Origin of the sequence: Bacillus cereus, from assembly GCF_007678085.1 — a bacterium.
GTDB classification, from domain to species: Bacteria; Bacillota; Bacilli; order Bacillales; family Bacillaceae_G; genus Bacillus_A; species Bacillus_A cereus_BE.
Window position 1 is genome coordinate 478,160 of record NZ_VEDW01000005.1, and the last position, 55,792, is coordinate 533,951.

The window sequence follows — 55,792 nt, forward strand, 5'->3', positions numbered from 1 at the left end:
CCTCACAGGAAGGGATGAAACGACCGACTGTTCTAGCCGCTGGAACTAGATTATAAAAAGTGGAAGTGGCTTGCTCAGAACAGGAGGGCGTTGGAAGCCCTGACGAAGAGGCGTTTTTTGCCTCACAGGAAGGGATGAAACGACCGACTGTTCTAGCCGCTGGAACTAGATTATAAAAAGTGGAAGTGGCTTGCTCAGAACGAGAAAGACGCTAAAGCAAAGAATGGGAGCAACAAAGGTTTATAAAAATAAAATTGAGAGCTGGCTTCTTTCAAAAAGAGAGAAGCGGCTTATGAAAATATGAAGGAGGAAATTTTTATGGAAAAAATAGTAGGAAATGCGGTTAAAGGCGGTAGCTTTTTAGTTGATGAGATTACGATTGATCAAGTGTTTACGCCAGAGGATTTTTCATCTGAGCATAAAATGATTGCAAAAACGACAGAGGACTTTATCGTAAATGAAGTTCTTCCAGAGCTTGAATATTTAGAGCAACACGAGTTTGATCGTTCTGTTCGTCTTTTAAAAGAAGCTGGGGAACTTGGTTTATTAGGCGCTGACGTACCAGAAGAGTACGGCGGAATTGGCCTTGATAAAGTAAGTTCAGCGTTAATCGCAGAGAAATTCTCTCGCGCTGGTGGTTTTGCAATTACTCACGGTGCTCACGTAGGTATCGGATCTTTACCAATCGTATTATTCGGTAACGAAGAGCAAAAGAAAAAGTATTTACCATTACTTGCGACTGGTGAAAAATTAGCTGCATACGCATTAACTGAGCCAGGTTCAGGATCTGATGCATTAGGCGCAAAAACAACGGCACGTTTAAATGCAGAAGGTACACATTACGTATTAAATGGTGAAAAACAATGGATTACAAACTCTGCATTTGCTGACGTATTTATCGTATACGCAAAAATTGATGGAGAGCACTTCTCAGCATTTATCGTAGAAAAAGAATATGCTGGCGTATCTACAAGCCCAGAAGAAAAGAAAATGGGTATTAAATGTTCTTCAACTCGTACGTTAATTTTAGAAGATGCATTAGTACCGAAAGAAAACTTACTTGGTGAAATCGGTAAAGGTCATATTATCGCGTTCAACATTTTAAATATCGGTCGTTATAAATTAGGTGTTGGTACAGTTGGATCTGCGAAACGTGCAGTAGAAATTTCAGCACAATATGCAAACCAACGTCAACAGTTCAAACAACCAATTGCCCGCTTCCCATTAATTCAGGAAAAACTTGCGAATATGGCAGCGAAAACATATGCAGCTGAAAGCTCTGTATACCGTACAGTAGGTTTATTCGAAAGCCGCATGAGCACATTATCTGAAGAAGAAGTAAAGGACGGTAAAGCAGTAGCAGCTTCTATCGCTGAATATGCAATCGAGTGCTCTTTAAATAAAGTATTCGGTTCTGAAGTACTAGATTATACAGTAGATGAAGGTGTTCAAATTCACGGTGGTTACGGATTTATGGCAGAGTACGAGATTGAAAGAATGTACCGCGATTCTCGTATTAACCGTATTTTTGAAGGAACGAACGAAATTAACCGCCTAATCGTACCAGGTACATTCTTACGTAAAGCGATGAAAGGTGAATTACCACTTCTTCAAAAAGCACAAAAATTACAAGAAGAGTTAATGATGATGATGCCAGAAGAAGTAGGCGATGAGCCATTAGCACTTCAAAAATATTTAGTAACTAACGCGAAGAAAATCGGCTTAATGGTAGCTGGATTAGCTGCTCAAAAATACGGTAAAGCATTAGATAAAGAGCAAGAAATTCTTGTGAATATCGCTGACATCGTAAGCAACCTATACGCAATGGAGTCAGCTGTTCTTCGTACAGAAAAAGCAATTAAAACAACTGGCCTTGAAAAGAATAAACAAAAAGTGTTATACACTGAAGTATTCTGCCAAGAAGCATTCAACGAAATCGAAGCAGATGCGAAAGAAACACTTATCGCAGTTGAAAACGGCGACATGCTGCGCATGATGTTATCATCATTACGTAAATTAACTCGCCACACACCACTTAACGTAATTCCGAAGAAACGTGAAATCGCTGCGAAAATTTTAGAAGATGAGCGTTACACAGTTTAATAGCTGTAAAGAAAAGTAGTCGTATAAACGGCTACTTTTCTTTTTTTTTGTAAAAATGAAATTTTTAGTGACACAAAACTAATACCATTAGTATAATAAAACTAATGGTATTAGTTTTTGTGAAAAGGGAGATGGAAATATGAGAATGATGCATGAAAAAACGGTATATCAATTGTCATTTTTGCCAAGAGTGTTTCCTGTGAATTGTTACTTTGTAGAGGAAGAAGATGGTTTAACTTTAATTGATGCGGCTTTGCCATATAGCGCAAAAGGTATTTTACAGGCGGCTGAGAAAATAGGGAAGCCAATTACTAAGATTGTATTAACGCATGCGCATGATGATCACATCGGTGCATTAGACGCATTAAAGGAAGTACTTCCTAATGTTCCAGTCTATATTTCTAAGCGGGACGCAAAGCTGTTAGAAGGAGATACGACGTTACAAAAGGATGAACCGAATATACCGATAAAAGGCGGTGTACCTAAAAAAGTAAAAACGGTACCTGATGTTTTATTGGAAGATGGCGACCGAGTTGGATCCCTTCTTGCAATTATGACACCGGGACATACACCAGGATCCATGTCGTTTCTTGATATACGAAATAAAGCTCTTATTGTCGGGGATGCATTTCAAACGAGAGGCGGTATGGCTGTTTCGGGACAAATGAAATTTTGGTTTCCGTTTCCTGCGATGGCAACGTGGAGCAAAGAAATATCATTACAAAGTGCAGAGAAGCTAAGCGAATATGAGCCTTCCTTGCTTGCGGCAGGACATGGGAAAATGATAAAGAATCCAAGCACTGCTATAAAACTCGCTATTAAGGAAGCTAAGCGGAATATAGAAAGTAGGAAAGAGGGATAATTTATGTCACCGAGAATCGGACTTACATTACAGAAAATTGTAGAAACAGCGGTAGAAATTGCAGATACAAATGGGATACAAGAAGTAACGTTAGCTTCATTAGCGCAAAGATTAGGGGTACGTTCACCTTCGCTATACAATCATGTGAAGGGCTTACAAGATGTACGGAAAAATCTTGGCATTTACGGAATTGAACAGCTGCACAACAGACTGGAAGAAGCTGCCGAGGGTAAACGTATGGATGAAGCAATTCATGCTTTAGGAGAAGCGTATGTAGCATTCGTACGCAAACATCCTGGACTGTATGAAGCAACCTTTTTACGAGATGAAGCGGTAAGAAAAGCTGGTGACGGAATTGTAAAGCTTTGTCTTCACGTTTTACAACAGTACGGCTTAGAAGGAGAGAATGCACTTCATGCGACACGCGGATTCAGAAGTATTTGTCATGGATTTGCATCGATTGAACAGCAGGGTGGATTTGGTTTACCGTTAGATTTGGATATAAGTTTACATGTATTATTGGAAACGTTTATTAAAGGATTACGTGAATAAGAAGCGAGGCAAACAAAAACCTTAGAAGTGATTCTAAGGTTTTTTAGTGCATATGATTTGAAAAGAATGGTAGGTTTTTTTTCATGAAATGATATCATTTTGCAGGTTTGAAAAATGTATATATCGCTAAGAAAAAGCAAACGAAACTGAATGCGATGGGATCTTGATATGGACTAGGTTCAGAGCCCTTCTGGATTTCTGTAAGGAAGTCATGTGTTTTCATATTTATTGCTCCTTTAACTAATAAGTTTTATATGATGCGAGGGTTATGGTGGATAGGAATTGTTTTTTGAAATTTCATATAATAATTATTGCATAGCAATCCTATTCCTAAAACTATAAAATATAAAGTTTTCATGATATGTAAAATTGCATATTATTCTTTTTGTAAAAATTGTTATATTATCTTTATATTTCGATTAAAGGATTTTAATAAGATAAATGAGAATAACTGGAGGGATACTGTGAGTAAAACAGTGTTAGAAGCGTATAGTGTGGAAAGAAAAATCGAGAATATAACATATAAAAATCTATTTGTAATGATAGCAATGATTATAGGGATTTCACTCCTAGGAGGATTATTTCTTGGTTTAGCCTTTGAGATTTATGGAGAAGAAGCATTAAGTACTAAATTAGAAGGATATTATTTACTCTTATTCGATGCAATTGTTGTTGCTATCGTTTTATTAGCTTATAAACCAGTTCTTCATTTTATTAAATACATTTGGGATGTATCCGTTTTGAAGAATGGGAAGACATATTTATATCTATTAATTGGTTTTATTATCATTGCAGTATCACAATATTTAATGTTACATGTGTTTAGTTTTGAAAGTGCAGCAGAACAAAAGGAACAATTAGGGGGTTTAGGACTTCAAAATAGCATACAAAGTATTATATATGTGTTAAGTATTGCTATCATTACGCCGGTTAAAGAAGAAATTCTATTTCGAGGTATTTTATATCGATTTTTAGAAAAGAAATATAATTTTTTAGTTGGTATCATTATTTCTTCCTTCATTTTTGGAATTCTTCATGGAGGTCTTCTAATTACGGCAACGATTATGGGAATGGTATTTGCAATGTTATACAAAAAGACACAATCTATTATACCTAGTATTATTTTACACATTGTATGGAACTTACTTGTGAGTATAAGTATGATTGTATCTCTATAAAAATAAATACATAACCAGTATAAAAGATGAATGGCTTAGCTATTCATCTTTTATTTTGTATGCACGTGAAAAAGTTAATTTATGTATACAATCAAAAAATAGCTAAATACTAACAGTGAACGAATAAAGAAAGGTAGGAGTATTCCATGCAAAACTTAACAGAGCTTGAAGTAGAAAACTTACGTCATTTAATTGGTGGACATGCAACAATTATTAACAAGTTAGACCAGTATGCACAGGCTTGTACAGATCCAGAGTTGAAACAAATGCTACAAAAGGATGCGCAAGATGCGCGAAATACGAAACAGCAATTAATGACTTTCTTAGGATAGGAGGAAGCGACGGATGAATGAAAAAGATATGGTAAATGATTATTTAGCAGGATTAAATGCAAGTTTAACAAGTTATGCAAATTATATTGCTCAGTCTGATAATGAACAGTTACACCAAACGTTAATTCAAATTCGTAATCAAGATGAGATGCGTCAACGTAATATGTATGAGTACGCAAAGCAAAAGAGTTATTACAAACCGGCAGCACCTGCTAACCCAATGATTGTACAGCAATTAAAAGGCCAATTAAGTGCAGAATAATGGGATGAAAAAACGGGCGAATGAAGTCGCTCGTTTTTTTCTTTTGTGTATGTCAATAAATATATAATAAATATTTTTCCAGTTGTAACAAATATGACGAAAATGGAATATAACAATTCACAAAAAGGACAAAAACTTTGCTCAATATTTCACAAAGTATCCATGGTTTCTATCGTGGGAATCTCTATAATTAGGAGTGTAAAGAACAAAAGAAATAGATTATATGATCAATTAGGAGAGATTGCTATGAAACGAAATACAAGAAAAATTGCAATTATCGGTACTGGATTAGTTGGATCAAGTTGTGCATATTCCATTGTGAATCAAGGCATTTGCGAAGAGCTATTATTAATTGATATAAATCATGAACGTGCAGTTGGGGAAGCAATGGATTTATCACACTGCATTAACTTTACAAATACAAGAACAAAAGTATATGCAGGAAGCTATGAAGACTGCAAAGATATGGACATCGTTATTATTACAGCAGGACCAGCACCAAAGCCTGGGCAAAGTCGTTTAGATACTTTAGGAGCGAGTGCGAAAATTATGGAAAGTATTGTTGGCGGCGTAATGGAAAGTGGATTTGACGGTATTTTCTTACTTGCATCGAACCCAGTTGATATTATTACATATCAAGTGTGGAAATTATCTGGATTACCTAGAAATCGTGTGATTGGTACTGGTACATCACTAGATTCTTCCCGCTTAAGAACAATTTTATCTGAAATGTTACATGTAGATCCTCGTAGTATTCATGGGTACTCATTAGGAGAACATGGTGATTCTCAAATGGTTGCTTGGTCTCACGTAACTGTTGGTGGAAAGCCAATTCTACAAATTTTAGAAGAGAAAAAAGACAAATTTGGTGAAATAGATTTAGATGAAATTGTTGAGAAGACTGCAAAAGCTGGATGGGAAATTTATAAACGAAAAGGTACTACTTATTACGGAATCGGAAATTCTCTAGCATATATTGCGAGCTCAATCTTTAACGATGATCACCGTGTCATTGCTGTATCAGCCATTTTAGATGGGGAGTACGGTGAATATGATATTTGCACAGGAGTACCAGCTATTATTACTAGAGACGGTATAAAAGAAATTGTAGAACTAAACTTAACAGAGGATGAAGAATCTCGATTCGCAAAATCAAACGATATTTTACGTGATTATATGAAAACAATTGGTTACTAACTTATAGGAGAAGGTGAAACAAATGAAGGAATATATAATGTCTCGTGTATTTAAAGCATCTGCTGGAATCGCACAAGGTATTTTCGTATCCCTTGGAATTGGTTTACTAATCGAAAATATAGGAAGAATTGTTGATATTCCGTTACTTATTACAATCGGAGTTGTTGCAAAATCACTTATGGCACCAGCCATTGGTGCCGGAATTGCTTTTATGCTCGGTGCAAATGGTCTTGTAATCTTCTCGGCTATGGTAGCTGGAGCGATTGGTGCGGGATCCATTTCAATTACTGAAGCAGGTCTAATTATTAAAACAGGTGAGCCAATCGGTGCATTATTAACAGCGACTTTAGCTGTATATATTGGTAAACGTTTAAGTGGAAAAACTGCGTTAGATATGATGCTCGTTCCATTTGCGGCAATATTAGGTTCTGGTTTAGTCGGTATTTGGTTATCTCATAATATTACTCCCGTTTTAAATACAGTTGGAGCATTTATTAAAGATAGCTCAGCTGGTAGCCCGTTCATCGCTTCTATCGTTATTGCAGTAGTTTGGGGATTATTACTTATCTCTCCAGCTTCATCAGCTGCGTTAGCGATCGCACTTAGTTTAGACGGTGTTGCAGGTGGTGCTGCTCTTGCAGGATGCGTAGCCCAGTTTATCGGATTCTCTGTTATCTCAGCGAAAGAAAACAATTTAGGCGGCATATTAGCTCAAGCACTTTGTACTCCGAAAGTACAGTTGCCAAATATCACTAAAAACCCAATGATTCTCGTCCCAACTGTCGTCGCCAGTGCTATAGTTGGTCCAGTATCCGCATTAATTTTCCAACTGGAAGCAGGAAAAGAAATTGCAGGTCTTGGATTAAGTTCTCTTATCGCACCAATTAATTTAATTTCTAGCGAAGGATGGGAAGTTGTCCCAGCGATGGTAATCACTTATATCATCATTCCAGTAGCTGTTTCTTATATACTTTACATTGCTCTTAAAAAAGCAGGTCGTATTCACTCTGGTGATATGACTGTACCGCAATCTTAAATTGAAAATCTCCTTTTATATAGAGAAAAGCAGACTGGAAGCCACAGTCTGCTTTTTTTGTTATGTTACATTTTATGATTTTGTTTTACTGGAACACGTACCGTTTCTTTTGCTAATAAAAGCTGAACGCCGAAGTAAAGTATGCTTGCAAGCGTCATTCCAGAAATGGCGTCTACAAATGCGTGTTGCTTCGTAAATAGCGTTGATAAAATAATAAGCGTACCGAAGAAGGTAAGAATGTAATATTCAAAAGCATGTTGTTCTCTACGTTTAAAGGCAGCTAACATAATGACAAAGGTAGTCAGAACGTGAATGCTAGGGAAACAGTTTACCGGTTGATCTATACTATAAATATAGCGGACTAGTTCGGAAAATACGTCGGATCCAACGACTGTTGGACGTGGTACAGTTGTCTGCCAAAAATAATAAATAGAAAAACAAGCAAGTTTTCCAAGAATGATACTACTTAAAGTGACATAATATTGTTTTCGATCCGCAAAGCAATAATAAATAAGTGCGCCGTATAAGTAAGGAAACCAGAGTAAATAAGGAATAATAAATGCTTTCACAAATGGAATCCAATCATCTACTACAGTTGTGACATCTACTGCGTGTACAGTAGATTTATTTAATACATCGTAAAGGGGACTTACGAGTACGAGTAGAAGTATATAACTTAACGGAAGAAAAGATGAAAGTTTAAATTTCTTCATGATAATCTCCTATATTTAGTAATGTAAGTAAATTCAATTGATTATAATATAGAAACGTAATTTGGGCTATCGATTTTACTTACATTTTCTTGAATTAACCTTACGTTTTTGTCACTTGACTGAAAAGAAGGGGAGGGTGCTAAATGAAGCGTTTATCGTATTTCTTATTTTTTATATTGATATGCCTAGTCGGTGCTGGGTGTGCAAAGGATAAAGAAGGAGAGAAATTAGAATATAACGGAAGAGCACTCGTAATTGGAGTTGTTGGAGAGAAACCGAAAGATACGTTTAGGAATATAAAGTTTGAGGAAATGAAGTTAGAGGAACTGGAAAAGAAATCTAAGGAAGTAGATGGTTTTTTAATAATGAAAGATCACTTTCAAGAAGCCTCAAAAGATCAGTATAAAAATGTATTTTCATCACTAAAAAAACCGGTGTTTTTTATCGGTTTACAAGATAAATCATATTCGATTTTTATTACAAAAGGGATAGAGTATAACAGTGCCCGAAAAGATGTAAATGCTATGTATACGCAAGGATTTGCAAATATCGGAAGTGGTGAAGGACAACAATGGGCAGTTGGTTTATCGAATGGTGGAAATACTGAAGAAAGCATTCATAATATGTATATCGTCGTATTTCAAACAATTGCAGATTATTTGAATAGATAATGAAGAAGCCTGTATAAGAGGCTTCTTATTTTTTATGCAGAAGCACAGATAAAAATATGATTGAGAAGTTCACGCAAGCTTTACAACGTATGCGAGAGTAGTGATACCGATTTATAATTTTATATCAGCAATTGCGGATTTAATTATGAAGTTTTAATGAAGCGCATCCAATATTAGCTCGTTTTATCAAGGGGTGATAATGTTAGTTCCACATCTCCCTTTGTGATTGGTATTGGCTAGTGGCGTCTGCTTAAGCAGGAATTGCAGTAGGATATTCATATGCATACAAACATCTTTATTTATATACTCGTTTACTCTTTCTATATCTCACTACATCATAACGACTATGCCATAGTTATGTAATGGGTTTCTTTTAAAAATTAGTATTAAATATCTTAATTGAAGTGCACTGCATTTCTACCCATTCATTTTCTATATCTTGCTCCATTTCTTCTAAATCAATTAGTATTATACTATCGTAGATATTTAGTGTTGCTAAGTTATCCTCACTGTTATAATCTAGCTTAGCAATTACTTTAAAGCCTTTACTATTCTGAATTATTGCATTTGCATTTTTATCTGAAAAGGTTATATTTCTATTCCATATAAATTCATCATCTATATGTATTTCTACATTATAGTTTTCGTGTTTTTCTGGCTTATCGCCATCCCAATCAGCGATAAATTGATTGCTATCTACTTGAACTAAAACTTTATATCCATCTAATAATTTGTCTGATATATCCACTATTTTAATATTCATTGCTTATTACTCCTTTTTACTTTTATATAGTACTCTAACAAGGGGATTGTCAACATTCATCACGTTATTTATTGTGAGGATAAGGGAGAATGATGTTGAAAATTATTAAAAATACATTATTATTTGTTCTATGTTTGGTAGTTCTTAGTGGGTGTTTTACAAGAGAAGGAACGATTGTTGGTGGTAAAGTTCATGGTTCTTCAGATAGCGTATCTGGTAGTATATCTGGGGACTATAGGAAATTTACTGGATATGCAACTCAAGATAGGAAAGTTAGAAAAGGGGAGAATTGGATCTTTTCTTTTACTGATAAAACTAAACAAGGAACCATAAAGGCTTATGTTTTAGATTCAAATGATAATACAATATTGGAAGTTAATAGTGGAAACAATAAAAATAATATTAAAGTGTCTAAAGATGATACATATAAAGTTAAAATTATAACAGAAGAACATGGTGGAGAATTTGAAATATCATGGAAAAGAGAAAAGTAGTTAAGTTAATGAGTATCGGGCTATTAGTTATGGTTGGTAACCAGGAACTGGGATTTTCCCTTATTACATAGTGGTTCAACTAATTCCGTTATTTATGTGATTATTTGTTGGGATTGCTAAAACTACTTTGCCCTACACTAGTAGGGCTTTTTTATTAACAGTAATTCCTCAATATGCAAATATGCATATTGTATTTATTTGGAATTTTTATATGTTAAAATTAAATATAGAGATTTTTATATGTAATGAACTGAAATCAGAAATATCCAATGAATTTTGAGAGGTGTTACATGTTTAAAAACAAGAAATTAATTCGATTTGGTCTAACATTACTTGTATGTTTATTTGTAATTGATTTTACAATCAGTTATTTTCAAGCATATCTTGAATCAGCGGCAGGTATTAAATGGGTAATATCAGAAACTTGGAGAACTATTTTGTTAGATGCCCCTGAAAATATATTGGTTATTTTAGGCGCAATTGCTTTATATGATTTCACAAAAGAAACATCTCCAAAAGACGCATCAATTTAAATGCGTCTTTTTTCTATGCAGTAATTTCTTCAACATCATGGAATACTCTCATTATTACGGCCAAAATCGTTAGTCCCTTTTATATGTACGTCTTTGTCATTTAAAGTGTTTCCGGGTTTTGTGACTATAGGCTGAAATGGTTAAATAAACGTTTGTTTAAGATGTATGTTCGGTAGGAATAAATTGATGCAGCTCAAGGGTTAACAAAGAAAAATGAGGATTTAATCAAACGTTTGTTTAAGATGTATGTTCGGTAGGAAGAAGTCGATGCAGATCAAGGGCTAATGAAGAAAAATAGGGATTTAATCAAACGTTTGTTTAAGATATATGTTCGGCGAGTGATAAGAGAAGAATCTAAAAAAATTATATATTTATTTTTTCTTAACAAATGGCGGAAAAATAAGAAAAATCAGCAGGATTATTAAAAATTATCACGAAATAAGTAAAAGTTTAGCGAATAATCGTTTGAAATAATAAAACGTTTTCTATATGATAAAGGTAAAGGTTAGTAAAAAAGTAGGTGAATTTATGACAGTAACATTTTATTCATATCCAAAGTGTGGCACATGTCAAAAAGCAAAGAAATGGTTTGAGGCAAACGATGTAGCATATGAGATGATTCATATTGTTGAAAATCCACCATCAAAAGAAGATTTACGTAATTTACATGAAAAAAGTGAATTACCATTAAAAAAATTCTTTAATACAAGTGGAATGCGTTACCGTGAACTTGGTCTGAAAGATAAGTTAAAGGATGCAAGTGAAGACGAAATGTACGAGCTTTTAGCATCTGATGGCATGTTGATTAAACGTCCAATTGTAACAGATGGAACGAATGTAACACTTGGTTTTAACGAAGAGCAGTTTGAAAGTGTGTGGAAAAAGTACCAATAAGGTATTTTTACATAATTAATACATTCACTGGAGGTACAGTCATGAGCATTCCAAATAATTTACGTTACTCTGAAGAACACGAATGGGTAAAAACTGAAGGTAATGAAGTTGTTATCGGTATTACTCACTTTGCACAAGGTGAGCTAGGCGATATCGTATTCGTTGAACTTCCTGAAGTAGGTGCAACAATCGAAGCTGACGAGCCATTCGGAAGCGTAGAATCTGTTAAAACGGTTTCTGAGTTATACGCACCTGTAAGTGGTAAAGTTGTAGCAGTAAACGAAGAATTAAGTGACCAACCAGAACTTGTTAACGAATCTCCATACGAGGGTGCATGGATGGTTAAAGTTGAACTTTCTGATGCAAGCCAAGTTGAGAAGTTATTAACTGCAGAAAAATATGCAGAAATGACAAACCAAGACTAATTATAGTCGACTAAAGGACAGCCTTTGTGCTGTCCTTTTTTATTTTGTGTTACATAATACATTTAAAATCGGGTGCAATTGAATAAGCTATTATGGGAATGAATGTTTTTCGGTAAGGTTTCATGGGACTTCGTAATCTGAACGAGCCGCTTGCGCTTTTCTTTATGATCCAGCTCCAGCGGCTAGAACAGTCGGTCATTTCACTCCTTCACTTGAGGCAAAAGGCGCCTCTAGTTCAGGGGTTCCAATGTCCTCTTGTTCTGAACGAGCCGCTTGCGCTTTTCTTTGTCCAGCTCCACCTCCTAGCCCTTCATGTCTAAGAACCTTCCGCACGAGAAGACAAAAAGCGTCTTCTGTGCGAAAGAACTTTAGCCAACAGGGCTAAACAGTCGGTTCCGCTTTTCTTTATGATCCAGCTCTAGCGGCTAGATTGTTCGGTGGCTTCGCTTCTTCCTACAAGGCAAAAAGCGCCTTTACGTCAGAAGCTCCATCCCCCTCACAATCTGAACGAGCCGCCTCCGCTTTTCTTTTGCAAAAATAAACAGGAAACAACATGAAAATAACGAATATACTATATACTAAGTTAAAGGTTGTATAGTATATGGTGATCGGGTGATGACATATGATTTATGTAGAAAAAGTCATTATTGTAGAAGGTAAATCAGATAGAAGAAAGATTGAATCTATTATTCGTGAACCGGTGGAAATTGTTTGTACAAATGGTACAATTGGTTTGTCGAAAATGGATGAGCTCATTGATCAGTTTTTTGATAAGGAAGTGTATGTACTAGTGGATGCTGATGATGCTGGAGAAAAGTTAAGGAAACAATTTCGAAAAGAATTTCCGCAAGCAGAGCATATTTATATTGATCGCTCGTACCGAGAAGTGGCAACTGCGCCATCTTCACACTTAGCAAATGTATTATGGGGAGCTGACATTGACGTTTATACAGAATATTTACGGTAAGGAATGATAGAAGTGATTGACTGGACAGGAGCCGAAGCAACAGCCCTAATAGAGAACGAAGAAAAAACAGTGTTATATGTATATACTCCAATGTGTGGAACATGCCAATTAGCAAAAAAGATGTTAACAGTCGTTGAGATGACAATTGAAGACCTCCAAATTGGAATGTTAGATTTAAATTATGCTCCGCATTTAGCGAAAGAGTATGGAATCGAAAGTGTACCGTGTTTACTTGTTTTTGAAGATGGGACACTCATGAAGAAGATATATGCATTTCATTCGGTTGAATATTTATATACGGAGTTAAAGTAGGCGGCAAAGTTTTTGCCGCCTCGACATATTTCTCGGGAAATATGTCGAGATGCAGGGTGGTTACAGTATTTGTCGAGCGAAAGTAACAGGATTGCTCTTTAGTGAGAGGGAATGGTATGTGTAATAGAAAGTGATATGAAGGATGTGATTTAGGGTGAAATTATATTCTTTGCTGCAATCATTTGTAAATTACGCTAATGGTCAATATCATTTAGAGCCGCTTTTAAGACAAGGAGAAAAAACTGTTAATTTCCGCTTTGGAGATGAAAGTTGTTCGTTACAAATTTCAAGAGATTATATAGAGTTGCTACATGAGGAAAGAGGAACGGAGCAAATCGTTTGTGTAGATGAAGAAGATGTAAAACAATTGGTGAACGGCAATGTAAGGTTGCAAATGTTAATGAACGATGGACGTGTACAATATTCGGGAACGTATCGAACGATGCTATTAGTTGAATCGATGTTTCACATATGTAAACCGATGTCAGTAGGTGCTTAAAATTCTGAAGTTTCATTTTTTGCGAAAATTTCTGTTGACATGGTGTGTGGATGTTGATACAATTCAATTCATAAAATATAGACAATTTCATAAATTACAAATCAGACGAAAATGTAATCTGATTTCTCTTATCAAGAGAGGTGGAGGGACTGTGCCCTGTGAAGCCCGGCAACCGTCAACTTATGTTGAAATGGTGCCAATTCCTGCAAAGCAAATGCTTTGAGAGATGAGAGAGAGGGATAATGTTGTTATATACGCATATAAACCTTTCTGCTTCTCTAAAGCAGAAAGGTTTTTTTATTGTTTGAATGTGGAGGACATTCAAATAATAAAAGTAGTGATAACGGTGGACTACACGCATTAAACATAAAAAATTGCGGAGTCGATCCAAACAAAAAAGGGGTGATACACCATGATTCTATTAGAGAATGTAAAGAAAATATATAAAGCAAAAAGCGGTGATGTCACTGCTGTAGATAATGCCAATTTAAAAATAGAGAAAGGCGAAATATTTGGTGTTATCGGATATAGTGGTGCTGGGAAAAGTTCTTTAATCAGATTGTTCAATCAATTGGAGAAACCAACTTCTGGCCAAATTACAATTGCAAATCGTGTGATTTCAGCAATTACAGGAAGTGAACTTCGTAAGGCAAGACAAGAAATTGGAATGATTTTTCAGCACTTCAATTTACTTTGGTCACGAACTGTACGTGAAAATATCGAGTTCCCACTTGAAATTGCAGGTGTCGATAAGGCGAAGAGAAGAAAACGCGTCGACGAGTTAATTCATCTTGTTGGATTAGAAGGAAGAGGAGACGCGTATCCATCTCAGCTAAGCGGAGGGCAAAAGCAACGTGTTGGGATTGCAAGAGCATTAGCTAACAACCCACAAGTGCTTTTATGTGATGAAGCAACATCAGCTCTTGATCCAGAAACGACAGATCAAATTTTAGATTTATTATTAGATATTAATAAGCGTCTCGGTTTAACAATTGTACTCATTACACATGAGATGCACGTGATTCGAAAGATTTGTAATCGAGTGGCGGTAATGGAGAAAGGAAAGATTGTAGAAACGGGTCCAGTACTTGATGTATTCCGCAATCCGCAGAAAGACATTACAAAGCGATTTGTACAGCAGTTAACGGATTCTGAAGATACAAATGAAACGATTGAAAGTTTAATTGAAAAGTATCCAGATGGTAAAGTCGTTCGTTTGCAGTTTATCGGTGAGGCTGTAGAAAGACCAGTACTTCAAAGATTAATGCAGCGCAGTGATATAGAAGTTAGCATTTTGCAAGGAAATATCGCACAAACGAATAACGGTTCTTACGGTAGTTTAGTTGTTCATTTAAATGGTGAGGAAACAGCGATTCAGCAAGCAATAGAGGGAATACATCAAGATCAAGTAGAGCTGGAGGTGATTGCACATGGATAAGTTACTCACAAATGTTGATTGGAATCAAATGTTAGAAGCAACTGGTGAAACGCTATATATGACGGCAATCGCAGCTCTTGCCACATTTGTTTTAGGACTAATTTTAGGACTGTTACTCTTTATGACGGCGAAAGATAATTTATGGGAAAACAAGACGGTTAACACGGCGATTGGAGCGTTCGTAAACATTTTTCGTTCAATACCGTTCATCATTTTAATTATTTTATTAATCCCATTCACAAAGATTTTGCTTGGAACAATTCTTGGAGCAAGCGCAGCACTTCCGGCTCTAATTATTGGAGCGGCACCATTTTACGCAAGAATGGTTGAAATTGCGCTTCGTGAAATTGATAAAGGTGTAATTGAAGCTTCAAAAGCAATGGGAGCAAAAACAAGCACAATTATTTTGAAAGTGTTAATTCCAGAATCGTTACCAGCATTAGTATCTGGTATTACGGTTACGACAATTGCTTTAGTAGGCTATACAGCAATGGCAGGAGTTGTTGGTGCTGGTGGTCTTGGAACACTTGCTTATTTAGAAGGATTCCAACGCGGAAATAACGATGTAACGATCGTTGCGACAATTTGTGTATTACTAGTTGTATTTTTCATTCAGTGGATTGGTGATAGTTTAACGACTCGAATAGATAAAAGATAATGAAAAACGGGAGGATGTTTCAAATGAAAAAATTATTACTTACAGCACTTATTTCAACTTCAATTTTGGGGTTAGCTGCTTGTGGCGGGAAAGATAAAGATGAAAAGAAACTTGTTGTTGGAGCTTCTAACGTACCACACGCTGAAATTTTAGAAAAGGCAAAACCGTTACTTGAGAAAAAAGGAATTGAATTAGAAGTGAAAAAGTTCCAAGATTACGTGTTGCCAAATAAATCGTTAGCGGATAAGGATTTGGATGCAAACTACTTCCAGCACATTCCGTATTTAGAAAAAGAAATTAAAGATAAGAAATATGACTTTGAAATAGCAGGGAAAATTCATTTAGAACCAATTGGTGTATACTCTCAAAAATATAAGAGTTTAAAAGAACTTCCGGACGGAGCGACAATTATTATGAGTAATTCCGTTACTGACCATGGACGTGGTTTAGCAATTTTACAAAAAGAAGGTATTTTAAAAATTAAAGACGGAGTAGATCCAGTTAGTGCAACTCCAAAAGATATTGCAGATAATCCGAAACACTTAAAATTCAAAACAGATATCGAGCCTGGTTTGTTGCCGCAAGTGTATAACAATAAAGAAGGCGATGCTGTTTTAATTAACTCGAACTATGCGATTGATGCGAAATTAAACCCAGAAAAAGATGCAATTGCAATTGAAGGCGATGATTCTCCATACGCAAACATAGTAGCTGTTCGTAAAGGTGATAAAGATAAAAAAGAGATTAAAGCTCTTGTAGAAGTATTGCATTCTAAAGAGATTGAAGACTTTATTAATAAAGAATATAAAGGGGCGGTTGTTCCTGTAAAAGAATAATTGCTGAAAAAGGGCTGGTGTATGCCGGCTCTTTTTTACTACATAACTATAGGGGAGAAGGGGACATCATATGAAAAAGATTCTATTGTCAGTTGTTACAGCACTATCTGTATTTACATTAGCTGCTTGCGGGGGGAAAGAGGAGAATAAGCTTGTTGTTGGAGCTTCTAACGTACCGCACGCTGTTATTTTAGAAAAGGCACAGCCGATATTAGAGAAAAAGGGTATTAAATTAGAGATTAAAAAATTCCAAGATTATGTGTTGCCGAATAAAGCGTTAGCGGATAAGGAAATTGATGCGAACTACTTCCAGCACATTCCTTACTTAGATAAAGAAATTCAAGAAAAGGGATATAAAATTGTAAACGCAGGAAAAATCCATTTAGAGCCAATGGGCATTTATTCTAAGAAATATAAAAGTTTAAAAGAACTTCCAGATGGCGGGACAGTTATTATGAGCAATAACGTAGCGGAGCGTGGCCGTATGCTCGCATTGTTACAAAAAGGCGGCGTTATTAAATTAAAAGATGGTGTAGATGTTGTTAAAGCAACAGTAAAAGATGTAGTAGAAAATCCGAAAAACTTAAAGTTTAAAACAGATGTAGAGCCTGGATTGTCACCAAAGCTGTATGAAAATAATGAAGGCGATGCTTTATTCATTAATTCAAACTACGCAATTGACGCGAAATTAAATCCAACAAAGGATGCAATTGCGATTGAAGGATCAGATTCTCCGTATGCAAATATTATTGCAGTTCGTAAAGGTGACGAGAAGAAAAAAGAAATTCAAGAATTAGTAGAAGTACTGCATTCAAAAGAAATTCAAGACTTTATTAATAAAGAATATAAAGGTGCCGTACTTCCAGTAAGTGAATAAATATTAAGGAAAGGACTGGAAAATTTCCAGTCCTTTTTTCTTTATATAAATAAGAAGAAAGGTGTATTATATAAGGATGCAAGGGAAATACTTATATACATTTGTGAAAAAATTGTTACTTTTTTTCGTCGTTTGCGATATCATTTTATTTGATATAAGATTAGAATGAGAATAAAATGAGAATATGAACGTTTTAGGAATTTTTAAAATGTATATATAGGATTAATGGAGGTATTGAGATGGCTGGTTCTACATTAACGGTTAAAGACTTACACGTATCAATTGATGGCAAAGAAATTTTAAAAGGTGTAAACCTTGAAGTAAAAGGTGGAGAAATCCACGCAATTATGGGACCTAACGGAACAGGTAAATCAACTTTATCTTCTGCGATTATGGGTCACCCAAAGTATGAAGTAACAGAAGGTAGCATCATCATCGACGGTGAAGATGTATTAGAAATGGAAGTAGATGAGCGCGCACAAGCAGGTCTATTCCTAGCAATGCAATATCCAAGTGAAATTAGCGGAGTAACAAACGCTGACTTCTTACGTTCTGCAATTAACGCACGTCGTGAAGAAGGCGATGAAATTTCTCTTATGAAATTTATCCGTACATTAGATAAAAACATGGAATTCCTAGAAATGGATCCAGAAATGGCACAACGTTACTTAAACGAAGGTTTCTCTGGTGGAGAGAAAAAACGTAATGAAATTCTTCAATTAATGATGATTGAGCCAAAAATCGCAATCTTAGACGAAATCGACTCAGGTCTTGATATCGATGCATTAAAAGTTGTATCTAAAGGTATTAACCAAATGCGCGGCGAAGAGTTCGGTTGCCTAATGATTACGCATTACCAACGTTTATTAAACTACATCACTCCAGACTTCGTTCACGTTATGATGAATGGTCGTATCGTTAAATCTGGTGGCCCTGAGCTTGCACAACGTCTAGAAGCTGAAGGTTACGACTGGATTAAAAAAGAATTAGGTATTGAAGACGAAACAACAGAGCAAGAAGCGTAAGAGAGGAGCATAAACATGACAATCGGTACATTACCTTTCGATCAAGAAACAATCCGTCAACGCGCAAGCGAAGTAAACGAAGCTGCTTGGTTGACTGAGTTCCGCTTACAAGCTCTTGCACAAGCAACTGAACTTCCAATGCCAACGCCTGATAAAACGAAAATTGAAAAATGGGACTTTATCGGAAAAGGCGACGCTGCTAAGCAAGAGCCTGTAAGTTCTTTAACAGAGCTTCCAGAAGCAGTGAAAAACTTAATCGATGAAAACAACAGCGTATTAGTACAACGTACTGGTACAACAGCGTTCGTTTCTTTAGCAGAAGAAGCAAAAGAAAAAGGTGTTATTTTTACAGACATCGTAACAGCTGCAACTGAGCACGCTGAGCTAGTACAAAAGTATTTAATGAAAGACGGCGTGAAGGTAGACGAGCATCGTTTAACTGCACTTCATGCTGCATTAATCAACGGCGGTGCATTCGTATATGTTCCGAAAAACGTTGTTCTTGAAACTCCACTTCAAGCTGTATTCTTAGTAGATGGCGAAGAAGCTAACGTATATAACCACGTATTATTCGTAGCTGATGCGAACAGTACTGCAACTTATGTAGAAAACTACGTTGCAAACGAAAATGCTAAAGGTATTGCGAATATCGTAGCAGAAGTAATCGTGGAACAAGGCGCACAAGTGAAATTCGGTGCGGTTGATCTATTAGCAAAAGACGTAACAACTTACGTTAACCGCCGCGGCACAGTAGGACGCGACGGCCGCATTGATTGGGCTCTAGGCCTTATGAATGACGGAAACACAATTTCAGAGAACGTTACAAACTTAATGGGCGACGGTTCATATGCTGATACGAAAACAGTAACAATTGGCCGTGGTAACCAAACACAAAACTTTACAACTAAAGTTGTTCACTTCGGTAAACACTCTGAAGGTTGGATTTTAAAACACGGTGTACAAAAAGATAGTGCAACATCTATCTTTAACGGAATTGGTAAGATTGAACACGGTGCATCTAAATCAAATGCACAACAATCTTCTCGCGTTCTTATGTTAGATGAGAAAGCTCGTGGGGATGCAAACCCAATTCTTTTAATCGACGAAGATGATGTAATGGCAGGTCACGCAGCTTCAGTAGGTCGCGTAGATCCGTACCAATTATACTACTTGATGAGCCGTGGTATTCCAAAACGCGAAGCAGAACGTTTAGTCATCCATGGATTCTTAGCACCTGTAGTAAATGAGCTTCCAATTGAAGGAGTAAAAGCACAGCTTGTTGAGGTAATTGAAAGGAAAGTTCGCTAATGAATATTCATGAAATACGCAAACAGTTTCCAATTCTTGATCAAAAAGTGAACGGCAAACAACTTGTATATTTCGATAGTGCAGCAACTTCTCAAAAACCAATTCAAGTCATTGAAACGTTAGAACGTTACTATAAAGAATATAATTCTAACGTGCATCGCGGTGTTCATACGCTCGGTACGAAAGCTACCGACGCGTATGAAGGTGCACGCGAGAAAGTTCGCAAGTTTATTAACGCGAAATCAATGGAAGAGATTATTTTCACGCGCGGAACGACAACTGCATTAAATACAGTAGCGGCTAGCTATGGTCTTGAAAATGTAAAAGAAAGCGATGAAATCGTTATTTCTTACATGGAGCATCATAGTAACATCATTCCGTGGCAACAAGTTGCGAAGAAAACTGGTGCAACTTTAAAATACCTTCCGCTTCAACCAGACGGTACAATTTCTTTAGAAGATGTTCGTCAAACAGTTACACCGAATACAAAAATCGTTTCTATTATGCAAGTTTCAAACGTGCTTGGAACGATTAACCCTGTAAAAGAAATTGGAGCAATCGCACACGAAAATGGCGCAATTATGGTCATTGATGGTGCACAAAGTACACCTCATATGAAAGTGGATGTACAAGATTTAAACTGTGATTTCTACGCATTATCTGCTCATAAGATGTGCGGACCTACAGGTATCGGCGTATTATATGGTAAAAAAGAATTGCTAAACAATATGGAGCCAATTGAATTTGGCGGTGAAATGATTGATTTCGTAGATTTACAAGAATCTACGTGGAAAGAGCTTCCGTGGAAGTTTGAAGCAGGTACACCGATTATCGGTAATGCAATCGGACTTGGTGCGGCAATTGATTTCCTAGAAGAAATCGGTCTTGATAATATTGAAAAGCATGAACATGAATTAGCGCAATACGCTTTAGAAAGACTATCAGAAGTAGATGGCGTTACAATTTATGGTCCAAAGCATCGCGCTGGTCTTGTTACATTTAATATTGAAGACGTACATCCTCACGATGTAGCGACAGTATTAGATGTAGAAGGTATTGCGGTTCGCGCAGGACACCACTGTGCACAACCGCTTATGAAGTGGCTGAAAGCTTCTTCAACAGCACGTGCGAGCTTCTATTTATATAATACAAAAGAAGAAATTGATACATTTGTTGAATCGCTAATCAAGACAAAGGAGTATTTCACAAATGTCATTTAATAATTTAGATACGTTATATCGTCAAGTTATTATGGATCATTATAAGAATCCTCGTAACAATGGCGTGTTAGAAGATAGTGTTACCGTTAACTTGAACAACCCAACTTGCGGCGATCGTATTCAACTTACGATGAAAGTAGAAGAGGGTATTGTGCAAGAGGCGAAGTTTGAAGGAGAAGGATGTTCTATCTCAATGTCTTCAGCTTCAATGATGACACAAGCAGTAAAAGGTAAGAAAATTGAAGAGGCACTTCAGCTTTCTAAAATTTTCTCTGACATGATGCTAGGAAAAGAGTACGATGACAGCATCGATTTAGGAGATATTGAAGCATTACAAGGCGTATGCAAGTTCCCGGCACGTATTAAATGTGCAACATTAGCGTGGAAAGCGTTAGAAAAGGGCTTAAACGAAGATAAGTAATGTTAAAGGTTCCTAAAAACGAGGTTATCTAAGGAGGGACACACCAACATGGCGAAGCAACTGCCAGATATCGGCGATTATAAATATGGTTTCAAAGACAAAGACGTTTCGATTTTCCGTGCTGGACGCGGTTTAACAAAAGAGATCGTTGAAGAGATTTCACGTATGAAAGAAGAACCACAGTGGATGTTAGACTTCCGTTTAAAATCACTGGATAAGTTCTATGAAATGCCAATGCCACAATGGGGCGGCGACTTAAACGACTTAGATTTCGATGAAATTACGTACTACGTAAAACCATCTGAGAAATCTGAGAAGTCTTGGGATGAAGTACCTGATGAAATTAAAGCAACATTTGATAAATTAGGTATTCCAGAAGCTGAGCAAAAATATTTAGCTGGTGTATCTGCACAGTACGAATCTGAAGTTGTATACCACAACATGAAAGAAGACCTAGAAGCTCTAGGAATCGTCTTCAAAGATACAGATAGCGCATTAAAAGAGAACGAAGATATTTTCCGTGAGCATTTCGGAAAAGTAATCCCACCAACAGACAACAAATTCTCTGCATTAAACTCTGCAGTTTGGTCTGGTGGATCATTCATCTACGTTCCAAAAGGTATTAAAGTGGATACACCACTTCAAGCGTATTTCCGTATTAACTCTGAAAATATGGGACAATTCGAGCGTACGCTTATCATCGTAGACGAAGGCGCACACGTACACTACGTAGAAGGTTGTACAGCACCTGTTTACACGACTAACTCACTTCACAGTGCGGTAGTAGAGATCATCATTAAAAAAGATGCATATTGCCGTTATACAACAATCCAAAACTGGGCGAACAACGTATACAACCTAGTTACAAAACGTGCGGTTTGTGAAGAAAACGCAACGATGGAATGGATTGACGGTAACATCGGATCTAAATTAACGATGAAGTACCCAGCAGTTATCTTAAAAGGCGAAGGCGCTCGTGGTTTAACATTATCTATCGCGATTGCTGGTAAAGGCCAACACCAAGATGCTGGTGCGAAAATGATTCACTTAGCACCAAACACGTCTTCAACAATCGTTTCTAAATCGATTGCGAAGCATGGTGGTAAAGTAACTTACCGTGGTATCGTACACTTCGGACCAAAAGCGAAAAACTCTCGCTCTAACATCGAGTGTGACACGTTAATCATGGATAACCAATCTACATCTGATACAATTCCTTACAACGAAATCAAAAACGATTACGTTTCACTTGAGCATGAAGCGAAAGTATCGAAAGTATCAGAAGAACAATTATTCTACCTAATGAGCCGCGGTATTTCTGAGCAAGAAGCTACAGAAATGATCGTAATGGGCTTCATCGAGCCATTCACACGCGAACTTCCAATGGAATACGCAGTTGAAATGAACCGCCTAATCAAGTTTGAGATGGAAGGTTCTATTGGATAATATATGTATGAGGAAAGCGCCCTGCATAGCAGGGCGCTTTTTTATGTTGTGTTGTGCTGGGTTCAGCTAAATATATCAGCGATTATTCAAATATATCGACTTATCAACAAATTACGACAGGAAGAACAGCTTGTATACCCCGAACCTAAATTGTATCCACCTTATCCACAGATTTAATACGCTCCCAAATATGTTTCATCCCAATGAACGAACCATATCCAATTAAAGCACCTAACATATTCAATATGATGTCATCAATATCGAAAACACCAGTAAAAGTAAGAAGTTGTAACGATTCAATTAATAAAATAAACTTAATAAAAATTGTAGATGCCATTTTTAAATTGTTTATTTGTTTAAATAATAAAGGTAGAAGGAATCCGAATGGGATGAATATGATGACGTTTCCTAATGTATTCATAAGTACGATGTCTATATTATAAGGATCTAGTAGATGAGTAGGATCGAATCCACTTAAATAGCTGATTGTACTTCTGAAAGGAATTAAGTTTATTAATCCGCCGTGTATAGAATGCCAGTCACCTGTTTTAAAGAAGTACTCCAGATTGCCAAAGTAAAAAGCTGGCCTCCCGAGCAACAGTTTAAATAACAAAACAAATGAATACGGTAAAAATAATCCCCAACCAAGCCACTGTACATATTTTTGTGTAGAAAATTGCATCGCTTTTTCAATTTCAGTTCCTAAAGTAGAGGCTTCTCCAAAATTTTGAATGGCTAATGTAGTAGCTTCTTCTTCAGATTTTCCTTGATCGAGAAATTCTTGTTTTAAGCTTGTAAGATGATCATAAATTTCGAAGTATAGTTCGTCTCTATCAGATTGGGATAGGTTTGTTTTTTGAACGATACTCTTTATGTATTCTTCAATCGTCATTAATTTAAAGCTCCTTTCTGACAAGTTTTAATAAGAGCTGTAATTGAATCCCACGCTGTTAGTTTTTCTTCTAAAATTTTCTTTCCGCTCGTAGTAATGCAATAGAACTTTCGTTTCATACCAGTTTCAGATTCACCCCAGTATGAATTGATGAAATCCTTTTGTTCCAAGCGTTTGAGTGCTGGGTAGAGTGTACCTTGGCTCATCGTGTATAAATCATTGCTGTTTTCTTTTAGCTTTTGAATCATTTCATATCCGTATGTATCGTGCTGTTTAATGATGGAGAGAAGTAAAATATCAATACTTCCTTTTAATATCTCTTTATCCATTTTATGGTTCACCACCTTATGATGAGATTGTAACACGACATATGTCGTGTTACAAGGTATAAATATAGAATAATCTTCCATATAGGAGTTGGCAAAACATTCTTCGCCAAGCCACCCAACAAACTTCCTGACAAATGTCGCCCCTCTGACTAATCCACAGATTTGAAAAAATAAAGTTTCTCATATTAAAAGGGCAATCTTTTGCTTTTTCTCTCAATGCGAGTACAATGTAAAATAGCAAGAAAAGACGAAAAGTATTTACAGGATTATTGCGTACGTGTAGCGTAAATGGCAGTAAGGAACTGAGAGGAGGTTTTTTCTCTGAATATAAATAAAGAAACAATCATCCACCTTTATCATACAAACGATATACATAGTCATTTTGAAAATTGGCCGCAAATTTCTCGGTTTGTACAAGGAGAGAAAAAGCGAAGACAGGAAGCGGGAGAGACCGTTTTGACGGTTGATATCGGCGATCATGTGGATCGTTTTCATAGTATTTCGGAAGCGACGAATGGACTTGGCAATACGAAGCTTTTGAATGAGGCGTTATATGATTATGTAACGATCGGAAATAATGAAGGAATTACGTTAGCGAAGGAGCATTTGAATCGTCTATATGATGATGCCGGATTTGAGGTGCTCGTGGCGAATTTATTTGAAAAAGAAGGTGTACGTCCGGAGTGGGCAAAACCTTATAAATTACATACAACGACAGATGGGATTACAATTGCTTTTATCGGGTTAACGGTAGCTTATCCAGAGTTTTATCATATGCTCGATTGGCATATTGAAGATCCGCTTATCCATTTAGAGTCTATTTTAGAAGAAGTGCGAGATGAGGCTCATATTACGGTTGTCCTTTCTCATCTTGGTAAAAGCATGGATGAGTATATGGCGGAGCATTATGATGTAGATGTTATTTTAGGGGCACATACGCATCATTTATTTGAGCGCGGTGTTCTTATGAATAATACGTTACTTTGTTGTTGTGAAAAGTGGGGACGTTACGTTGGGCACGTTCAGCTTACTGTGGATAAAGAGACGAAGAAGTTATTGAAAAAGGACGGTAGGGCGATTAAGACAGAACGTTTAGGTGCTTATAGCAAACCGTTATCCACAATTGAAGTGCTGGAGGAAGAAAGCAAACATATTATGGCAGAGCCTGTCGTTCATTTAAAGGAATCATTACCGGTCGATTGGTTTCATGAGACATCATTTTCGCACATGTTAGCAAGTGCGCTGAAAACGTGGTGCGATGCAGAGATTGGAATGGTGAACGCTGGTGTGCTATTAGAGGGATTGAATGAGGGTGTTGTGACGCGCGGAGATATTCACAGAATTTGTCCACATCCAATTAATCCATGTTTATTAAGAGTGCCGGGAAAAACGCTAAGAGAAGTTATTTTAAAAGCGCGTCGCCCAAATATGGAGAACCTTGAGGTAAAAGGATTCGGATTTCGCGGGAAAGTGATGGGGAAAATGATTTACGCTGGTGTAGAAGTCATTCCAGATACGATTCCTGGGAATAAAATTTTACTGGAAGATGTATTGATTAACGGGGAATCGCTGGAATTAGATCGTATATATACGGTCGGAACGATTGATATGTTTACATTCGGATACTTATACCCAGAGCTATCCACACTTTCTGACAAACAATATTATATGCCAGAGTTACTCAGAGATGTGTTAACAGACGTGTTGATAACTCATACATCTTCCGTCAAACTATAGGCTAGTTAACTTGTAACACTCATTTTTCTCTTGTCATACAGATAAGAAAGAGAGGAGTGTGAACTATGGTTAATGTGGAGCCAATTATAATCGATAATTATACGTTTATTGCGGTTAGCGTCAAACTTCCAAAGACAAATTTGCTAGCTGTAATGAGCGATAAAGGATATATTATGTGCGGTGCATTAGATGTAGGTCTTTTAAATGAGAAGTTAGGGGATCGAGGAATTATTGCTGGCCGCGCGGTTGGTGTAAGAACAATTGAACAACTTCTTGAAGCACCACTAGAATCAGTAACGATTGAAGCCGAAGCTTTAGGTATTACGGCCGGCACAATCGGAAAAGAAGCGTTATTAAAAATGAGATAAGCATATATCGTCCCTCCTTCTTGCATAGAAATGATATAAGAAGGAGGGTTTTTTATGAGTATATTTCGTTCGAAAAATTCGCGGTTTCGAAGGGGGCCTATTTCCTTTCGGCACATACTGCTTATGTCGTTTATTCTTTTTGTTATATTACTCGTGCAAGGATTGTGGATTGTGAATAGTAGTATTCAGCCGACATTAATTAAATATGGAGAAGTAGAGACGCATAAAATGGCGACAGCGGTTATGACGAAGGCGGTAAAAGATAGAATTAATGAAGGATTCAATGTTGATTCATTAATGAAAGTACAAAACGATAAAAACGGCAAAGTATCCACAATTAATTTAAATACGAAGCAAGTAAATGAAATCGTAACGTCAACGACCATGTACATAGAAAAATATTTACAGCAAGTGGAACAAGGTGATTTGAAGGAGCTAGGTATTTCTGAAAAGAATGGGGCAACGATGGCAGTTCCTTTTGGCCGTGTAACAGATAATGCGCTTCTTGGGAATATAGGACCCGACATTCCAATTGATTTCACGACGATTGGTCATGTGAATACGGATATTAAACAAAAAATTGAACCGCACGGAATCAATACGACAGCGATTCAAATTATTATGGAGATGGAAGTCACGTTGCAAGTGATTATTCCATTTCATACGAAAGAAATAAAGGTAAAACAAGACGTTCCAATTGCAACGCGTATCGTTCAAGGGGAAGTGCCTACTTATTACGGAAGCGGAAGTGTTGTTGTACCTGATAAAAAGAAAACGGATAGTTAGCCATAAATAAAAAATAACCGTAGCAATGTGCTACGGTTATCGTTTTGTATTCGCTCGTTCTTTTCGCTCCCAAAGACTTAAATGCATGTATGGATCGAAAGCCCATTCTGTATAACCATTGTCTTTATACATGCCGAAATGTAGGTGGGGCGGGAATTTTCCCGCTGTGCCGGGAGGGCCGTAACCGGTGCTACCAACAAAACCGATTACTTTTCCAGGCTCAACAATTTGTCCGAGCTGTATTTCTTTTGAGAATCCGCCTAAATGAGCGTAATAATGGTAATTATTATGAAGGTCGCGAATACCGATGCGCCATCCGCCAAGACGGTTCCAACCTTTTGTTTCAATAATGCCATAGCAAGTAGACCTTACTGGTACGCCGTAGCCTGCAAAAATATCTGTTCCTTCATGAACTCTTCTTCCCCCAAAACTTCTTCCAGCGCCAAAAGTACTACGGTAGCTATGGTCGCTACGAATCGGAAGAGGGAAAGCATTTCCTTCTAAATTAATACGTCCATAATGTTTATAAATTCGGGCGTATTCGGTAATTAATTCAACTGTTTTCGCACGTCTATAATATTCCCAAAGCATAATGTGAATACGGTCTTCGGACGATCCTTGTTTCTTTAAAATCGTTGCTGCTGTATGCAAAAGATCACGGTCGTTATTTGCATTTGCAAATCCATCTTTGTCACCGTCTAAACCTATCCCGCCAAATAGAGAAATTGTATGGGGGAGAGTGTCGTTACCATTAACAGGTCCGGCCCATATTTCTGGTTTGAAATAAAGGGAAATGATGGCATCTGGTTTTTTCGGAATATCTTTTCTTACGCTCCGTATATTTCTTTCATATTGATCCATTGCAGCTAAGTAATACCACGGAATGCCTGAAGATTGCTCGGTTTCTTTATATAGTGCCATGCGCTTTTCGTATATGCTTTGCTGATTATCTTCACCGTAAGCGATGTTTTGGTGGAGAAGAAAGCAAATCGAAAGCAAAAGAGAAATTTTTCGAAGCATGAAATAGACTCCTTTCACAACATCACTCTTTTTAGTGTGGGATATACGGAGTATTTCATTATAGGGAACGATTGGAAAAAATCTTAGAATCTTCATTTGAGCAAATCGCTTTCATACGTTAGAATAGATATGTTACATTGAAAGAAGCGAACACGGTAAACTATTTCATATTGTGCGGAGTTGATAACCATGACAAAACAAACAGAATATAAGCGCAAGCCCGAATGGTTGAAAATTAAGTTAAACACGAATGAAAACTATACAGGCTTAAAGAAAATGATGCGTTCTAAGAATCTTCATACAGTTTGTGAAGAAGCGAAATGTCCGAATATTCATGAATGCTGGGCTGTAAGAAAAACAGCAACATTTATGATTTTAGGTGCGGTTTGTACACGTGCTTGTCGTTTTTGTGCGGTTAAAACAGGCTTACCAACTGAGCTTGATTTACAAGAGCCAGAACGCGTAGCAGATTCTGTAGTACAAATGGGCTTAAAGCACGTTGTTATAACAGCGGTTGCACGTGATGATTTAAAGGACGGGGGAGCAGCTGTTTTTGCTGAAACAGTACGTGCTGTTCGTCGTAAAAATCCATTTACGTCAATCGAAGTATTACCATCTGATATGGGTGGAGTAGAAGAAAACTTAAAAATGTTAATGGATGCAAAACCAGATATTTTAAACCATAACATTGAAACAGTACGTCGATTATCTAACCGAGTTCGCGCTAGAGCAAAATATGACCGTTCATTAGAGTTTTTACGTCGAGCGAAAGAAATGCAGCCTGATATTCCAACTAAATCGAGCATTATGGTGGGCTTAGGTGAAACGAGAGAAGATTTAATTGAAGCAATGGATGACTTACGTGCAAACAATGTGGATATTTTAACTCTTGGACAATACCTACAACCATCTAAGAAGCATTTACCAGTTCTTAAATATTATCCACCAGCAGAATTTGCAGAGCTTAAAGAAATTGCACTTAGCAAAGGATTTAGCCACTGTGAAGCTGGCCCACTTGTGCGTTCTTCTTACCATGCGGACGAGCAAGTTCGTTCTGCAAAAGAAAAAGTAGCAGAAGCAAAATAATGAAAAAAGAGAGCTAATCATTAGCTCTCTTTTTGTTTATATTCTAAAACAGTATTTGAGCATGTTAATAAAATCTTTTTTAATTCCTCTGTGGATAATTCAATTGTAAATTCAGGTACACCAGGTGTAATTAAAATTTTATCGTACGTATAAATAGCGTTATCCACAATAATAGTTACATCGTGTGAATAACCGAAAGGAGCTACACATCCCGGCGTACAACCGGTTTTGTCTTGCAGTTCATCAGGGGAACAGAGAGATAAGCGTTCTCCAGTTATTTCTTTCATTTCTCCTCGGTTAAGCCTTGTGCCCTCTAACGTAAAAAATACGTAATAATCTCCAGCCTTTGATTTTAGAAATAAGCTTTTACTTGGAGTACCTTGTAAGCCAAGCCTCTCCCGCACGATCCGATCTGTCTCGTAATCGAGTACTGGTTCGTGTTCAAACTTTTCGTAAGAAGCATTTGTTTTATGTAGTAAAGCAAGTACATCTTCGTACATATGGAGTGATACCCCTTTCTATTGTTAGTACAGTTTCTTCTCGTGGCGTCAACTGAATGTGTTGGAAAGAGATATTACTTGGACGATACTTCCCATAATCGTTTTATAGTACATTGTTCATCGATTATAATTTCATAAACATCAGGATTTGTTAAAGTTCTCCATTCATTAAAACCAATCGTATGATCAAAGTGCTTTAAAATGAGCGTAAGTAAGTTTCCATGTGTAACGAGTAGTGTTGTAGTATGGTTTAATTTTAAAACGTCTTGGATAAGCGATATAGCACGGTCTGTCGCTTGTTTTGTTGACTCTCCGCCTGAAAAGGCAATATCTATATTTGTAAAAGTAGATTCTAGTTTTTGCAACCAATCGTCCATTGGAACGTCGCTTAATATGCGTTCAGCTAATCGTTTATCTTCTTGGATAGACAGGTTAGCTTGGAGCGCATAAGGCCGAATAGAATCGATAGCTCGCACAAATGGGCTTGAAATAATATGATCTATTTGTGGTTGGTTTTCTAAGAGGAATGTAGCAAGAATGTTTGCTTGATTTTTTCCTGCAATCGTTAATTCGGCACCACATTCTTGGCCAATTGCTGAACAATGTCGTATTACAATCAATTTCTTCATAATTCATCCCCATCTTTCAAGTTGACGCTATATACTTCGACAAATGTAGAAAAAATTCCTTTTTATTGGAAACGGGAAACGGCATATTGATTTTAATATGTGGAAAAGTAATATGGACAACGAATATTTGAGGTGCACTTATGAAAAAAATGATGTGTATTATATTTAGTCTTTGTTTTTTTATGCACTTGTCCACAACATATGCAGAATCCAATCAAAAGGTAGAGTATCCAAGTAATCGGAATAAGCCATTTGTTAGTGAGGATGTGTTTTACGAACAGCTAGATAAGAAAATGTATAAAGAATACAACAATGCAGCATATAGCGTTCGAAAAAAGATTTTATTTAAAGAAGTGCCTGATGAAGAATTTTCTTTCCTACAAAAAACAGCCGCGGGTTGTCGTGGTAGCGTGGTACTTCAAGATTTTTTTGTTCACCCTGATCGCCAAGTTTATTTTTTTGCTTCCTTTTCTCAAAATGAAGCAGAAGAGGTTCATAAGTACATTGTTATAGATGCAGAAACAAAGAGGGAGTTGCAAGAGGGCAAGAGTTATCATCATTGCGAAAATCGTGGTAAAAAATAACCCACCAGTTGGTGGGTTATTTTTTATTCCGGTACACTCATTAATTTCTCTTTCATTTTACGAATAAGAATGATAGCACCAATTGTGAAGAGAAGGGTAATTCCTTCTGCAACGAAGATGTTGATTGTTTTTGTTTGATAAAATGCCGCGAAAAAGTCTACAAATGCGTGGAATAATATAGCGTAAACAAGGAAGATATATTTCTTCTGTTTTACTGCGTATAAGACAAGCATTGTAAAGGCAATTTGCAATACAAGAGCCATAATTCTTTCCAAGCTGCCAAGGAAGTATAAATAAGCAGGTTGTTCTATTAACATATCCTTTACAAGATTTAATTGTGGTAGTTTTTCTGCCATTTGTGCGAAGCTACCATTGTTAATAGCATTAGCGAATATAAGTGTCTGCAATGCAGAGAATCCGCCAACTAAAATAGATTCAATCCCGCCGTGACCAATTCCATAAGCGAAGCCATCTTTATATTCTAGGTATTTTTTTAGTAGGAAGAAGAAGGCAACGAAGCGTCCTAATTCTTCAAAAATACCAGCAGTTAGTCCGCCATAAAGTGCAAAGACAAATGGATTTTCTAAAATTGGAGCGATTGCTGGATTACCACGCATAAATAGGTGGAACGGTGTTTCGAGAATTTGGGTAAACCCAATAAAAATAAGAACACCAACGCCGACTACTTTCCAATTAATATGATATTTTTTACGAAAATAAACAAACGCAATAATAGGTACCAGAATCGAAAGCACAAGTTGAATTGTGATACTGGCAATTACCGTACTTGAAACCATACTTTCACCGCTTTCTAATATATGTACATATCTATTATGCATGAAATATAGTGGAGATGAAACTTTTAACAAAAAATGAATTTACTTATTGACTCTAACGTTGCGTCATACTTTATCGTATGTATTAAGGGGGAGATACACATGACAATGAAGGTAAAAGAAGTAGCTAATTTAGTTGGAATTAGTGTGCGCACACTGCATCATTATGATGAAATTGGGTTATTAACCCCAGACGAGACGACAGAGTCTGGATATCGTCTGTATTCCAATGAAAATTTAGAGACATTGCAGCAAATTTTATTTTTTAAAGAGCTAGGCTTCCCTTTGAAGAAAATTAAAGAAATTATCATGAGTCCATCATTTGACCGGGAAGAAGCATTACAGCTTCATAAGAAAATGCTTCTTGAAAAGCGTGCTAGGTTAGATAAAGTGATTGCGACGATTGATAAAACCATTCAGCATACAAAAGGAGAGATTGAAATGACGAACAAAGAGAAATTTGAAGGCTTCGATTTCAGCCATAATCCGTACGAAGAAGAAGCGCGTGAACGATGGGGAGACGCAGCTGTAGACAAAGCGAATGAATATGCGAAAGGTATGTCAAAAGACAATCAAGAAGAGTTCAATACGATTTATAGAAATTTAGCAGCGCTTAGACACGGTGCACCAGATTCTAAAGAGGCACAGGAAGCAATTGGAGTATGGTACGATTACTTGCAAAACTTCGGTGAATATTCACTAGATGCTTTTAAAGGGCTCGGTCAAATGTACGTTGCTGATGAGCGCTTCACGAAAAATATCGATAAGTTTGGCGTGGGATTAGCGCAGTTTATGTGTGATGCGATGGAGGTTTATGCGGATCGTAAGAAATAGTTAAAAATAAAGAAGGTGGAGGTTTTCTCCACCTTCTTTATTTTTTTATCATATCATTTAAAGACTGATCCCCCGTATTGTTCAAATGAGGATTTTTACTCATTTCACGCTTTAACATATCAAGGCTTTGCGTATATTCTGTATCATTTAAAGCACCAGATTGTAGCCCTTGAATTTGAGAAATCAACTTTTGGTCTGTTGAGACATATGCTTTATAATAGCGAGGGACGATGGACAAAGCAGCTCTATATACTTGATCCGCTACGAGTTTTGGATTTGTTGTGTTTGCACGGTATACAACAAATACTTCATCATCGGTAACGAGCGTAGCAGCGTTTGTAACGTCAGGAAGTTTGACTGTCATGCTTGTGATCATTTCAGCGACTTTCTCACGGTTAATGGCCCCTACTTGTTTGTTAGACACTTCATGCTTTTGTTTAGATGAATAACCGACTCTCGTTAATCGTGTATTTGTATTTTCCGTATGATACATGTCGTTTTTGTTGGAAACAAGAACACGGCTTCCTTCTTCACGTTCCATTTCGGCTTTATTTGCTGGCTGGCAGCCTGCAAATAAGGAAAGAGTGAGGAGAGAGAGCATAATTTGTTTTTTCACGATGTATCACCTCCTTCTCCATAGCATGCACTAATTTTCAATTTTTTGTATTTGAAATTGTTGGTTGGTATGCTTTGTGATACGATAAAAAGAAGAATGCTTAGAGAGGAAGTTAATGATGGAGCAAAAGCAAGAGCAAGAGATGCATGCTACGGTGAGCATTAATAATGTTCAGTACGAAGTAATTAAAAACTTTCGTGATGGTTTTAGTGAAGAAGCATTTAAAGAGCGTTATGCAGAAATTTTAAATAAATATGATTACATCGTTGGGGACTGGGGTTATGAGCAACTTAGATTGCGCGGTTTCTTTGATGATAGTAATCAACGTTCGACATATGATACGAAAATTAGTACGTTATCAGAGTATTTATACGAGTACTGTAACTTCGGTTGTGCACACTTCGTATTACGAAAAGTGAAGAAATAAAAAAATCCTCTTACGATTGTAAGAGGATTTTTTTTACTTGCTCACAAACATATTGAAATTGAATCGCCTTCAGAAAGTATTGCGTTTGGTTTCATTTGTTGTCCGTTCAATTGAATATCCCCATTTTTAATTTTATCCACAATGCGTGTACGGCTCCAGTCGGAAATATATGTGGATAAGGCTTTATCCATTCGGTGTGAACCGAAAACGATATCTAATACGATCGTTATTTCAGCTATGCCGTTTTCTTTATGTTGCGTAATGGAAATGGTAGTAGTTGTTTCTATTTGATCTTGCTGCGTCATGTCGACTGTTTCAACGTGATCAGTAAATGCTTTATAAATACGAAGTTTTTGATTCCACGTATGATCTTTCGGACATTTATAAATGGCAAAGCGGTATATATTTTTTCCATTGGCGTTATGCCTACGAATATTCGTGTCTGTAAATAAGGTAGTGCGTCTGCAATTTTTACAATACTTTTCGATTGTGTTTTGCTCATTTTCATATAAACTCCAAGAAAGTTGTACTTTTTGCATTTTCCTTCACCTCTTATAGTAGTGGTAAAGGAACGTAATACAGCTATTTGGATGTCTTGTAGTATGAAGACATGAGAAAAAGACAAAAATAAAAGGAGGTTCCCTTAGGAACCTCCGTAAACATCATACTACAGATGCATCACGTTCCTTTGTAATGGGAATGGGCAGACTACTCCCTTGAAAAAGCACGGTGCTTTTTTGAGAGTAATGCTATCCAATTGCTGGTCCATTACAAAGTAAATGTTGGCATACGTAGATAACGTCCTTTCTATCCAAATAGATTTATTCTTAATTATAACATAAAAGATTGAAAATTCAAAACCCTCATAACGGAAAAACACCAGCTAAAATAGCTGGTGCATACGATAAATTATATAAGTTCAAATAAAAATGAGCGTAGTTCTTCTGCAATTTCTTCAGTCATAGAAAATGCATGCTCTAAGTAGCCTGGTTCGTTTAAATCGTCAGGACCGATGATTGCAAATTTATTGCGCTGCATATCAAGGACAATTGTTTTACCGTAATGACGATCGGAGTATAAAAGCGCTAAATCATGACGCTCATTTTCTCCCATAAAGCTAACGAAACGAGTTCTTGTAGCGACTGTATCGTCGTACAGAAAGAAACGTTCTTCCATACACATGGCTCCTTTATTAAATATCTAAGTTTAAGTGTGGTTTATGATCTAAATGGTGATGCGTTTTAATGAATCGTACCGTTCTTGTTTTGTAGCGCATAACGATAGAATATGTTTCAGCTAAATCTCCGCCAAGGAATTTCACACCGTCTAATAACTCACCAGCAGATACACCAGTTGCTGAGAAGATTGCATCATCCCCAGATACTAAGTCATCTAACATAAGAAGTTGACGAGGATCTTCTAATCCCATTTCACGACAACGAGCTTCTTCTTCTTCGTTCATTGGAACTAAGCGAGCTTGCATTTCACCTTCAAGGCATTTTAATGCTGCTGCAGAAATAACACCTTCTGGAGCTCCGCCAGTACCTACGAATAAGTCGATACCCGTTCCAGGTAGTGCTGTTGCGATTGACGCACCAACATCACCATCACCAAATAATTTTACGCGTGCACCTTTTGCACGAACACGGTCAATAATATCTTGATGACGTTCACGTTCTTGAACGATAACCGTTAGATCGCGAATCTTTTTATTGTTAGCTTCTGCTACAATTTCGATTGTTTTTTCAATTGGATCATCTAAGCTAATTTTACCAGCTGCTTTTGGACCAACCGCGATTTTTTCCATGTACATATCAGGAGCATGAAGAAGGTTTCCTTTATCTGCGATTGCGATAACTGCCATTGCATTTGCAAGACCTTTTGCAACAATGTTAGTACCTTCTAATGGGTCAACGGCGATGTCTACTTCTGGACCGTTACCTGTTCCTAGTTCTTCACCAATATATAACATCGGTGCTTCATCAAGTTCTCCTTCACCAATTACAACTGTACCTGCCATGTTTACTGAATCAAACATATCACGCATTGCTGTAGTTGCTGCATCATCTGCTTCGTTTTTCTTTCCGCGGCCCATCCACTGTGCGGATGCTAATGCTGCTGCTTCTGTTACACGGACAATTTCTAGTGCGAGTTCACGTTCCAAGATTCCATTCCTCCAATTTCAAAAATCATACAAATATAACTATAACAAATAACGGAGAAAAGGTGAATTCGAAAAATTGTCGATTTTTTCAGAAGAAAGCGTTACAATTAAAATGTAAATGCTTTAATTTCCAGGTAGGTGACATTCATGTATTTTGTAGACAGAAAGAAAATAGAACAAATGCTAGTATGTTTAGAACGAGCAACAAGTACATTTCAAGAGAAAAAGATATATGAAACCGAGTTTGAATTTTACGCATTAGAACGCATAGCTCATCTAATGATTGATACTGTATTAGATGTAGGAAATGCGATGATCGATGGATTTATTATGCGCGATCCAGGAAGTTATGAAGATATTATCGATATTTTGATGGACGAGCGAGTGATAAGTGCAGAAGAAGGACAAGGAATGAAAGAAGTGATTCTTCTTCGAAAAATGCTCACGCAAGATTATATTCAAATGAATCATGATGAATTATATAAGACGATTCAAAAACATATTGCAGTGGTAGAGAAATACCCAGCAAATATCCGCAGTTATTTAGAGAAGGAATTAGGACCTGTATCTGCATTTGTACCAGAATAATTATGCTTATAAGATCCCCAAGGTACCTTTTTGGGGATCTTATATTGTATGTGAGAAAGTAAGGGAAAAGGGAAAAGGGAGAAGGGTTAAGCATGGGGGAAGCACGTACGACGAAAGATGAAATTGTCCAATTGTTGAAAGTAAAGGGAGAGCACACGGTAGCGGAATTAGCTGACGTTTTAGAGATTACAGAAATGGCGATCCGAAGACATTTAAGTAATCTTGAGAAAGATGGTTTAATCTATTCCAAGATGGTAAGACAACATGTCGGAAGACCAACTTATTTGTATGGATTAAGCGAAAAGGGAGAAGATACATTCCCGAAGGAGTATAAACAATTTGCGATTGATATGCTAGAAGATTTAGCTCGAATGGGTGATGAAAAAATACTTCGTTACGTTTTAAAAGAGAGAACGAAGCGAATGGAAGAACAGTTGCAAAAGCGAGTGAGTAATCAAAAGAATTTAGCATATAAAGTGCAAGAGATAGCGGCTATGCAAGAGAAAAATGGTTATATGGTTCAAATAAAGAGAGATGGAGAAAACTCTTTCGTAATTGAAAAACAAAACTGTCCGTTAAAGGAAATTGCAGAGAGATTCCCGCAAGTATGTGAAGATGAAAAAGAGATGTATAATCGTTTATTTGCAGGAGCAGATGTAAAGACGTTAGCAAACATGTGCGAGGGCGATTGTAGTTGTTCTTACCAAGTAAAAGAGAAAAAATGAACGTTATGGGGCGCTTTAAGGTAAAGCGTTTTTTTCTTTTGGAAAAGCGGGTAATATAAGAGTGGTATGATAAGGTGAGAACGTTAGCATAGAAGGAGAGACATAATCGATGTATAAAGGTTACTTAATTGATTTAGACGGTACAATGTATCGCGGAGAAGAACAAATTGAAGAAGCGAGCGACTTCGTAAAAGCATTAGGAGAGCGCGGCATTCCGTATTTATTTGTTACAAATAACTCAACGCGTAAACCAGAACAGGTGGCAGAAAAACTTGTTCGTTTCGATATTCCAGCGAAAGCAGAGCAAGTATTCACAACGAGTATGGCAACAGCGAACTTCATTTACGAACGTAAACAAGACGCAACTGTATATATGATTGGTGAAGAAGGCTTACATGATGCACTTGTGGAAAAAGGTTTTGAACTTGTGGATGAAAATCCTGATTTCGTTGTTGTCGGTTTAGATCGTGACATCACATATGAAAAATTAGCAAAAGCTTGTCTTGCTGTACGTAACGGCGCAACGTTTATTTCTACAAATGGAGACATTGCCATTCCGACTGAGCGCGGATTATTACCAGGTAACGGCTCATTAACATCAGTTGTAGCAGTATCAACAGGCGTGGATCCAATCTTTATAGGAAAACCAGAATCAATTATTATGGAACAAGCGTTAAAAGTGCTTGGGATAGGAAAAGATGAAGCATTAATGGTTGGGGATAACTACGATACAGACATTTTAGCGGGAGTAAATGCTGGCATGCATACGCTTCTTGTCCACACTGGAGTCACAACTGTGGAGAAGTTAACAGAATATGAAGTACAACCAACGCAAGTTGTGTATAACTTGACGGAGTGGATTGAGAAGATGTAATGAAATGCAGGTAACCGGAATAGGTTACCTGTTTTTTTTATGCAGAATTGCATATGTGCTGTTGTTATATAAAATGTAAAATTTATATGTAATGATATTTTAAGGAGGGAATCAGAGTGTACTGGATGTCATGTATTATGTTTGTTTTTACATTATGTGTTTTGTTTTTTGTTCTATGGAAGATATATAAAATAAATGAAATGAAAAAAAGCTCAGGAAAACTCATTGCAATGTATCCTCGGGTGAAAAGACGTTGGATTGCATTACTTGGACCAGCATATTTCATTGGGCAATGTATGTATATATATGCTCAGTACGTAAGTGGCGATATTGATACAGTTGAACATTTTCTCATTCAGCTAGGTATTCATGCTGTAGCAAGTTGTTTTATGACTTTAATAGCTATCCATCTTATTAAAAGTGTACAAATATATGAAAAAGGTGTAGTAGACGGATTAAACTTTTATTCATACGAAGAATTAAAAGGCTATAAAACATCAACATGGGAAAATCCAAAAGAAAATATATTTTTATATCGCGGGCGAGAAAAAATGAATGACAATGTAAATTTACTTATTAGACAGGAAGATATGAATGAATTAGAAAGCATTCTTCAAAGATATATTCCGAAATTAATGATGAAATAAAAAAACTCCGGTTTTAACAACCGGAGTTTTTTATTAGAATGCACGATTCACAACATCTTTAACTTCTTCAAGATATTGCTTACGCACACTGTTATCCACAGAAGGAACACTCGTATAGAATGTATGCTCAATTGTTTCAATACCTGTAAATTCAAAAATACCAACATCTGCTGTTTTCTTCATTGCTTCAAACATACCGCCTGCTGTGTATGCCTCTTTCGTATTTCCCATTGTAGATAGTAATAAGCCTTTTTTACCGCTTAATAACTTCTCGATACCATTTTCACCGTAAGCATAAGCGAAGCCGTGGCTAAATACACGGTCAACGTATCCTTTTAAAATGGCAGGAAGTCCCGCCCACCAAACTGGATAAATGAATGTAATGCTATCAGCCCAAGAGATATGCTCTTGCTCTTCTTTAATATCTTCTGGTGTGTTGCCTTGAGAAAATGAGATGAAATCGGAAGCGCCTAATACTGGATTGAAGTTTAATTCGTATAGATCGCGAACGCGTACTTCATGACCTTTTTCTTCTAATTCACTTTTTACCGTTTCTAAAATCGCATGGTTGAAGCTTTCTGTATTTGGGTGTGCATAAACGATTACATGTTTCATTGTTCTTCCTCCTATTTGTGGATATGTGAATAGTTTTTTTATTTATGTAACTATTATGGTTACTTCTGTTGTGAGAGTCAACTTTTCTGGCATGAGAAATAAAGTGGAAATGTAATCAGCTAATATGGGATATATGTTAGTGTGTGACAAAAAAATACAAAAAAGTAGGGATTTTGCATTCTGAATAGAATATATAGATTGGTAAATAGAGAGAGAAGGGGATATGGGGATGAATATTATTGAAATTGAAAGGTTAGAAAAATCGTTTGATATTGGGGATAGTAAAGTAAAAATATTAAAAGGCATTAATCTTCAAATTCAAAAAGGAGATTTTGTTTGTATTATGGGGGCAAGTGGATCGGGTAAAACGACTTTACTACAGTTGTTAGGTGGATTAGATATTCCGTCGGTAGGTAGTATTCGAGTTGATGGAACAGAGGTTTCAACATTAAAAGAAAAAGAGCTCGCTTTATTTAGAAGGCATAAAATCGGTTTTATTTTTCAGCAGTTTAATTTGATCCCAGTGTTTAGTGCAGAGGAAAATGTAGGATTACCGTTACTGTTAGATAATGTCTCGCAAAAGAAGGCAACGGTGACAGCGACTCGTTTATTAGAACTCGTCGGGCTAAAGGGAAAAGAAAAGCATTTACCAGCGCAATTATCAGGCGGGCAACAGCAAAGGGTTGCGATCGCAAGAGCTTTTGCAAATGAGCCAGCTATTATATTAGCTGATGAACCAACAGGGGCATTAGATTCAGAAAATAGCAAAAATATAATCGCGGCACTGCGCAATGCGTGTGATGAGTTAGGACAAACAGCTGTCATTGTAACGCACGACCCGTTCGTAGCGGCCCATGCGGATAAAGTTGTTTTCTTATTAGATGGTGAAGTGATTCATGAACATGCTGAAAGTAAAGGATGGAAATTTCGAAATATCCCGCAACAAGTTACTCACATTCAAGAGATTATGAATCGTCACTTTAAAGTAGGGGGTAAAGGTGATGCGATGGGTAATTAAGTATGCAGTAAAATCGATGAAACAAAATTGGCTACGTAATATGTTGATTGCCCTCGGTGCAGCTTTAGGTGTTATGTTAGCGACTATGTTATTACTTGGTAATCAATCAGTAGAACAAAGTGTGAAGGAACAAGTAGTAAGCCGGTATGGAGACTATAATTTACAATTTGGCTATATAAAAAACGATATGTATTTAAATAATGAAAGTTTAAAAGGAATAGATGGCTTAGAAAATGCTGAGAAAATATCAAAAGTACTTATACCATATCCTTTTCCAAATTATAAAGAGTTATCGGGAAAACCGTCCTATTGGGGTGTTGAGCAAGATTCTCCAGAAATACATTCTTATAAAATATTAGAAGGTCGATATCCGAAAGAAGGTGCTGAAGTAGCACTGACAAAAGGATATACAGATCGTGAAAATATACGGATAGGAGATATGATTAAATTACCATTCCCGCAGCATGGAGAAAAGAATGTGAAAGTCGTCGGCATTTTAAATCCGCCGTTAATGGCAGCAATGGGGCATAGTGCTTATTTTCCAATCCATTGGCTTCAAAAAGAATTAAATCTACCAAATCAATTCAATCTCGTTCAAGTGAAAACAGCCGATGTAAATGTGAAAAGAGCAATTGCTCTTGATGTAAACAAGAAGATAGAAAATATAAAAGTAGATCAACGTACTTATGTTGATAAGGCATTTGAACGGCTAAATGTAATGAAGCCATTAATTTTTAGTTTAGGTGGTATTGCTTTATTTGTTGTAGCTCTTTTAATAATGGGAAGTTTCTTCTTATCTGTTAGAAGTCGATTTAAGCAGTGGGCATTATTACGTGCGCTCGGTAGTAACCCCAATCAAATTATAGTAGTCGTTTTATTAGAGGCTTTATGTATCGGAGCAATTGGGTCGCTAGTAGGGGTTATTCTTGGGGCAGGTACACAAACAATTGCGGCATCATTCATTAACAAATGGGTAAATATTGAGGGGGCAGAGGAAGCATCATTCTCGATTTCAGGTGAGATTTTACTCATTACTTTTTTATTAGGGATTGTTATGTCCATCATAGGGGCCATTATACCAGCTTTCATGGTTAGAAAGATTCCACCAGTTCAAGCACTTCGCCCAGGTCTTCCTAGCGATGAGAAAAAAGAAAAGAGATGGAGTGTTTTTAGCCTTAGCATTTTAATCATTGGTACTGTTATTGGACTAGCAGGTAACGTATTAGAGCAGTATATCGGTTTTAATCCAAGTGCGATAGGAGCGCTGTTATTTGCGGTCGGTTTGTTATTTGCGATTCCGTTCTTTATTCGTATGATAGCGCCAGTGATTGCAAAACCGTTTCAAATGATATTACGAATTGAAACGACGATTAGTAGTCGGAATGTAATTCGTTATCGGAATAAGGCAGCTGTGTCGGTTGCTATACTAGCATTTGGTTTTATGTTAGCGCTTGTTGGAACGATGTATGTAAATTCTATGTATGAAGGTATGAAAAAAGGATTACACAAACATTTACCAGCGGACTTAGTAATAAGGATTCCAGTAGAGTCGCAAGGAATAGAAACATTACCGTTTAGTTGGATGGAGAAGGTTAGAAAAATTGATGGTGTGGAATCGAGTGTTGGGAATGCTACTGACTTTACAGCAAAGCTTGTGAATTATGACTTTAAAAAAGCGAATCAAGAATGGTATGAATTTGCGAAAAAAAATAATTTGAACTACGATTCAATGGAAGTTGTCGGTAACGATATTGTAGCGTACCAGAAAGTAACAAAGGCGAAAGTGATTGCAGGGCAAACTTTAAGTAAGCCATTACAAGATGGTGAGGGAGTCATTACGAAGGAAGTGGCTAAAAATTTAGGACTTCAGTTGCATGATACGATTGAAGTACAAGGAAAAGGGAAAGAAAAACAAACGATTAAAGTCGTTTCGATTATAGAGCAAGGATTAAGGTTAAGAGGGTTAGATATTTTTGTAAATGAACAATGGGCTCGCGATAAGTTTCACGTACAAGGATATGAAGCGATTCAAATTATGACAAATTCTAATCAATCATTTGAAGCGATTAAGAAGCAAGTAAAAGAAATTACAAATAATAAAGAGAATGTAGAAGTTATAAACAGTTATGATTTATTGAAAGAACAAGAACAGTTATTATCGCAAATGATGATGCTAATTCGCTTGTTAGTTGTAATTGTTTTCATTATTTCTGGTATAGGATTAATGAATGCAATTGTCGCAAGCTTGCATGAAAGACGTGCTGAAATTAGTATGATTCGTGCGGTAGGAGCTATTCCGAAGCAGATGAGACGGATCGTTTTATTAGAAGGAACTTTACTTGGAGCGATAGCTGGTTGTATTGGTATTTTTGGTGGGATTTTGTTTAGCTATATCGTGTTATCAAGCTTAGAGTTAACGGTTATTATTATTCCATATAATCAAGTTGTCATATTGGCTCTAGCTAGCGTGATGCTTGGAGCAGGGGCAGCACTGATTGCTTCATTACAATTAAGAAAGTTTAAATTAAGTGATACTTTAAAGGAGTTATCGGCATAAAAGGTTGCTATACCCCGCTCATACAAAGAACAAAGAAGACAAATAAAATGATGACAATACCAATGCCGAAGTTAAATACGAGAGTACTATCCATATATGTAACCTCCTTATTTGAAAGTAAAAAGCACTCTAGTGAAGAGTGCTTTTTTATTTTGAGTCTACGTTACAACTTTTAGAAAGGGATTCATGCATGTAAAAAGTTACATTATTTTATGTGTTTATGCTTTGAAATGAGTAAGTCCTTGTGAGATATAAAAAAAAGACACTCTTTTGAGTGTCTTTAACGATGACAAAATATGCCAATTGCTTGAGTTTGATAAGGCGCTAATATCCGTTTTAACGCCTTTTCTTTGATCAAGAAGTGTAGCAACAGCGATTCAAATAAAATTGTACCATTTGTTTCATAGGTGCGCGTATGCAATTATGCATATTCTGATTAGAGGGAAATGAGGCGCGAAAAATGAATGAGTATATATAGAATATTTGATTAGGGGAGAGAAGGATGGATATACATAAGTTAACGGTAGCAGAAGCAAATGAGATAAATATGTGGACGTACGAAGAACCTTATAATTTGTATAGTTTTTCAGGTGAGGAAGAAGTAATAGAAGAATTATTAGATGGGACGTATTATGGTTGTTGTGACGATAATGGGGAGTTTATCGGCTATTTTTGTTTTGGCGAAAATGCACAAGTGCCAGGAGGAAGAGATGCTCATTTATATGGTGGAGAAGATGTAATTGATATCGGACTTGGCATGAAACCAGCGCTAACAGGGAAAGGGCTGGGGAAAATATTTTTTCAAGCTGGGATAGCCTTTGCAGCGAAAGAATATAAGCTGCAAACATTCCGGCTTAGTGTAGCGACATTTAATACAAGAGCGATTACGCTATATAAAAACATAGGTTTTCAGCAAGGTCCTATTTTTTTGAGCCGCGGAAGAGAATTTATGATTATGGAATATGAAAGACCGTCAGTATGAAACTGACGGTCTTTCATGTTTTATTATTCCGAATGCTCAGCTCTATGCGCTAAGCGGCTTGAAGCAGCGGCAGCGATTCCGCCAACGATATCATCAAGGAATGTATGCACCTTTCCAGATGATTTATCATTTAAGAATTCTAAAATACCAGGTTTTAATTTATCGATATATCCAAAGTTCGTGAAACCGATAGAGCCGTACACATTAACGATGGAAAGTGCGATCACTTCATCAATTCCGTATAAGCCTTCATCACGTTTTACGATATCTTGTAACGGCTCACTTAACATTCCTTTTTCAGCAAGGACATCGAGTTCGATACCAGTAATCAGTGCGTTTTGTACTTCACGTTTTGATAATACACGCTCAACGTTATAACGGCATTCTGACATCTCTAAATTTGGATGATATTTTTTTTGAAGAAAATGAACAAGCTCAGCAATATCGTCAATTGTTACACCGCGTTCTTGTAATAGTTGCAATGCTCTTTCTTGTAGTTGATTTGATTCTTTCATGTTTATCACCTTTTTTTCTTTTTAGTATTTGTATACGTTTCGTTGCTTTATCATGTGCATAGGAATGAAAGGCGAGCACAAGCTCATATATATAAAGAAAAACCATAGGTGGCGACTGCGATGATTCATCATATTTATGAGCATTATCACATGCATGTTAAAGAATTAATCCCCCTTGGCCCCTATAAAAGCTTTTGGATTCGCAACAAAATTTATGTACTTGTTCCAATTGGAGAAATGGAGGAAGAAGTACTTGTAGAGATGAAAAAGCTCAGTGACTATATGAACCAGCAAGGGGATATAACTGTAGCGACTTTCGTTCCGACTATACACGGCTACTATGTAAGTGAGATAGAAGAACAAAATTACTGCTTATTAAAAGGTATGCGTGTGTTAGAACGACATGCTACATCATTAGGAAGTGAGCTTTCTATATTCCATAAACGAGGTGCATTCTTTCCAGAAGAAATCGAGCAATTAAGCCGCATTGGTGAATGGAAAGCGTTATGGGAAAAAAGGCTCGATCAATTAGAAAAGTTTTGGCAATCACAAGTGATGAACCACCCTACAGACGTATTCGATCAATTGTTTATTGAATCCTTCCCGTATTACTTAGGAGTTGCAGAAAATGCAATTCAATATGTTGTTGATACAGAGATGGATGATACGCCGCAAATGACTGATGCAGCAACAATTTGCCAAGAACGATTTACACCCTTATTATGGCATCAAACGAAGCGTCTCAAACTTCCTTTTGATTGGGTGTATGATCACCCAACTCGAGATATGGCAGAATTAATTCGCTATATGATGATAGAAAAAAAGAAAGACTGGGAGCAAACAATCATTCAATTTGTTACAGATTACGAACGAAATTATTCGCTATCCTCATTTGGTTGGCGCTTATTATTTGCGAGGCTCCTGTTCCCACTTCACTATTTCGAAACAGTCGAACGATATTACCAAACGGGAAACGAAGAACAAAAAAGTATATATAGAGATCGCTTAGAAGTCATTTTACACGATGTGAACCGCTCAGAGCAATTTATGAAGCACTTTTATGGATCACTTCGTTTACCAGTCGATAAGTTAGGCATTAGGAAATTAGATTGGCTATCTTAAAATATAAAAAAGAGACCGATTGAGGTCTCTTTTTTTATACTACAATTGTATGTAATACATTATGCCCCTACCTGTTGATCTGCACATATATTTAAAATGAATTGATGTTGTTCGATTTTTTCATTTACTTTACTCAATAATTCTTGCTGGATTTCTTTGAATAAAAATTGGTAGCTCGCATTCCATGTTGGTATAACGGATGAAAGGTCTAATAAATACTCTTTTTTCTTTTCTAGTTCTTGAATTGTTAAAAAAGTGTTTCCCATTCTTGGCATGTGTCGTCCCCCTATGTTTTTTTCTGTATATGTGTGAACGATTCTATAGTATTAATTATCTCATTTTTTGAGAAGGATTTCCAATTTTGTTTTATGATGTTAAAGGGGAAGTGTTATTTGAATAAAAAAAGAGACCCAAATGGGTCTCTTTCTAGGAAGCGATGCCGCTTCCGCTTTTAGATTAATATCTAGCTCCAGCGGCTAGAACAGTCGGCCATTTCGCGCCTTCCTGTGAGGCAAAAAGCGCCTCTTCGTCAGGAGCTCCAATGACCTCCTGTTCTGAACGAGCCGCTTCCGCTTTTAATTAAAATACTTGTTCTACTTCAATAACGCCTGGTACTTCTTCTAGTAACGCACGTTCGATACCAGCTTTTAGTGTGATTGTAGAACTTGGGCAGCTTCCGCAAGCACCCATAAGGCGTAATTTTACGATACCTTCTTCAATGTCTACTAATTCAACGTCTCCGCCATCGCGAAGTAAGAATGGACGTAATTTATCTAATACTTCTAATACTTGTTCTTGCATATGTGGGTTTTCCATTTTTATCGACTCCTTTCATCAGTTTTATTATAATCAAGATAGAGGGGAAAATCTATTTTTTCTCTTCTTGTTTTATTGTCGAAATATTTTATCGTGTTTTTTCAGTATAGGGGTAGAGAATAAGTTTGTAAAATGATGTGCTTATGTACTAAGACATCTGAATATGCTGTTGAAACAAGAGGCGGGGGAAAAGAAATGGTTAATGTGCAAGTGTATGGGACGAAAGTAATTTGTGCGAGCTGCGTTGGAATGCCATCTTCAACAGAAACGTTTGAGTGGCTACAAGCGGCGATTGGTCGTAAATATGAAGGACAAGAAAATAAATTTAATTTCGAGTATATTGATTTTCAAGAAGAACAAGAAGATGAAGATAAAAAAGCATTCGCAGAGCGCGTAGTGGAGGAAGATCTATTTTATCCAGTCGTTCTTGTAAATGGAGAAATTGTTGGAGAAGGAAATCCTCGTTTGAAGGATGTTTACGAAGAAATCGAGAAATATTTATAAAGCAGGAAGCCTTTGCGAATTCGCAAAGGCTCTTTTTTATTGGAGGGATAAATGTGAAAAATGGAGTGAAGCATGCGTTACCAACGGAAGTACAACAGTTAATGGAGCGGTACACAGTAGAATTAAAAGAAATTTTTTTAGATGAAAAAATAGTCGGCGTATATATTTACGGCTCCATCGCACTTGGTGCATTTCATGCGGAAACGAGCGATGTTGATTTTGTTACGGTAATAAGTGATTCTGTGAATGAAGCTGAAAAACAGCAACTTGTTGAACTTCATAAGAAACTTAGTGGTAGTATGTTAGGCAAAAGAATGGACGGTATGTATATTCCGCTCGCTGATTTAGGGAAATACAATGATAAAATGAATGAATACGTGTATTGTGCAGATGGTAAAGCGAATGTAGGTCATTGGGACATTAATGCAGTCACATGGTGGACATTGAAAAATCAAGGTATTACAGTTACCGGGAAAGAAGCAGAAGACCTTTCGTTTCAAATAAGGTGGGACGATGTAGTCAATACGATGAAATACAACGTAGAACGGTACTGGAGTGAAAAAGCGAAGCAGCCATATTTATTTTTCGTAGAGGAGTGGGTAGAATCAGCAGTCGTTACGATGGGGCGTATTTTATATACACTAGATCATAAAACAATCGTTTCAAAAGATAGTGGATTGCAATACTTGTTAGAAAGTTCAGGGGAAGAATGGGAGATTTTATTAAAAGAAGTAGCGAGAATACGGCAGAATCCAAAAGAAAAGCGCATGCTCTCAAGGTGGAGAAGAGCAGATATGACGAGAAAGTACTTACTGCATTTAATTGAAACATGTAAAGAGAAATGGACGATACAGTAAATTGTATCGTCTCTTTTTGTGGTAGAATTGGTATATAATGGTTTGTGGCGTTTGATTATACTGGAGGGGATAGGGTGAATACAGAATTAGCTACTTATGAAGAAAAGAATATAGGAATGAGTATGCGCGAAGTAATTAGCATGATAGTAATTATCTTTGGGGTCATGTATGGAATTGATTTTTTGAACTTTTTATATGACGCCTCATTATATCCATGGTATGTAGACCACCTTATTCCGCCTTTAACATTTCTTACTATCATCTTAATATATTCACCAGCAAGAAATTACTGTGTGCATTTATTAAAATCAATACAGTTCAATAATTTTAAGCATTATGTAACGATAGTAATGACGATGATCGTACTGCTTATATATCTTGCGGTATTAAATTTAGTTTTACCACATGGGCTTGGTGTGGATGAATCTAATCTAGTAATAGAGCCTACTAAAAGTGAAATCATTGTATATGTAGTTGTACTCACAATTTTCGCACCGATTTGGGAAGAGCTTGTATTCCGAGGTATGTTTTTTATGAAATTATCTCAGCGCTTCTCTACACTTAGTAGTGCCGTTATAAGTGCTTCTATATTTACTTTAGGTCATCCCCTTACAGTAGGGAGTGCTTTATATATTTTTGGTGGCGGTATATGTTTAGCTTATACGTATAAGAAAACAAATAACTTACTCGTCCCATGGGGAATTCATTTATTAAATAATGCATTTTTTATATTAATAAATTTTCAACTATAAAAAGACGCCTTTTTGAATAGGGCGTCTTTCTTATTTTGTAGGGGAAGATAATACGAAATATAGATAGTTTCATGTGAAACATTTTTAGTATTAAATATATATAAAGTTTAACTTAGTGTATTAAACGTATCATTCATAAGTATTCTAATATATTTAAAAGTAAAATAAAATAATAAACAGGTAATTGTCGGAATGTGTTCGATTTTCGTTCATTTTTATGAAATATATGTACTTTTTGTTAGATTCCTTCTTTTTATTTCTATAAAATACACGTATGTAGAAATAAGAAAAGGATGATGTACGTGAAGGACACGGTTTTACAAGAAACAACTTCTCCGCAACAGTTACATACAGTCGTTCAAAAGAATACGGCGTATTATGACTTTAAGTGGGGATAGTGTTTAGTGGAGCTATGTTTGGATTTTCTCTGTTGCCAACTGAGCCGAACATTAAAAATGTTGTTCGTTCAAGTGGTGAAGGTGTTACTTTAGAGATTATGACAGATAACCCAACTTGGAAGTTTGTGAAGAAAGAAAAAGATTATGACGTAGTAGAGTTTACTGGTTATGATTATACAGAGAAGAAAAACGTGAAAATAAAATTTGCTGTTTATTTCGATGAAGATTATTTCGAGTGGCAAGAGGTATACGAGAATAATAAGAAGTTAAGTGAAGAAGAGTTAGAAGAGTATCAATTTTATATTGAAGAAAATAGTTGGAGTTTCTAGAGCGAAACTCGTTCATTTTGGAAAGAAGGATCTTGTGAAGGTTCTTCTTTTTATATGTTAGGAGGAAAAGGTAGTATGGTAGAGGTTCATTTTTATGATTGGGCTAAGAAACGTCCTAAAAAACATTATAATCGATTACATGAAATGAGAATTTTTGAATTGATTTTTTCAAAGAAGTTAAGTAGCTTGGATCTTGGATTAGAAACTGTAGAACATATAGATATATATTGCCTAGCAAACCATAATGAAGATATTTCTTATGAACTACAGGAGGCTCTGGGGAAGATTCGTATATCCGTACCTTATGATTATATGCAATTTTTAAATTTGGAATCAGTTGAGGAGAAGTATAAGCATTTTTGTGAGTTGGTTTACCTCTATGTCGTACCAGCTATTGAAAAATATTCAAATCTATCATTAGAAATGATTAAAGAGTATGTGAATGAAGCGCTTCAAGAAATAGAGAAAGAGAATTATGAGATTGTGTTTTTAGTGGATAAAACACCGAAGAAGAGCCCAAGCCGAAAGAAAACGGCTATATTAAAAGGAATTCACCGTTCGGAAAGATTTCAGCTAATGTGTGAAGTGTATAACGATAAAGGGCTACGAGTAGTAAATAAACTACTCGTAGAAGAAGTAGGGAATGAAGTAGTCTATTCTAGATTTTTAGGCAAACTAAAATGGGAAAATGAGCACTTAATAGTAGTGAAATCTAAGACGAGCAGTTGGATGGAAGAAGTACATGTCGAGTAAGCGAATTAACGAAAAAGGTGAACATAAAACACCATACGAATTGAAATTTTGTAAAATACAATAAAAAATGAGAATTTGAGGTAGGCTTGTCAATAACGTGAGACTATGGCACTATAAAGAAATGCTGTACAAATTTTATTTATCGAGATGTAAACATCAATTTTGGTTTTTACGTATAAATAATGAACGGAGGAAATGAATTTATGGCTACTTTACCAAATTGTCCAAAATGTAATTCAGAATATACGTATGAGGATGGCGTTCTTTTCGTATGTCCAGAATGTGCCCATGAGTGGGGTCAAGAAGCAGAAACTGAAAGTAATGATGGTGCAAAAGTTGTAAAAGATGCGAACGGAAACGTTCTTCAAGACGGCGATGCTGTTACTGTTATTAAAGATTTAAAAGTAAAAGGAACTTCTTCAGTGGTGAAGATCGGTACGAAAGTAAAGAGTATCCGTCTAGTTGATGGCGATCACGATATTGATTGCAAAATCGACGGTTTCGGTGCTATGAAGTTAAAATCACAATTCGTTAAGAAGGCGTAAGTAAAAAGAGGAGGCGAGTAGCCTCCTCTTTTTTATTGTCATGTTTTGTCGGTCAATCAATATAATTTCATTTACCATGAACAGTGAAACATTTACCGTGCACTATAGTCGACCTCTTTCAACTGACAACGCTTATTAAAGAAAGTCTTATATCCAAGCTGCAAGAAGATAATAACAGCAAAAGCAGTGCTCCCTGAAATCCCAAGTATGATAGCAATTTGATATTGAATAGCTGTGAACGGTGATACACCAGATAAGATTTGTCCTGTCATCATGCCCGGTAGGCTTATAATTCCCATGCCAACCATAGAATTGATTGTTGGTAAAATAGCAGAGTCAAAAGCGTCGCGTATGAGTGGGGCAACGGCTTCTTTCGGTGTTGCGCCGAGCATAAGTGCTCCTTCAATTTGACCTCTTTGTGATTTCATATTGTTTAAGAATGTATTTGCACCGAGAGAAACACCTGTCATCGCATTCCCAACTAACATTCCTGTAATCGGAACGATATATTGCGGCGCATACCAAGGATCATGACCGATAATAACAAAGATAAATAGTAGAAGTGGCCCGATTGATCCGGCAACCATGGAAAGCGCGGCTACTCGTTTTAAGTCTTTAGACATCGGGATGTTAACTCGTTTATAAATATTAAAAATTGCAAAGGTAGTAATAGAAGTAATGAGAGCAATTGTATAAAATGGATTACTATTTTCAAATACGTATGTAAGGACATATGCAACGAGTACGAGCTGAATCGTCATACGGAATGTTGCGAGCGCAATTTGTTTTTCACGCGGAATCCCTTTTAATTTTACAAGACCTATTAAAATAAGAATAAAAATATATGCAGCGGCAAGTTGCCAAATTTGGAGTTCAATAACGCCCTTCAACTGAGAGCACTTCCTTTCTAGTTGCACCGTTTGCTTTACTAATTTCAATAATATCGTCTGCAATTTCTTCTGGAAGTTGTTGTGAGTGTGTGATGAAGATAACTGTTTTTTTCTTTTCTTTTGCTAGCGTAGTAAATTGTTTCATAACGCGGCGTTCTGTATCGCTATCTAGCGCCGAGGTTGGTTCATCTAATAAATAAACAGGTGAATCCATGAGTACGATACGTGCAAAAGCAAGTCGTTGTTTTTCCCCGCCTGATAAGGAATCAGCGTTATCTTCTAAATTTTTTTCTAAGCTAACAGTCGTTAATGCACTTCGCAGGGCATCATCATTTGGAAAGGTTTTTTCGGAAAGACGAAGTCCCATTAATAGATTGTCTTTAATCGTTCCATCAAAAATAGGTGGTGTTTGCCCAAGCATGACTACGTCACGTCGTAATTGAATAGGGGGATAGTCGGAAATTAATTTTCCATTATATTCAATTGTACCGGATGTTGGAGATTGCAAATCATTTAGCATGCGGAGCAATGTACTTTTTCCGCTCCCACTCTCACCGATAATACATGTGATTTTTTCTTTTTGAATCTGTAAATAAGGAATGTGTAGTATATCTTTATATGTAACGTCTTTTAATATAAACATAAATGGCTCCTTTCTCATTCTAGTTATATCGTATCAAAAAAGAGAAGATAACGGTTATAAAGAGCAACGTTTTTTCTTCGTCTTGTTTTCTATTAATAAGTTAAGTAAACGATCTAATTCTTGGCTGAAAGAAATCACTTTATCATGAGTGAATCCGTACTTTTCAACGAGATAGATCAATTCTTTCTTCTTCGCTTCTATTAGATCGTTTAGTTTTGTTAAGTTCATAAGTGAAATGGAATACCTCCTGTAAAAGTATTTACAACACAAAAATAAGACCGAATGACTTCGGTCTTAAAGGAAATAAAACAACTTATAAATAGCATACACTGTTTATCAATAGTTTTTAATATAAAAATGAAAAATAAATGATCATCCATATTGAGAAAGATGTGTCAGATAATTATATTGTAACTTATAAAAGAAGCTGCCTACTTAGTAGACAGCATGTAAAGTATTAACCCTTATGATATTTGTACATCCAAAGAAGACCGGATTTTAATAATCTCGGTACACGTCCCATTAATGGTTGGTTTGCTAGTAAACCGAAGCCGTGTTTCTTCCCAAGCGAGCCGAGAACACCTTTTAATTTAATAACAGGTAGTTCGTCAGGAAGTGGTTCATTATTCCAACGTTTTAATAATATTTGGACAATTTGTTCTCCTTGACCTTCAGCAAGTTGGGCAGATGGGGCATGTGGAAGTGCTGCGCAATCTCCTACAACATAAACGTGCTCGTTATTTGGAATATTGTGATATTTTGTTAAAACAACCCGTCCGCTACCATCTTGTTCAACTGGAAGGTTTCGAACAACTTCATTTGCTTGAATACCAGCTGTCCAGACGATTGCATCACATTCAAGTGGTTCATCGTGGTTGTACACAATATTTGGTTCTACTTTTGTAATGTTAGAGTTTCTTATAATAGTAACTTTATGTTTTACGAACCATTCTTCTACGTATCTACTTAATTTCTCTGGATATGGGAATAGAATTCTATCTTTTCGATCAAATAAGTGGATTTTTAAATCAGACCGGCTTTCGCGAAGTTCACTTGCAACTTCAACGCCACTTAGTCCAGCACCAACGACAGCTACCGTTGCATTTGGTTCTAGACTATTTAATTGTTCATATGTCTTACGTGTTTGTTCAATCGATTGTAGGCTATGCGTATATTCCTTCGCCCCAGGAACGTTATGATATTTATCCTCACAGCCAAGACCGATAATTAAATCATCATATTGGATCGCTTCACCGCCATCGAGATGAACAGCTTTTTCTTCGAGATCAATATTCGTTATTGTGCCGTATTGAATATTGAGGCGTGGGTGCTCAGGAAACGGTATACGAATATGCGTTTCTGAAATAGTACCCGCAACTAATGCATAATATTCAGTTTTGAAGCAATGATATGGTACTTTGTCGATTAATGTCACTTGTACATCATCTGGAAGTTGGTTACTTGGAAGTAGCCGCTGTAGAATTCTCATTCCCCCGTAGCCGCCACCCAGTATTACGAGGTGTTTCATGATGGATTACCCCTTTTCTGTTGAAATATCCCCTAATCACACAATTTTATATTAATAAAATATTTTGACTTTACTCAATCAAATTATATCGAATTTGTGAACAAATAACAATGCATGAATGAATACTCTGTTGTACAATAAGAAGAAAAGTAAAGTAAACTGTTTTGCCTTTTTAGTTACTATTTCATTGCAAGTAGCATGTTATATAAAATAAGACCATCTACTTTGAAGTGAAATAGTGAAGTAACTAAATAGTTTAGAATGTATAACAAAAACAACAAGAGACAGCTTAGTTTTCTTCTTATAGATAGTCAGAAGGTAATTTTTTTTGTAGTACAGGGGGGAGAATTTTGATTAAACCATTAATTGAATTTTGTGTAGGTAACCTTGCGAGTGGTTCACAAGCAGCTTTAGAGAAATTAGAAAAAGATCCGAATTTAGATGTAATGGAGTATGGTTGTTTAGGATATTGTGGCATTTGTTTTGAAGGACCGTTTGCACTTGTAAATGGTGAAGTTGTACAAGGTGCTACAGTAGAAGAACTGGTCAATAATGTATATGAGTATTTGGATGAAAATCCAATGTTTTAAGGTGTTGCAATCGGCAGCACCTTTTTCTTTTTCTATGAGATAAAATTTTGTTTCGCAGGAGAGGATAACAGTGTATATAAATAAAAAAGGCCCTTTTAGAAGGGCTTTTTTCTTACACAACTTGTGCAAGAATGGCTCATCGCCAAATGTTGTCAAATATGAGAAACGGGGGACATTCATATTGTGTTCTAAAAGCGTGCATTTTATACTTACAATAACAAACTATTTTTGGAGTGAATACAAATGAGCCAATTTTCTTTTACAAAAATGCATGGTCTTGGCAATAGTTATATATATGTAAATATGTTTGAAGAACAAATTCCTGAAGAAGATTTAGCTCTTGTGGCGGAAAAGGTTTCAAATATTAATACTGGTATTGGAGCAGATGGAATGATTTTAATTTGTCCATCTGACGTAGCTCCGGTGAAAATGCGCATGTTTAATAATGATGGATCAGAAGGAAAGAGCTGTGGTAACGGTTTACGCTGCGTAGCGAAATATGCGTATGAGCATAAACTAGTAGAAGAAACAGTTTTCACAATTGAAACGTTAGCTGGCATTGTAACGGCGGAAGTAACGGTAGAAGAAGGGAAAGTTACATTAGCGAAAATCGATATGGGAGCGCCGCGTTTAACACGTGCAGAAATACCGATGCTTGGTGAAGGTGAAACACCATTTATTCGTGAAAACTTCTTATACAATAATCATCGTTATGCATTTACAGCTGTTTCAATGGGGAATCCGCATGCGGTTATTTTTGTGGATGATGTAGAACAAGCACCTCTTACAACACTTGGCCCAGTTCTTGAGACACATGAAATGTTCCCAGAACGAGTAAATGTTGAATTCATCGAGATTTTGAATGAGGAAGAGATGAACTTCCGCGTTTGGGAACGCGGATCTGGTGTAACACAAGCTTGCGGAACAGGGGCGTGTGCTGCAGTTGTAGCCTCTATTTTAAATGGGAAAATGGAACGTGGTAAGGAAATTACAGTTCATTTAGCTGGCGGCGATTTAATGATTGCATGGACAGAAGAAGGCAATGTGTTAATGAAAGGACCAGCGGAAGTAATTTGCCGCGGAGTGTATGAGTACAAGATAGAAGCGTAAAGATGTATAATAGAATGAGAACAGAAAGGATGGTGTATTTCATGATTGAAGTAACAGAACAAGCTGCTTTTCAAATTAAAGATATGTTAAAAGATGCTGAAGATGGAGAGAAGTACGTGCGCCTTGCTGTACATGGCGGCGGATGTACTGGCCTTTCTTACGGCTTAGGATTTGAAGTAGAACCAAAAGAAGACGACACAGTTCTTGAGTTTTTCGGTGTTGAATTTGTTATTGATACAGAAAGTGCTCCAATTGTTAAAGGAGTAAAAATTGATTATAAACAATCGATGCTTGGCGGCGGATTCACAATCGACAATCCAAACGCAATCGCATCATGCGGATGTGGATCATCTTTCCGTACAGCGACGAATGCTGGTAAGCCGGAAGAGTGCTAAGCTTTTAGCAGAAATAGAGAAAGACCTTTTTAGCGATGAAATAAAATAATCGTTAAGGAGGTCTTTTCTTTTGTCGTAAAAAATCAAAAGCGCTACCTTCCAAATTTAGAAACCGAATTTAAGATATGTTGCATAACGAATGTTAAAATCTAATTTACCTTTGCATAGATGCAAGTATCAGTTAGTTGTTCGCCGTCAGCTGTAAGATC

69 protein-coding genes, 1 pseudogene and 1 riboswitch (1 of these 71 only partly in view) are annotated in these 55,792 nt (G+C 36.6%); of the genes and pseudogenes, 49 read left to right on the forward strand and 21 right to left on the reverse strand.

Translation table 11 applies throughout. The annotated features are described in order from the left end of the window. The first annotated feature begins 318 nt into the window (after positions 1–318). From FS742_RS22780 to FS742_RS22815, 8 genes are all read left to right on the forward strand, one after another. Complete coding sequence (locus FS742_RS22780; protein WP_186327203.1) at positions 319–2,103, forward strand: acyl-CoA dehydrogenase family protein; 1,785 nt, start codon at positions 319–321, stop codon at positions 2,101–2,103. Between the two features lie 139 nt (positions 2,104–2,242). Further along, positions 2,243–2,965: an MBL fold metallo-hydrolase gene (locus FS742_RS22785; protein WP_144615248.1), complete on the forward strand. Its 723-nt coding sequence runs from the start codon at positions 2,243–2,245 to the stop codon at positions 2,963–2,965. 3 nt (positions 2,966–2,968) lie between these two features. Continuing rightward, entirely contained in the window at positions 2,969–3,517 is a 549-nt protein-coding gene (locus FS742_RS22790; protein WP_144615250.1) for a TetR/AcrR family transcriptional regulator, read from the forward strand. A gap of 464 nt (positions 3,518–3,981) precedes the next feature. Then, positions 3,982–4,695, forward strand: a complete 714-nt coding sequence (locus FS742_RS22795; protein WP_144615252.1) for a CPBP family intramembrane glutamic endopeptidase — start codon at positions 3,982–3,984, stop codon at positions 4,693–4,695. Between the two features lie 146 nt (positions 4,696–4,841). After that, the gene (locus FS742_RS22800; protein WP_002112687.1) at positions 4,842–5,027 is read left to right on the forward strand and encodes a hypothetical protein; all 186 of its coding nucleotides are present in this window, start codon (positions 4,842–4,844) and stop codon (positions 5,025–5,027) included. Between the two features lie 13 nt (positions 5,028–5,040). Then, positions 5,041–5,289 (forward strand): spore coat protein, encoded by a 249-nt coding sequence (locus tag FS742_RS22805; RefSeq protein ID WP_001002985.1) that lies wholly within the window; start codon positions 5,041–5,043, stop codon positions 5,287–5,289. A 246-nt stretch (positions 5,290–5,535) separates the two neighbouring features. After that, positions 5,536–6,486 (forward strand): L-lactate dehydrogenase, encoded by a 951-nt coding sequence (locus FS742_RS22810; protein WP_063260499.1) that lies wholly within the window; start codon positions 5,536–5,538, stop codon positions 6,484–6,486. 22 nt (positions 6,487–6,508) lie between these two features. Next, entirely contained in the window at positions 6,509–7,522 is a 1,014-nt protein-coding gene (locus FS742_RS22815) for a PTS sugar transporter subunit IIC (RefSeq protein WP_000666176.1), read from the forward strand. 65 nt (positions 7,523–7,587) lie between these two features. Here the strand turns inward: FS742_RS22815 and FS742_RS22820 are convergent, their stop codons facing one another. After that, positions 7,588–8,235, reverse strand: a complete 648-nt coding sequence (locus FS742_RS22820; protein WP_000713764.1) for a phosphatase PAP2 family protein — start codon at positions 8,233–8,235, stop codon at positions 7,588–7,590. Positions 8,236–8,378: 143 nt separating this feature from the next. Between FS742_RS22820 and FS742_RS22825 the strand changes: the two genes are divergently transcribed. After that, positions 8,379–8,906, forward strand: a complete 528-nt coding sequence (locus FS742_RS22825) for a hypothetical protein (protein WP_144615257.1) — start codon at positions 8,379–8,381, stop codon at positions 8,904–8,906. A gap of 373 nt (positions 8,907–9,279) precedes the next feature. Here the strand turns inward: FS742_RS22825 and FS742_RS22835 are convergent, their stop codons facing one another. Next, positions 9,280–9,669 (reverse strand): hypothetical protein, encoded by a 390-nt coding sequence (locus tag FS742_RS22835; RefSeq protein ID WP_144615259.1) that lies wholly within the window; start codon positions 9,667–9,669, stop codon positions 9,280–9,282. Between the two features lie 92 nt (positions 9,670–9,761). Between FS742_RS22835 and FS742_RS22840 the strand changes: the two genes are divergently transcribed. From FS742_RS22840 to sufB, 16 genes are all read left to right on the forward strand, one after another. Further along, complete coding sequence (locus FS742_RS22840) at positions 9,762–10,163, forward strand: hypothetical protein (RefSeq protein WP_144615385.1); 402 nt, start codon at positions 9,762–9,764, stop codon at positions 10,161–10,163. Positions 10,164–10,453: 290 nt separating this feature from the next. Beyond that, positions 10,454–10,696 (forward strand): DUF3937 family protein, encoded by a 243-nt coding sequence (locus FS742_RS22855; protein WP_144615261.1) that lies wholly within the window; start codon positions 10,454–10,456, stop codon positions 10,694–10,696. 528 nt (positions 10,697–11,224) lie between these two features. Further along, on the forward strand, positions 11,225–11,590 hold the full coding sequence (locus FS742_RS22860; protein ID WP_000218968.1) for an arsenate reductase family protein: 366 nt from the start codon (positions 11,225–11,227) through the stop codon (positions 11,588–11,590). Positions 11,591–11,631: 41 nt separating this feature from the next. Further along, the gene (gene gcvH / locus FS742_RS22865; protein WP_000026896.1) at positions 11,632–12,015 is read left to right on the forward strand and encodes a glycine cleavage system protein GcvH; all 384 of its coding nucleotides are present in this window, start codon (positions 11,632–11,634) and stop codon (positions 12,013–12,015) included. 622 nt (positions 12,016–12,637) lie between these two features. After that, positions 12,638–12,982 (forward strand): toprim domain-containing protein, encoded by a 345-nt coding sequence (locus tag FS742_RS22870; protein ID WP_000640866.1) that lies wholly within the window; start codon positions 12,638–12,640, stop codon positions 12,980–12,982. 3 nt (positions 12,983–12,985) lie between these two features. After that, positions 12,986–13,294 (forward strand): thioredoxin family protein, encoded by a 309-nt coding sequence (locus FS742_RS22875; protein WP_186327205.1) that lies wholly within the window; start codon positions 12,986–12,988, stop codon positions 13,292–13,294. 154 nt (positions 13,295–13,448) lie between these two features. Continuing rightward, complete coding sequence (locus FS742_RS22880) at positions 13,449–13,793, forward strand: hypothetical protein (protein WP_000781217.1); 345 nt, start codon at positions 13,449–13,451, stop codon at positions 13,791–13,793. A gap of 125 nt (positions 13,794–13,918) precedes the next feature. Beyond that, positions 13,919–14,026: riboswitch (SAM riboswitch) on the forward strand. A 179-nt stretch (positions 14,027–14,205) separates the two neighbouring features. Next, positions 14,206–15,231, forward strand: coding sequence for a methionine ABC transporter ATP-binding protein (locus FS742_RS22885; protein ID WP_144615264.1), 1,026 nt, complete (start codon positions 14,206–14,208; stop codon positions 15,229–15,231). Further along, on the forward strand, positions 15,224–15,889 hold the full coding sequence (locus FS742_RS22890) for a methionine ABC transporter permease (protein ID WP_144615265.1): 666 nt from the start codon (positions 15,224–15,226) through the stop codon (positions 15,887–15,889). Before FS742_RS22885 ends, FS742_RS22890 begins: the two co-directional genes overlap by 8 nt. A 23-nt stretch (positions 15,890–15,912) precedes the next feature. Continuing rightward, on the forward strand, positions 15,913–16,725 hold the full coding sequence (metQ, locus tag FS742_RS22895) for a methionine ABC transporter substrate-binding lipoprotein MetQ (protein WP_144615267.1): 813 nt from the start codon (positions 15,913–15,915) through the stop codon (positions 16,723–16,725). 70 nt (positions 16,726–16,795) lie between these two features. After that, positions 16,796–17,602, forward strand: a complete 807-nt coding sequence (gene metQ / locus FS742_RS22900) for a methionine ABC transporter substrate-binding lipoprotein MetQ (protein WP_144615269.1) — start codon at positions 16,796–16,798, stop codon at positions 17,600–17,602. Positions 17,603–17,841: 239 nt separating this feature from the next. Next, the gene (gene sufC, locus FS742_RS22905) at positions 17,842–18,627 is read left to right on the forward strand and encodes a Fe-S cluster assembly ATPase SufC (protein ID WP_000929163.1); all 786 of its coding nucleotides are present in this window, start codon (positions 17,842–17,844) and stop codon (positions 18,625–18,627) included. A 15-nt stretch (positions 18,628–18,642) separates the two neighbouring features. Continuing rightward, positions 18,643–19,935: a Fe-S cluster assembly protein SufD gene (sufD, locus tag FS742_RS22910; protein WP_098655981.1), complete on the forward strand. Its 1,293-nt coding sequence runs from the start codon at positions 18,643–18,645 to the stop codon at positions 19,933–19,935. Further along, positions 19,935–21,155 (forward strand): cysteine desulfurase SufS, encoded by a 1,221-nt coding sequence (gene sufS, locus FS742_RS22915; protein WP_144615271.1) that lies wholly within the window; start codon positions 19,935–19,937, stop codon positions 21,153–21,155. Before sufD ends, sufS begins: the two co-directional genes overlap by 1 nt. Then, positions 21,145–21,576 (forward strand): Fe-S cluster assembly sulfur transfer protein SufU, encoded by a 432-nt coding sequence (gene sufU, locus FS742_RS22920; protein ID WP_000009525.1) that lies wholly within the window; start codon positions 21,145–21,147, stop codon positions 21,574–21,576. Before sufS ends, sufU begins: the two co-directional genes overlap by 11 nt. Before the next feature lie 48 nt (positions 21,577–21,624). Continuing rightward, the gene (gene sufB, locus FS742_RS22925; protein WP_001118824.1) at positions 21,625–23,022 is read left to right on the forward strand and encodes a Fe-S cluster assembly protein SufB; all 1,398 of its coding nucleotides are present in this window, start codon (positions 21,625–21,627) and stop codon (positions 23,020–23,022) included. Between the two features lie 145 nt (positions 23,023–23,167). On the opposite strand, the gene FS742_RS22930 is transcribed toward sufB, so the two are convergent. Beyond that, positions 23,168–23,914, reverse strand: coding sequence for a VanZ family protein (locus FS742_RS22930; RefSeq protein WP_144615273.1), 747 nt, complete (start codon positions 23,912–23,914; stop codon positions 23,168–23,170). Beyond that, positions 23,914–24,243 carry a PadR family transcriptional regulator gene (locus FS742_RS22935; RefSeq protein WP_144615275.1) on the reverse strand — a complete coding sequence of 110 codons (330 nt, stop codon included), beginning with the start codon at positions 24,241–24,243 and terminating at the stop codon, positions 23,914–23,916. The genes FS742_RS22930 and FS742_RS22935 overlap by 1 nt, the downstream gene beginning before the upstream one ends. Positions 24,244–24,588: 345 nt before the next feature. Between FS742_RS22935 and FS742_RS22940 the strand changes: the two genes are divergently transcribed. The 3 genes from FS742_RS22940 (at position 24,589) to yunB (ending at position 27,134) form a co-directional block, all read left to right on the forward strand. Next, complete coding sequence (locus tag FS742_RS22940) at positions 24,589–25,980, forward strand: bifunctional metallophosphatase/5'-nucleotidase (RefSeq protein WP_144615277.1); 1,392 nt, start codon at positions 24,589–24,591, stop codon at positions 25,978–25,980. Between the two features lie 65 nt (positions 25,981–26,045). Further along, entirely contained in the window at positions 26,046–26,348 is a 303-nt protein-coding gene (locus FS742_RS22945; protein WP_000248463.1) for a YunC family protein, read from the forward strand. A 54-nt stretch (positions 26,349–26,402) separates the two neighbouring features. Beyond that, on the forward strand, positions 26,403–27,134 hold the full coding sequence (yunB, locus tag FS742_RS22950) for a sporulation protein YunB (RefSeq protein ID WP_144615279.1): 732 nt from the start codon (positions 26,403–26,405) through the stop codon (positions 27,132–27,134). A gap of 36 nt (positions 27,135–27,170) precedes the next feature. Here the strand turns inward: yunB and FS742_RS22955 are convergent, their stop codons facing one another. After that, positions 27,171–28,154 (reverse strand): M23 family metallopeptidase, encoded by a 984-nt coding sequence (locus FS742_RS22955; RefSeq protein WP_144615281.1) that lies wholly within the window; start codon positions 28,152–28,154, stop codon positions 27,171–27,173. 189 nt (positions 28,155–28,343) lie between these two features. Between FS742_RS22955 and lipA the strand changes: the two genes are divergently transcribed. Next, positions 28,344–29,240: a lipoyl synthase gene (gene lipA / locus FS742_RS22960; protein ID WP_000166376.1), complete on the forward strand. Its 897-nt coding sequence runs from the start codon at positions 28,344–28,346 to the stop codon at positions 29,238–29,240. 20 nt (positions 29,241–29,260) lie between these two features. Here lipA and FS742_RS22965 read toward each other — a convergent pair whose 3' ends face one another. Then, complete coding sequence (locus FS742_RS22965; protein ID WP_144615283.1) at positions 29,261–29,740, reverse strand: YbaK/EbsC family protein; 480 nt, start codon at positions 29,738–29,740, stop codon at positions 29,261–29,263. Positions 29,741–29,814: 74 nt separating this feature from the next. Further along, on the reverse strand, positions 29,815–30,369 hold the full coding sequence (locus tag FS742_RS22970; RefSeq protein WP_144615285.1) for a histidine phosphatase family protein: 555 nt from the start codon (positions 30,367–30,369) through the stop codon (positions 29,815–29,817). A gap of 140 nt (positions 30,370–30,509) precedes the next feature. Between FS742_RS22970 and FS742_RS22975 the strand changes: the two genes are divergently transcribed. After that, positions 30,510–30,953, forward strand: a complete 444-nt coding sequence (locus tag FS742_RS22975) for a hypothetical protein (RefSeq protein WP_000738556.1) — start codon at positions 30,510–30,512, stop codon at positions 30,951–30,953. Positions 30,954–30,976: 23 nt separating this feature from the next. Here the strand turns inward: FS742_RS22975 and FS742_RS22980 are convergent, their stop codons facing one another. After that, positions 30,977–31,792: a YhfC family intramembrane metalloprotease gene (locus FS742_RS22980; RefSeq protein ID WP_144615389.1), complete on the reverse strand. Its 816-nt coding sequence runs from the start codon at positions 31,790–31,792 to the stop codon at positions 30,977–30,979. Positions 31,793–31,891: 99 nt separating this feature from the next. Here FS742_RS22980 and FS742_RS22985 point away from each other — a divergent pair, with 99 nt between their 5' ends. After that, positions 31,892–32,623, forward strand: a complete 732-nt coding sequence (locus FS742_RS22985) for a MerR family transcriptional regulator (RefSeq protein ID WP_144615287.1) — start codon at positions 31,892–31,894, stop codon at positions 32,621–32,623. Between the two features lie 37 nt (positions 32,624–32,660). On the opposite strand, the gene FS742_RS22990 is transcribed toward FS742_RS22985, so the two are convergent. Then, positions 32,661–33,239: a YhcN/YlaJ family sporulation lipoprotein gene (locus tag FS742_RS22990; RefSeq protein ID WP_144615289.1), complete on the reverse strand. Its 579-nt coding sequence runs from the start codon at positions 33,237–33,239 to the stop codon at positions 32,661–32,663. 115 nt (positions 33,240–33,354) lie between these two features. Between FS742_RS22990 and FS742_RS22995 the strand changes: the two genes are divergently transcribed. Next, positions 33,355–33,666, forward strand: coding sequence for a YutD family protein (locus FS742_RS22995; RefSeq protein WP_002003766.1), 312 nt, complete (start codon positions 33,355–33,357; stop codon positions 33,664–33,666). 41 nt (positions 33,667–33,707) lie between these two features. Here FS742_RS22995 and FS742_RS23000 read toward each other — a convergent pair whose 3' ends face one another. The 3 genes from FS742_RS23000 to glpX all read right to left on the reverse strand — a co-directional run bounded on the left by FS742_RS23000 (position 33,708) and on the right by glpX (position 35,830). Further along, positions 33,708–34,205: a cytoplasmic protein gene (locus tag FS742_RS23000; protein WP_144615291.1), complete on the reverse strand. Its 498-nt coding sequence runs from the start codon at positions 34,203–34,205 to the stop codon at positions 33,708–33,710. A 370-nt stretch (positions 34,206–34,575) separates the two neighbouring features. Continuing rightward, positions 34,576–34,842: a DUF3055 domain-containing protein gene (locus tag FS742_RS23010; RefSeq protein WP_000392615.1), complete on the reverse strand. Its 267-nt coding sequence runs from the start codon at positions 34,840–34,842 to the stop codon at positions 34,576–34,578. Between the two features lie 16 nt (positions 34,843–34,858). Then, positions 34,859–35,830 (reverse strand): class II fructose-bisphosphatase, encoded by a 972-nt coding sequence (glpX, locus tag FS742_RS23015; RefSeq protein ID WP_000439095.1) that lies wholly within the window; start codon positions 35,828–35,830, stop codon positions 34,859–34,861. Between the two features lie 147 nt (positions 35,831–35,977). Here glpX and FS742_RS23020 point away from each other — a divergent pair, with 147 nt between their 5' ends. The 4 genes from FS742_RS23020 to FS742_RS23035 all read left to right on the forward strand — a co-directional run bounded on the left by FS742_RS23020 (position 35,978) and on the right by FS742_RS23035 (position 38,664). Then, positions 35,978–36,418 (forward strand): DUF86 domain-containing protein, encoded by a 441-nt coding sequence (locus FS742_RS23020; RefSeq protein ID WP_073517007.1) that lies wholly within the window; start codon positions 35,978–35,980, stop codon positions 36,416–36,418. A 92-nt stretch (positions 36,419–36,510) separates the two neighbouring features. Beyond that, entirely contained in the window at positions 36,511–37,143 is a 633-nt protein-coding gene (locus FS742_RS23025; protein ID WP_000503348.1) for a helix-turn-helix transcriptional regulator, read from the forward strand. A gap of 109 nt (positions 37,144–37,252) precedes the next feature. After that, a complete protein-coding gene (locus FS742_RS23030; RefSeq protein ID WP_144615294.1) occupies positions 37,253–38,017 on the forward strand; it encodes a TIGR01457 family HAD-type hydrolase in 765 nt (254 codons plus the stop codon). Between the two features lie 116 nt (positions 38,018–38,133). Continuing rightward, the gene (locus FS742_RS23035) at positions 38,134–38,664 is read left to right on the forward strand and encodes a hypothetical protein (protein ID WP_000289905.1); all 531 of its coding nucleotides are present in this window, start codon (positions 38,134–38,136) and stop codon (positions 38,662–38,664) included. A gap of 33 nt (positions 38,665–38,697) precedes the next feature. Here FS742_RS23035 and FS742_RS23040 read toward each other — a convergent pair whose 3' ends face one another. Further along, the gene (locus FS742_RS23040; protein ID WP_088064721.1) at positions 38,698–39,279 is read right to left on the reverse strand and encodes an NAD(P)H-dependent oxidoreductase; all 582 of its coding nucleotides are present in this window, start codon (positions 39,277–39,279) and stop codon (positions 38,698–38,700) included. Positions 39,280–39,508: 229 nt separating this feature from the next. On the opposite strand from FS742_RS23040, the gene FS742_RS23045 reads away from it, so the two are divergent. The 3 genes from FS742_RS23045 (at position 39,509) to FS742_RS23055 (ending at position 43,836) form a co-directional block, all read left to right on the forward strand. Further along, entirely contained in the window at positions 39,509–40,297 is a 789-nt protein-coding gene (locus FS742_RS23045; protein WP_144615296.1) for an ABC transporter ATP-binding protein, read from the forward strand. Beyond that, positions 40,281–42,854 carry an FtsX-like permease family protein gene (locus tag FS742_RS23050; protein WP_144615298.1) on the forward strand — a complete coding sequence of 858 codons (2,574 nt, stop codon included), beginning with the start codon at positions 40,281–40,283 and terminating at the stop codon, positions 42,852–42,854. The genes FS742_RS23045 and FS742_RS23050 overlap by 17 nt, the downstream gene beginning before the upstream one ends. A gap of 502 nt (positions 42,855–43,356) precedes the next feature. Continuing rightward, complete coding sequence (locus FS742_RS23055; protein ID WP_144615299.1) at positions 43,357–43,836, forward strand: GNAT family N-acetyltransferase; 480 nt, start codon at positions 43,357–43,359, stop codon at positions 43,834–43,836. A 23-nt stretch (positions 43,837–43,859) separates the two neighbouring features. On the opposite strand, the gene FS742_RS23060 is transcribed toward FS742_RS23055, so the two are convergent. Next, positions 43,860–44,351, reverse strand: coding sequence for a phosphatidylglycerophosphatase A family protein (locus FS742_RS23060; protein ID WP_000665100.1), 492 nt, complete (start codon positions 44,349–44,351; stop codon positions 43,860–43,862). Positions 44,352–44,471: 120 nt separating this feature from the next. Here FS742_RS23060 and yutH point away from each other — a divergent pair, with 120 nt between their 5' ends. Continuing rightward, positions 44,472–45,473 carry a spore coat putative kinase YutH gene (gene yutH, locus FS742_RS23065; protein ID WP_144615301.1) on the forward strand — a complete coding sequence of 334 codons (1,002 nt, stop codon included), beginning with the start codon at positions 44,472–44,474 and terminating at the stop codon, positions 45,471–45,473. A 59-nt stretch (positions 45,474–45,532) separates the two neighbouring features. Here yutH and FS742_RS23070 read toward each other — a convergent pair whose 3' ends face one another. Next, on the reverse strand, positions 45,533–45,748 hold the full coding sequence (locus tag FS742_RS23070) for a hypothetical protein (RefSeq protein ID WP_001137787.1): 216 nt from the start codon (positions 45,746–45,748) through the stop codon (positions 45,533–45,535). Between the two features lie 304 nt (positions 45,749–46,052). Next, positions 46,053–46,289 (reverse strand): NifU family protein, encoded by a 237-nt coding sequence (locus tag FS742_RS23075; protein WP_000431159.1) that lies wholly within the window; start codon positions 46,287–46,289, stop codon positions 46,053–46,055. 195 nt (positions 46,290–46,484) lie between these two features. On the opposite strand from FS742_RS23075, the gene FS742_RS23080 reads away from it, so the two are divergent. From FS742_RS23080 to phnA, 6 genes and pseudogenes are all read left to right on the forward strand, one after another. Then, on the forward strand, positions 46,485–46,793 hold the full coding sequence (locus FS742_RS23080) for a YuzD family protein (protein WP_000248590.1): 309 nt from the start codon (positions 46,485–46,487) through the stop codon (positions 46,791–46,793). Positions 46,794–46,846: 53 nt separating this feature from the next. After that, positions 46,847–47,650, forward strand: a complete 804-nt coding sequence (locus FS742_RS23085; protein ID WP_144615303.1) for a nucleotidyltransferase domain-containing protein — start codon at positions 46,847–46,849, stop codon at positions 47,648–47,650. A 74-nt stretch (positions 47,651–47,724) separates the two neighbouring features. Further along, positions 47,725–48,402, forward strand: coding sequence for a CPBP family intramembrane glutamic endopeptidase (locus FS742_RS23090; protein WP_144615305.1), 678 nt, complete (start codon positions 47,725–47,727; stop codon positions 48,400–48,402). 388 nt (positions 48,403–48,790) lie between these two features. Further along, a pseudogene (locus FS742_RS23095) lies at positions 48,791–49,129 on the forward strand (DUF2628 domain-containing protein); the annotation flags it as partial. A 75-nt stretch (positions 49,130–49,204) separates the two neighbouring features. Then, entirely contained in the window at positions 49,205–49,882 is a 678-nt protein-coding gene (locus FS742_RS23100; protein ID WP_144615307.1) for a hypothetical protein, read from the forward strand. A 203-nt stretch (positions 49,883–50,085) separates the two neighbouring features. Next, positions 50,086–50,427 (forward strand): alkylphosphonate utilization operon protein PhnA, encoded by a 342-nt coding sequence (gene phnA / locus FS742_RS23105; RefSeq protein ID WP_144615308.1) that lies wholly within the window; start codon positions 50,086–50,088, stop codon positions 50,425–50,427. A gap of 92 nt (positions 50,428–50,519) precedes the next feature. Here phnA and FS742_RS23110 read toward each other — a convergent pair whose 3' ends face one another. From FS742_RS23110 to FS742_RS23125, 4 genes are all read right to left on the reverse strand, one after another. Further along, on the reverse strand, positions 50,520–51,317 hold the full coding sequence (locus FS742_RS23110) for an ABC transporter permease (RefSeq protein WP_144615310.1): 798 nt from the start codon (positions 51,315–51,317) through the stop codon (positions 50,520–50,522). Further along, positions 51,301–51,960, reverse strand: coding sequence for an ABC transporter ATP-binding protein (locus FS742_RS23115; protein WP_144615312.1), 660 nt, complete (start codon positions 51,958–51,960; stop codon positions 51,301–51,303). Before FS742_RS23115 ends, FS742_RS23110 begins: the two co-directional genes overlap by 17 nt. Positions 51,961–52,014: 54 nt before the next feature. Then, a complete protein-coding gene (locus FS742_RS23120; protein ID WP_144615314.1) occupies positions 52,015–52,188 on the reverse strand; it encodes an aspartyl-phosphate phosphatase Spo0E family protein in 174 nt (57 codons plus the stop codon). A gap of 229 nt (positions 52,189–52,417) precedes the next feature. Further along, positions 52,418–53,488 (reverse strand): NAD(P)/FAD-dependent oxidoreductase, encoded by a 1,071-nt coding sequence (locus tag FS742_RS23125; RefSeq protein WP_060488143.1) that lies wholly within the window; start codon positions 53,486–53,488, stop codon positions 52,418–52,420. Between the two features lie 350 nt (positions 53,489–53,838). On the opposite strand from FS742_RS23125, the gene FS742_RS23130 reads away from it, so the two are divergent. The 3 genes from FS742_RS23130 to FS742_RS23140 all read left to right on the forward strand — a co-directional run bounded on the left by FS742_RS23130 (position 53,839) and on the right by FS742_RS23140 (position 55,583). Beyond that, a complete protein-coding gene (locus FS742_RS23130) occupies positions 53,839–54,078 on the forward strand; it encodes a YuzB family protein (RefSeq protein ID WP_000595026.1) in 240 nt (79 codons plus the stop codon). A 243-nt stretch (positions 54,079–54,321) separates the two neighbouring features. Further along, on the forward strand, positions 54,322–55,188 hold the full coding sequence (gene dapF / locus FS742_RS23135; RefSeq protein WP_000077403.1) for a diaminopimelate epimerase: 867 nt from the start codon (positions 54,322–54,324) through the stop codon (positions 55,186–55,188). 41 nt (positions 55,189–55,229) lie between these two features. Further along, positions 55,230–55,583: a HesB/IscA family protein gene (locus tag FS742_RS23140; protein WP_000573830.1), complete on the forward strand. Its 354-nt coding sequence runs from the start codon at positions 55,230–55,232 to the stop codon at positions 55,581–55,583. A 149-nt stretch (positions 55,584–55,732) separates the two neighbouring features. Here FS742_RS23140 and FS742_RS23145 read toward each other — a convergent pair whose 3' ends face one another. Then, on the reverse strand, positions 55,733–55,792 hold the 3' portion of the coding sequence (locus FS742_RS23145; protein WP_144615316.1) for a GNAT family N-acetyltransferase. The gene runs 507 nt beyond the window's last position; only the last 60 of its 567 coding nucleotides appear in the window; the start codon falls outside the window, past its right edge; the stop codon is at positions 55,733–55,735.

Coding starts and splice junctions, on each gene's coding strand:
- sufB (WP_001118824.1), top strand. CDS start 21,625: ATGGCGAAGCAACTGCCAGATATCGGCGATTATAAATATGGTTTCAAA.
- sufU (WP_000009525.1), top strand. CDS start 21,145: ATGTCATTTAATAATTTAGATACGTTATATCGTCAAGTTATTATGGAT.
- gcvH (WP_000026896.1), top strand. CDS start 11,632: ATGAGCATTCCAAATAATTTACGTTACTCTGAAGAACACGAATGGGTA.
- FS742_RS22935 (WP_144615275.1), bottom strand. CDS start 24,243: ATGGATAAAGAGATATTAAAAGGAAGTATTGATATTTTACTTCTCTCC.
- FS742_RS22800 (WP_002112687.1), top strand. CDS start 4,842: ATGCAAAACTTAACAGAGCTTGAAGTAGAAAACTTACGTCATTTAATT.
- FS742_RS23120 (WP_144615314.1), bottom strand. CDS start 52,188: ATGAACTTAACAAAACTAAACGATCTAATAGAAGCGAAGAAGAAAGAA.
- FS742_RS23030 (WP_144615294.1), top strand. CDS start 37,253: ATGTATAAAGGTTACTTAATTGATTTAGACGGTACAATGTATCGCGGA.
- FS742_RS22975 (WP_000738556.1), top strand. CDS start 30,510: ATGAAAAAAATGATGTGTATTATATTTAGTCTTTGTTTTTTTATGCAC.
- FS742_RS22890 (WP_144615265.1), top strand. CDS start 15,224: ATGGATAAGTTACTCACAAATGTTGATTGGAATCAAATGTTAGAAGCA.
- FS742_RS22820 (WP_000713764.1), bottom strand. CDS start 8,235: ATGAAGAAATTTAAACTTTCATCTTTTCTTCCGTTAAGTTATATACTT.
- FS742_RS22790 (WP_144615250.1), top strand. CDS start 2,969: ATGTCACCGAGAATCGGACTTACATTACAGAAAATTGTAGAAACAGCG.
- FS742_RS23140 (WP_000573830.1), top strand. CDS start 55,230: ATGATTGAAGTAACAGAACAAGCTGCTTTTCAAATTAAAGATATGTTA.
- FS742_RS23125 (WP_060488143.1), bottom strand. CDS start 53,488: ATGAAACACCTCGTAATACTGGGTGGCGGCTACGGGGGAATGAGAATT.
- FS742_RS22885 (WP_144615264.1), top strand. CDS start 14,206: ATGATTCTATTAGAGAATGTAAAGAAAATATATAAAGCAAAAAGCGGT.
- FS742_RS22805 (WP_001002985.1), top strand. CDS start 5,041: ATGAATGAAAAAGATATGGTAAATGATTATTTAGCAGGATTAAATGCA.
- FS742_RS22980 (WP_144615389.1), bottom strand. CDS start 31,792: ATGCATAATAGATATGTACATATATTAGAAAGCGGTGAAAGTATGGTT.
- FS742_RS22870 (WP_000640866.1), top strand. CDS start 12,638: ATGATTTATGTAGAAAAAGTCATTATTGTAGAAGGTAAATCAGATAGA.
- sufD (WP_098655981.1), top strand. CDS start 18,643: ATGACAATCGGTACATTACCTTTCGATCAAGAAACAATCCGTCAACGC.
- yutH (WP_144615301.1), top strand. CDS start 44,472: ATGATTCATCATATTTATGAGCATTATCACATGCATGTTAAAGAATTA.
- FS742_RS23055 (WP_144615299.1), top strand. CDS start 43,357: ATGGATATACATAAGTTAACGGTAGCAGAAGCAAATGAGATAAATATG.
- metQ (WP_144615269.1), top strand. CDS start 16,796: ATGAAAAAGATTCTATTGTCAGTTGTTACAGCACTATCTGTATTTACA.
- FS742_RS22965 (WP_144615283.1), bottom strand. CDS start 29,740: ATGTACGAAGATGTACTTGCTTTACTACATAAAACAAATGCTTCTTAC.
- FS742_RS22810 (WP_063260499.1), top strand. CDS start 5,536: ATGAAACGAAATACAAGAAAAATTGCAATTATCGGTACTGGATTAGTT.
- FS742_RS22825 (WP_144615257.1), top strand. CDS start 8,379: ATGAAGCGTTTATCGTATTTCTTATTTTTTATATTGATATGCCTAGTC.
- FS742_RS22930 (WP_144615273.1), bottom strand. CDS start 23,914: ATGACGATTGAAGAATACATAAAGAGTATCGTTCAAAAAACAAACCTA.
- FS742_RS23025 (WP_000503348.1), top strand. CDS start 36,511: ATGGGGGAAGCACGTACGACGAAAGATGAAATTGTCCAATTGTTGAAA.
- FS742_RS22995 (WP_002003766.1), top strand. CDS start 33,355: ATGATGGAGCAAAAGCAAGAGCAAGAGATGCATGCTACGGTGAGCATT.
- FS742_RS23010 (WP_000392615.1), bottom strand. CDS start 34,842: ATGGAAGAACGTTTCTTTCTGTACGACGATACAGTCGCTACAAGAACT.
- FS742_RS22860 (WP_000218968.1), top strand. CDS start 11,225: ATGACAGTAACATTTTATTCATATCCAAAGTGTGGCACATGTCAAAAA.
- FS742_RS23075 (WP_000431159.1), bottom strand. CDS start 46,289: ATGGAAAACCCACATATGCAAGAACAAGTATTAGAAGTATTAGATAAA.
- FS742_RS22970 (WP_144615285.1), bottom strand. CDS start 30,369: ATGAAGAAATTGATTGTAATACGACATTGTTCAGCAATTGGCCAAGAA.
- FS742_RS23060 (WP_000665100.1), bottom strand. CDS start 44,351: ATGAAAGAATCAAATCAACTACAAGAAAGAGCATTGCAACTATTACAA.
- FS742_RS23045 (WP_144615296.1), top strand. CDS start 39,509: ATGAATATTATTGAAATTGAAAGGTTAGAAAAATCGTTTGATATTGGG.
- FS742_RS22835 (WP_144615259.1), bottom strand. CDS start 9,669: ATGAATATTAAAATAGTGGATATATCAGACAAATTATTAGATGGATAT.
- phnA (WP_144615308.1), top strand. CDS start 50,086: ATGGCTACTTTACCAAATTGTCCAAAATGTAATTCAGAATATACGTAT.
- FS742_RS23080 (WP_000248590.1), top strand. CDS start 46,485: ATGGTTAATGTGCAAGTGTATGGGACGAAAGTAATTTGTGCGAGCTGC.
- FS742_RS22785 (WP_144615248.1), top strand. CDS start 2,243: ATGAGAATGATGCATGAAAAAACGGTATATCAATTGTCATTTTTGCCA.
- FS742_RS23100 (WP_144615307.1), top strand. CDS start 49,205: ATGGTAGAGGTTCATTTTTATGATTGGGCTAAGAAACGTCCTAAAAAA.
- FS742_RS22840 (WP_144615385.1), top strand. CDS start 9,762: ATGTTGAAAATTATTAAAAATACATTATTATTTGTTCTATGTTTGGTA.
- FS742_RS23000 (WP_144615291.1), bottom strand. CDS start 34,205: ATGCAAAAAGTACAACTTTCTTGGAGTTTATATGAAAATGAGCAAAAC.
- yunB (WP_144615279.1), top strand. CDS start 26,403: ATGAGTATATTTCGTTCGAAAAATTCGCGGTTTCGAAGGGGGCCTATT.
- FS742_RS23115 (WP_144615312.1), bottom strand. CDS start 51,960: ATGTTTATATTAAAAGACGTTACATATAAAGATATACTACACATTCCT.
- FS742_RS22815 (WP_000666176.1), top strand. CDS start 6,509: ATGAAGGAATATATAATGTCTCGTGTATTTAAAGCATCTGCTGGAATC.
- FS742_RS22985 (WP_144615287.1), top strand. CDS start 31,892: ATGACAATGAAGGTAAAAGAAGTAGCTAATTTAGTTGGAATTAGTGTG.
- sufS (WP_144615271.1), top strand. CDS start 19,935: ATGAATATTCATGAAATACGCAAACAGTTTCCAATTCTTGATCAAAAA.
- FS742_RS22780 (WP_186327203.1), top strand. CDS start 319: ATGGAAAAAATAGTAGGAAATGCGGTTAAAGGCGGTAGCTTTTTAGTT.
- FS742_RS22945 (WP_000248463.1), top strand. CDS start 26,046: ATGGTTAATGTGGAGCCAATTATAATCGATAATTATACGTTTATTGCG.
- FS742_RS23020 (WP_073517007.1), top strand. CDS start 35,978: ATGTATTTTGTAGACAGAAAGAAAATAGAACAAATGCTAGTATGTTTA.
- sufC (WP_000929163.1), top strand. CDS start 17,842: ATGGCTGGTTCTACATTAACGGTTAAAGACTTACACGTATCAATTGAT.
- FS742_RS23050 (WP_144615298.1), top strand. CDS start 40,281: ATGCGATGGGTAATTAAGTATGCAGTAAAATCGATGAAACAAAATTGG.
- FS742_RS23070 (WP_001137787.1), bottom strand. CDS start 45,748: ATGCCAAGAATGGGAAACACTTTTTTAACAATTCAAGAACTAGAAAAG.
- FS742_RS22955 (WP_144615281.1), bottom strand. CDS start 28,154: ATGCTTCGAAAAATTTCTCTTTTGCTTTCGATTTGCTTTCTTCTCCAC.
- FS742_RS23040 (WP_088064721.1), bottom strand. CDS start 39,279: ATGAAACATGTAATCGTTTATGCACACCCAAATACAGAAAGCTTCAAC.
- FS742_RS22875 (WP_186327205.1), top strand. CDS start 12,986: ATGATAGAAGTGATTGACTGGACAGGAGCCGAAGCAACAGCCCTAATA.
- metQ (WP_144615267.1), top strand. CDS start 15,913: ATGAAAAAATTATTACTTACAGCACTTATTTCAACTTCAATTTTGGGG.
- FS742_RS22855 (WP_144615261.1), top strand. CDS start 10,454: ATGTTTAAAAACAAGAAATTAATTCGATTTGGTCTAACATTACTTGTA.
- lipA (WP_000166376.1), top strand. CDS start 28,344: ATGACAAAACAAACAGAATATAAGCGCAAGCCCGAATGGTTGAAAATT.
- dapF (WP_000077403.1), top strand. CDS start 54,322: ATGAGCCAATTTTCTTTTACAAAAATGCATGGTCTTGGCAATAGTTAT.